This window comes from Desulfomonilaceae bacterium (assembly GCA_041662605.1).
Classification (GTDB): domain Bacteria; phylum Desulfobacterota; class Desulfomonilia; order Desulfomonilales; family Desulfomonilaceae; genus CAJBEZ01.
In genome coordinates, this window is record JBAZSD010000011.1 from 1 (window position 1) to 57,671 (window position 57,671).

The 57,671-nt window shown below is 47.1% G+C and carries 48 protein-coding genes (1 of these 48 running past the window's edge); 25 read left to right on the plus strand and 23 right to left on the minus strand.

Annotated elements, in window-relative coordinates:
- Positions 1–292: 292 nt before the first annotated feature.
- On the minus strand, positions 293–2,590 hold the full coding sequence (locus WC647_10390) for a glycosyltransferase (GenBank protein ID MFA6222706.1): 2,298 nt from the start codon (positions 2,588–2,590) through the stop codon (positions 293–295).
- Positions 2,591–3,130: 540 nt separating this feature from the next.
- Between WC647_10390 and WC647_10395 the strand changes: the two genes are divergently transcribed.
- The 7 genes from WC647_10395 to WC647_10425 all read left to right on the plus strand — a co-directional run bounded on the left by WC647_10395 (position 3,131) and on the right by WC647_10425 (position 11,343).
- Positions 3,131–3,934, plus strand: a complete 804-nt coding sequence (locus tag WC647_10395; protein ID MFA6222707.1) for a polysaccharide deacetylase family protein — start codon at positions 3,131–3,133, stop codon at positions 3,932–3,934.
- Between the two features lie 138 nt (positions 3,935–4,072).
- Positions 4,073–5,803, plus strand: coding sequence for an ABC transporter ATP-binding protein (locus WC647_10400; GenBank protein ID MFA6222708.1), 1,731 nt, complete (start codon positions 4,073–4,075; stop codon positions 5,801–5,803).
- 64 nt (positions 5,804–5,867) lie between these two features.
- Entirely contained in the window at positions 5,868–6,920 is a 1,053-nt protein-coding gene (locus tag WC647_10405) for a GNAT family N-acetyltransferase (GenBank protein ID MFA6222709.1), read from the plus strand.
- 133 nt (positions 6,921–7,053) lie between these two features.
- Complete coding sequence (locus tag WC647_10410; protein ID MFA6222710.1) at positions 7,054–7,875, plus strand: hypothetical protein; 822 nt, start codon at positions 7,054–7,056, stop codon at positions 7,873–7,875.
- A 92-nt stretch (positions 7,876–7,967) separates the two neighbouring features.
- Positions 7,968–9,008, plus strand: a complete 1,041-nt coding sequence (locus WC647_10415; GenBank protein ID MFA6222711.1) for a glycosyltransferase family 2 protein — start codon at positions 7,968–7,970, stop codon at positions 9,006–9,008.
- Positions 9,009–9,140: 132 nt separating this feature from the next.
- Positions 9,141–10,364 carry a GNAT family N-acetyltransferase gene (locus WC647_10420; GenBank protein ID MFA6222712.1) on the plus strand — a complete coding sequence of 408 codons (1,224 nt, stop codon included), beginning with the start codon at positions 9,141–9,143 and terminating at the stop codon, positions 10,362–10,364.
- Positions 10,365–10,467: 103 nt separating this feature from the next.
- Positions 10,468–11,343, plus strand: a complete 876-nt coding sequence (locus WC647_10425) for a hypothetical protein (protein MFA6222713.1) — start codon at positions 10,468–10,470, stop codon at positions 11,341–11,343.
- Between the two features lie 560 nt (positions 11,344–11,903).
- Here WC647_10425 and WC647_10430 read toward each other — a convergent pair.
- Positions 11,904–12,365: a hotdog fold domain-containing protein gene (locus WC647_10430; GenBank protein ID MFA6222714.1), complete on the minus strand. Its 462-nt coding sequence runs from the start codon at positions 12,363–12,365 to the stop codon at positions 11,904–11,906.
- A gap of 15 nt (positions 12,366–12,380) precedes the next feature.
- Complete coding sequence (locus WC647_10435) at positions 12,381–13,970, minus strand: hypothetical protein (GenBank protein MFA6222715.1); 1,590 nt, start codon at positions 13,968–13,970, stop codon at positions 12,381–12,383.
- A gap of 361 nt (positions 13,971–14,331) precedes the next feature.
- On the opposite strand from WC647_10435, the gene WC647_10440 reads away from it, so the two are divergent.
- A complete protein-coding gene (locus WC647_10440) occupies positions 14,332–15,114 on the plus strand; it encodes an enoyl-CoA hydratase-related protein (GenBank protein ID MFA6222716.1) in 783 nt (260 codons plus the stop codon).
- A gap of 140 nt (positions 15,115–15,254) precedes the next feature.
- On the opposite strand, the gene WC647_10445 is transcribed toward WC647_10440, so the two are convergent.
- From WC647_10445 to WC647_10485, 9 genes are all read right to left on the minus strand, one after another.
- Complete coding sequence (locus tag WC647_10445) at positions 15,255–16,460, minus strand: ABC transporter substrate-binding protein (protein ID MFA6222717.1); 1,206 nt, start codon at positions 16,458–16,460, stop codon at positions 15,255–15,257.
- Between the two features lie 41 nt (positions 16,461–16,501).
- On the minus strand, positions 16,502–17,548 hold the full coding sequence (locus WC647_10450; GenBank protein ID MFA6222718.1) for a branched-chain amino acid ABC transporter permease: 1,047 nt from the start codon (positions 17,546–17,548) through the stop codon (positions 16,502–16,504).
- 54 nt (positions 17,549–17,602) lie between these two features.
- Positions 17,603–18,493, minus strand: a complete 891-nt coding sequence (locus WC647_10455; protein MFA6222719.1) for a branched-chain amino acid ABC transporter permease — start codon at positions 18,491–18,493, stop codon at positions 17,603–17,605.
- A 98-nt stretch (positions 18,494–18,591) separates the two neighbouring features.
- Positions 18,592–20,388 (minus strand): AMP-binding protein, encoded by a 1,797-nt coding sequence (locus WC647_10460; protein MFA6222720.1) that lies wholly within the window; start codon positions 20,386–20,388, stop codon positions 18,592–18,594.
- A gap of 24 nt (positions 20,389–20,412) precedes the next feature.
- On the minus strand, positions 20,413–21,171 hold the full coding sequence (locus tag WC647_10465; protein MFA6222721.1) for an ABC transporter ATP-binding protein: 759 nt from the start codon (positions 21,169–21,171) through the stop codon (positions 20,413–20,415).
- Between the two features lie 15 nt (positions 21,172–21,186).
- Positions 21,187–21,981, minus strand: a complete 795-nt coding sequence (locus tag WC647_10470) for an ABC transporter ATP-binding protein (GenBank protein MFA6222722.1) — start codon at positions 21,979–21,981, stop codon at positions 21,187–21,189.
- A 109-nt stretch (positions 21,982–22,090) separates the two neighbouring features.
- Entirely contained in the window at positions 22,091–23,263 is a 1,173-nt protein-coding gene (locus WC647_10475) for a thiolase family protein (protein MFA6222723.1), read from the minus strand.
- Positions 23,264–23,348: 85 nt separating this feature from the next.
- Entirely contained in the window at positions 23,349–24,251 is a 903-nt protein-coding gene (locus WC647_10480) for a 3-hydroxyacyl-CoA dehydrogenase family protein (GenBank protein ID MFA6222724.1), read from the minus strand.
- A complete protein-coding gene (locus WC647_10485; GenBank protein ID MFA6222725.1) occupies positions 24,229–24,903 on the minus strand; it encodes a TetR/AcrR family transcriptional regulator in 675 nt (224 codons plus the stop codon). The genes WC647_10480 and WC647_10485 overlap by 23 nt, the downstream gene beginning before the upstream one ends.
- Positions 24,904–25,184: 281 nt before the next feature.
- On the opposite strand from WC647_10485, the gene WC647_10490 reads away from it, so the two are divergent.
- Positions 25,185–26,333 carry an acyl-CoA dehydrogenase family protein gene (locus WC647_10490; protein ID MFA6222726.1) on the plus strand — a complete coding sequence of 383 codons (1,149 nt, stop codon included), beginning with the start codon at positions 25,185–25,187 and terminating at the stop codon, positions 26,331–26,333.
- Positions 26,334–26,377: 44 nt separating this feature from the next.
- Here WC647_10490 and WC647_10495 read toward each other — a convergent pair whose 3' ends face one another.
- From WC647_10495 to WC647_10505, 3 genes are read right to left on the minus strand one after another with little or no spacing between them, the layout of a single operon-like run.
- Positions 26,378–26,710, minus strand: a complete 333-nt coding sequence (locus tag WC647_10495) for a hypothetical protein (protein ID MFA6222727.1) — start codon at positions 26,708–26,710, stop codon at positions 26,378–26,380.
- A 14-nt stretch (positions 26,711–26,724) separates the two neighbouring features.
- Positions 26,725–27,210 carry a response regulator gene (locus tag WC647_10500; GenBank protein MFA6222728.1) on the minus strand — a complete coding sequence of 162 codons (486 nt, stop codon included), beginning with the start codon at positions 27,208–27,210 and terminating at the stop codon, positions 26,725–26,727.
- Complete coding sequence (locus WC647_10505) at positions 27,207–27,992, minus strand: FadR/GntR family transcriptional regulator (protein MFA6222729.1); 786 nt, start codon at positions 27,990–27,992, stop codon at positions 27,207–27,209. The genes WC647_10500 and WC647_10505 overlap by 4 nt, the downstream gene beginning before the upstream one ends.
- Positions 27,993–28,154: 162 nt before the next feature.
- Here WC647_10505 and WC647_10510 point away from each other — a divergent pair, with 162 nt between their 5' ends.
- The 8 genes from WC647_10510 (at position 28,155) to WC647_10545 (ending at position 37,561) form a co-directional block, all read left to right on the plus strand.
- Positions 28,155–29,660, plus strand: coding sequence for an AMP-binding protein (locus WC647_10510; GenBank protein MFA6222730.1), 1,506 nt, complete (start codon positions 28,155–28,157; stop codon positions 29,658–29,660).
- Between the two features lie 45 nt (positions 29,661–29,705).
- Entirely contained in the window at positions 29,706–30,725 is a 1,020-nt protein-coding gene (locus WC647_10515; protein MFA6222731.1) for a TRAP transporter substrate-binding protein, read from the plus strand.
- A gap of 69 nt (positions 30,726–30,794) precedes the next feature.
- Positions 30,795–31,280, plus strand: coding sequence for a TRAP transporter small permease (locus WC647_10520; GenBank protein ID MFA6222732.1), 486 nt, complete (start codon positions 30,795–30,797; stop codon positions 31,278–31,280).
- Positions 31,273–32,577: a TRAP transporter large permease gene (locus tag WC647_10525; protein MFA6222733.1), complete on the plus strand. Its 1,305-nt coding sequence runs from the start codon at positions 31,273–31,275 to the stop codon at positions 32,575–32,577. Before WC647_10520 ends, WC647_10525 begins: the two co-directional genes overlap by 8 nt.
- Before the next feature lie 103 nt (positions 32,578–32,680).
- Positions 32,681–33,853 carry an acyl-CoA dehydrogenase family protein gene (locus tag WC647_10530; protein ID MFA6222734.1) on the plus strand — a complete coding sequence of 391 codons (1,173 nt, stop codon included), beginning with the start codon at positions 32,681–32,683 and terminating at the stop codon, positions 33,851–33,853.
- Positions 33,854–33,893: 40 nt separating this feature from the next.
- The gene (locus tag WC647_10535) at positions 33,894–34,391 is read left to right on the plus strand and encodes a (2Fe-2S)-binding protein (GenBank protein MFA6222735.1); all 498 of its coding nucleotides are present in this window, start codon (positions 33,894–33,896) and stop codon (positions 34,389–34,391) included.
- Positions 34,388–35,263, plus strand: coding sequence for a xanthine dehydrogenase family protein subunit M (locus WC647_10540; protein MFA6222736.1), 876 nt, complete (start codon positions 34,388–34,390; stop codon positions 35,261–35,263). The genes WC647_10535 and WC647_10540 overlap by 4 nt, the downstream gene beginning before the upstream one ends.
- Positions 35,264–35,284: 21 nt before the next feature.
- Entirely contained in the window at positions 35,285–37,561 is a 2,277-nt protein-coding gene (locus tag WC647_10545; protein ID MFA6222737.1) for a molybdopterin cofactor-binding domain-containing protein, read from the plus strand.
- 80 nt (positions 37,562–37,641) lie between these two features.
- Here the strand turns inward: WC647_10545 and WC647_10550 are convergent, their stop codons facing one another.
- Positions 37,642–38,916, minus strand: a complete 1,275-nt coding sequence (locus WC647_10550) for a radical SAM protein (GenBank protein MFA6222738.1) — start codon at positions 38,914–38,916, stop codon at positions 37,642–37,644.
- A 75-nt stretch (positions 38,917–38,991) separates the two neighbouring features.
- Between WC647_10550 and WC647_10555 the strand changes: the two genes are divergently transcribed.
- On the plus strand, positions 38,992–39,798 hold the full coding sequence (locus WC647_10555; GenBank protein ID MFA6222739.1) for an MBL fold metallo-hydrolase: 807 nt from the start codon (positions 38,992–38,994) through the stop codon (positions 39,796–39,798).
- A gap of 105 nt (positions 39,799–39,903) precedes the next feature.
- Entirely contained in the window at positions 39,904–40,443 is a 540-nt protein-coding gene (locus tag WC647_10560) for a (Fe-S)-binding protein (protein MFA6222740.1), read from the plus strand.
- Between the two features lie 27 nt (positions 40,444–40,470).
- Here WC647_10560 and WC647_10565 read toward each other — a convergent pair whose 3' ends face one another.
- Positions 40,471–40,686 (minus strand): ATP-binding protein, encoded by a 216-nt coding sequence (locus WC647_10565; GenBank protein MFA6222741.1) that lies wholly within the window; start codon positions 40,684–40,686, stop codon positions 40,471–40,473.
- Between the two features lie 171 nt (positions 40,687–40,857).
- Here WC647_10565 and WC647_10570 point away from each other — a divergent pair, with 171 nt between their 5' ends.
- Entirely contained in the window at positions 40,858–41,823 is a 966-nt protein-coding gene (locus WC647_10570; GenBank protein ID MFA6222742.1) for an alpha/beta fold hydrolase, read from the plus strand.
- A gap of 84 nt (positions 41,824–41,907) precedes the next feature.
- Here WC647_10570 and WC647_10575 read toward each other — a convergent pair whose 3' ends face one another.
- From WC647_10575 to WC647_10585, 3 genes are all read right to left on the minus strand, one after another.
- Positions 41,908–43,575 carry a rhodanese-like domain-containing protein gene (locus WC647_10575; GenBank protein ID MFA6222743.1) on the minus strand — a complete coding sequence of 556 codons (1,668 nt, stop codon included), beginning with the start codon at positions 43,573–43,575 and terminating at the stop codon, positions 41,908–41,910.
- 105 nt (positions 43,576–43,680) lie between these two features.
- A complete protein-coding gene (locus tag WC647_10580) occupies positions 43,681–44,586 on the minus strand; it encodes an SWIM zinc finger family protein (protein ID MFA6222744.1) in 906 nt (301 codons plus the stop codon).
- 1 nt (position 44,587) lies between these two features.
- Entirely contained in the window at positions 44,588–47,716 is a 3,129-nt protein-coding gene (locus tag WC647_10585; GenBank protein ID MFA6222745.1) for a DEAD/DEAH box helicase, read from the minus strand.
- Positions 47,717–47,996: 280 nt separating this feature from the next.
- Here WC647_10585 and WC647_10590 point away from each other — a divergent pair, with 280 nt between their 5' ends.
- The 3 genes from WC647_10590 to WC647_10600 all read left to right on the plus strand — a co-directional run bounded on the left by WC647_10590 (position 47,997) and on the right by WC647_10600 (position 51,345).
- Positions 47,997–48,794: a sulfite exporter TauE/SafE family protein gene (locus WC647_10590; protein ID MFA6222746.1), complete on the plus strand. Its 798-nt coding sequence runs from the start codon at positions 47,997–47,999 to the stop codon at positions 48,792–48,794.
- A 175-nt stretch (positions 48,795–48,969) separates the two neighbouring features.
- On the plus strand, positions 48,970–50,448 hold the full coding sequence (locus tag WC647_10595) for a hypothetical protein (GenBank protein MFA6222747.1): 1,479 nt from the start codon (positions 48,970–48,972) through the stop codon (positions 50,446–50,448).
- A gap of 159 nt (positions 50,449–50,607) precedes the next feature.
- Positions 50,608–51,345, plus strand: a complete 738-nt coding sequence (locus WC647_10600; protein ID MFA6222748.1) for an MBL fold metallo-hydrolase — start codon at positions 50,608–50,610, stop codon at positions 51,343–51,345.
- A 122-nt stretch (positions 51,346–51,467) separates the two neighbouring features.
- Here the strand turns inward: WC647_10600 and WC647_10605 are convergent, their stop codons facing one another.
- Positions 51,468–53,072: an MBL fold metallo-hydrolase gene (locus tag WC647_10605; GenBank protein MFA6222749.1), complete on the minus strand. Its 1,605-nt coding sequence runs from the start codon at positions 53,070–53,072 to the stop codon at positions 51,468–51,470.
- 311 nt (positions 53,073–53,383) lie between these two features.
- On the opposite strand from WC647_10605, the gene WC647_10610 reads away from it, so the two are divergent.
- Both WC647_10610 and WC647_10615 read left to right on the plus strand, forming a co-directional pair.
- Positions 53,384–55,036, plus strand: a complete 1,653-nt coding sequence (locus WC647_10610; GenBank protein ID MFA6222750.1) for an acyl-CoA dehydrogenase family protein — start codon at positions 53,384–53,386, stop codon at positions 55,034–55,036.
- Positions 55,037–55,078: 42 nt separating this feature from the next.
- Positions 55,079–56,584, plus strand: coding sequence for a long-chain fatty acid--CoA ligase (locus tag WC647_10615; protein ID MFA6222751.1), 1,506 nt, complete (start codon positions 55,079–55,081; stop codon positions 56,582–56,584).
- 73 nt (positions 56,585–56,657) lie between these two features.
- On the opposite strand, the gene WC647_10620 is transcribed toward WC647_10615, so the two are convergent.
- On the minus strand, positions 56,658–57,272 hold the full coding sequence (locus tag WC647_10620; GenBank protein ID MFA6222752.1) for a TetR/AcrR family transcriptional regulator: 615 nt from the start codon (positions 57,270–57,272) through the stop codon (positions 56,658–56,660).
- Positions 57,244–57,671, minus strand: partial view of a tellurite resistance/C4-dicarboxylate transporter family protein gene (locus WC647_10625; GenBank protein ID MFA6222753.1) — the 3' portion only. It continues 649 nt past the right edge of the window; only the last 428 of its 1,077 coding nucleotides appear in the window; its start codon lies off the right edge, out of view; its stop codon occupies positions 57,244–57,246. Before WC647_10625 ends, WC647_10620 begins: the two co-directional genes overlap by 29 nt.

Below are 57,671 nucleotides of genomic sequence, written 5' to 3' on the forward strand. Positions count from 1 at the left end.
CCAACCTCCAAAAAACAAACGGCCTTAGATCTGTCTCCTCCAGAAAAGAGCCGCATCTCAGATCATTGACCAAGAGGTAGATTCATATTACCAGGTAACTCGGCCGCGAATAACTGAGGGGTTACGTTATCTTCCCCAATTTTACTAGACAGCCGAAAACCGGAACAATATCAGTGAAGGCGATTATTGGTGGATTATTCCTGCAGTGTCAGAAATGCAATAGTGAGTTTTCAGGTTGGCCTTTGGGTTGAGATTCACCTTGTGAGAGAAATCGATTAAACGTTGTTTTTCTTTAAGCTCCAAATTTTGTCCGAATCAATTCAGCGCTTTCCATCGCCGCTGTTTTATAAATTTCTAAATAATCCTTCCACAGTTTGAAACAGTCCGCAAAATCCTTCTTTTCGGGGTCATGAGCAACAGCAAGGCCGTTCCCATACTGCTCGAGCAGTCGTTTAGTTTTTTCAACATCCGTTGAGAAAACGGGAACTCCACAGGCTAGGGCTTCAAACATTACCGCAGGCCCTTGTTCTGCGAATGCGCTCGTTATGACCAGTCCCGATAGAACAGCATAGAGTTGTTCCGGTCTTTCAAGGAAAGGGATCCACCTGAAGTTACTCAATTTGTATTTGGCGGCAATAGCTGGCACCTCATCTCGAAGAGGACCATCGCCAATCATCACGAAAAAGCTGTCATCTTTGAATATCTGCATCCAGTATGCTAGTCTCAAGAAACCGAGGGGTCTGTTCTTCTCTCGCAGTTCTCCAACAAAACCAAAAATGGCGCGATTTGACGGCAAACCCAAATGTGTTAATTGGTCTTGAAGTTCCGAGTTTGAGAGAGTCCTTACAAAAAATGTGGAACTGCAAATCTTATTCTCATGAGAAAAGTCAATTTCATGTCCTCTTTTGGAGGCGTCAAAAACCACGGGCTTTCTTGCTGTAAGAAATTGGTAAATTTGGGTCTGAACATCTCTCAGTTTCCCGTACATACCGATTAACACATTCTCAATAAGCAATCGATGTTCTTCACTAATAATATCCACAAGTCTAAGAGCAATTTTCACAACTTTTCTGTCCAGTTGCCAAACAGAAGCCCTTAAACGCTCGTTTTCAGCGATTGTCCGAAGAAGTAGGTTGTGAATGACCTTCGTATGTTGTGGCCCGATATTGGACAGAATTCGCCTGCGCAAATTTTGGATTGAATGATGAGACCATGCTGTTTGAAGCCAACTACCAGGCCGTACTCGATAAAAATATAATGGCCTTGGGAGCACATCCATATCAAAGCCATCTAGAACCAATCTTGCCAGGAATTCCCAATCTTCCGAAACTTCGCCTCGCGGACTACAGAACCCCCCCAATGCCTCAAATACTGTTTTCTTAATGCAGAAATTGGAGGCGCCAAAAGGGTTGTCATAAATCCCAATTTCAATGGAAGCGCCCAAAGGCATCCAGAATCTTATTATACTGGCACTATCGACGATCCCACCAACCCCTTCAAAGTAAACCAGTGGGCATGTAAGGCAATCCGCCCCTGACCGTAGCATTCCTCTTACGAAGTTTGAGATTAGGGTCTTGGCTGCGAGATCGTCTGAATCCAAGAAAAAGATGAATTCGCCTCTCGCATGTCTAACCGCACAATTTCTTGTTGGTCCCAAGCTTTCATTTTCCTTTTTCATTATGAATCGCCAAGATTTGGAAGCATACTCTATGGCTAACGATTCAAATATTCGAAGAGATTCAGTATCTGTGCTCCCATCATCTACTACAATCACCTCAAAGTTTTTGTAATCATTATCTTCAACGGACTTCAATAAGTACCGAAGATTCGCACCATCATTGAAATGAGCAACACATACAGAGACAAGCGGGCCCGTTTTAGATTCAGGTAGTTCTCGGTCTTGTCTGGCCTGTTTTTCAATAGATTTATCCGCTAAAGAGCTGAGAGAAATATCGCCATTAAGGTAGTGCAGCGGCACAACCTTCTTAAGGTCTACATTCCATTCTTGTCTGGATGTCCATTCCAGGATGCTGCTTGTATGAGAGATAACCAAATCACTGTGTTCGCAGCAGTATTTTTCAGCAAAATCCAATTCTCTTTCTCGGATAAAACTACTCAGATAGTCAGGTGCTTCTAACGCCTGCCCCCTTTCGAACTCATGACAGGTTCTTAGCCAACTAACTAAGAGAGTTTTCTCTAGACCAAGTCCTGTCCTCTTAGCTCTTATTGGAATAAAACCAGAAGCGTCAAAAACATCGAATATGACACACTCATAATTTGTTTCCGTTATATAATCAAAAACTCGTACAGACTGATCAACGAAGGGTCTGTAATCAACTAGACGCGCGTCTCGTGGCTGGCGTCTAAGTACATCTATTTCTGTCAGCGACTTAATTCTTATTTGAAAGCCAAAATTCCTCTTCAAATAAACTTCATATTGACGGACATCACAGTCACAAAGTAAAAGAATAGTGACGTCTGATGCTCGACTCAAACAAGATGTAATCCCATAAGCATACCCAAGATCGAAATTAAGGGAGTCCGCGCTCTTTCCACCGATAGGTGGTAAAACCAACAAGATCGAGTCCATTTAAATCTCCTAGTGACTTTCAAACTCCCGGCTTTAAGATGTCTTGTGCCATTTTTAAGTCAATTTTCGATTTCACATAACTTCAAGAAAAGTTAAGTTATCGAAATAGCATGTAATGAGGCCAAACCCAAATTAAATGTTGCTTCTTTATGACCTATAGTTTTGCCATTTTTAGAAAACCTGGCTCGCTGGTGAAGAGCGGGACAGTTTTTTGTAAATTAGAGCCTACAAAATGCCTCAAACTAGGCCCTATGAAACAGTCCCTGAAATGTATCTTGTCAACTCCGAAAGGCTGTGGCAGATTCCTCTTGGTCATCGGTGTTCCTCCTGTCAGTTTTCCCAAACCGTCTATGGCAGGAACACCGATTGTTCTTAATATATTATCTTAAAATTTCAAGCTATTAACTCAAAAGTGGCAAAACTATAATTATAGTAAATGATGCTTAAAGTTGAACTATTGGAGCCAACATATCGAAGGCAAAACATTATTGTCAATTAGGACGCTTATAGACAGTTGTAGATAGTTTTGTGGGGTCAGAAATGATCTTGATGTATCACAACATTTCCGAAAAGGCGCTAACGAAGTGGCACGTAAGCGCGGGGACCTTTGAACGCCAAATGGCGTACTTGCAAAATTATGATGTGGTCTATCTCGAAAACTACAATCCAAATAATCCAAAACAGGCTGTGATCACATTTGATGACGCTTACTCAGATGTTGTTAAATATGCTCTGCCAATACTCGAAAAATGGAATTATCCATTTGAGATTTTTGTGATTGGAAATCACATCGGAAAGAGCAATTATTTTGATAGCGGGGTTGAACCAGAGTCGCAGTGCGGTGACATGGAAGAACTGGAACTGGCTGCCAGTTCCCTAGCTAGGCTTCAATGGCATTCCAGAAGTCACCCCCGGTTGGCTACGATGCCATTACACATCGTTAATAGAGAATTGGATGTTCCGGACTATCTGACCGAACTTTTTCCAAAGCCACATTTTAGGTGGTTTGCATACCCCTACGGAAGCCATAACGAAAAAACCATTAGTGCAGCCAGGCTAAAATTTGATGGAGCAGTGTCTGTCAATTTGGGAAATGACATTGATATTTATCAACTTAACAGAATAACTGTCGTTGAAGACAGCAAGCTCTTTCTGTCATTTCACGAGAAAGACATGTGGTTCACAAAGATGGAAAGAGAGTTGATGATAAAAACAGAGCAGGCCGCTACTTTGAAAACCATTTTGAAATCTCGTTCCTGGCGTTATACGGCCCCTTTGAGAACACTCGGGAAATTCGCGACCAACATCAAGACTCATTTAAACGCAGGTTCCTCTAAACTCTAGAACAGACTTAACAGAATGCCCACTAACTCCAATTCTCGAAATATAGAATCCCATCACAATTTGAATGAATTGCTGGTGAATTTTTGGCATCACCTTTCAAAAAGTCGCCAGCGGCAATTGGCGTTATTGCTCTTGTTAATGCTCGCGAGCGCTTTTTCAGAAGTGATCAGTCTTGGGGCCGTTCTGCCGTTCATAGGAGTAATGATAGCCCCGGATAAGGTTTTCAATCATACTACGTTTAGGCCATTGTTCGAATCTGTCGGAATCACTTCGGCGGAACAGCTCTCCGCTCCACTCACCATGGCGTTTGCCTTGGCGGCATTAGGCGCGGGATCTATCCGGTTGCTGTTGTTGTGGGTCAACTCAAGACTTTCCAACGCTATCGGAGCGGACATTAGTATAGACGTGTATAGACGCACACTTTACCAGCCATATCGAATTCATGTCTCACGCAACAGTAGCGAATTGATAGCAGCCATAACCGGCAAGACATGGAAAGCTACAATAGTGTTGTATGAAGCGACAACCATCGTCAGCGCAACATTCTTGTTGATAGCGCTCATTGCAACCCTCGTAGCTATAGATCCGTTTGTAGTGTTTGTAGCCACACTTGTTTTCGGAGTTAGCTATGGCCTTATAACTTGGGCCTCTCGTCGGCAGCTTCGAATCAATAGCCGCCGGACAGCGATTGAAAGTACTCAGGTCGTAAAGGCTTTACAGGAGGGTCTAGGAGCAATTAGAGATGTACTGCTGAATGGGACACAACAGTTTTATTGTGACAACTATCGTCGAGCTGATGTGCCCTACCGTGAGGCTAACGCTAGCAATTTATTTATAATTTTTGCGCCGAGGTTTGCAATGGAAGCCATAGGATTGGTCTTGATCTCAGGACTGGCTTATGGTCTAAGCCGAGAAGCCGGGGGACTCTCCACTGCTTTACCAGTCCTGGGCGCGTTGGCCCTCGGGGCGCAGCGCCTCCTGCCTGCCATTCAACAGATCTACGGATCCTGGTCGGGCATTGCGGCTAATCAAGTATCTCTTAGTGAAGTGATTGACCTGCTTGATCAACCTTTACCAGCGGAGGCATTGGAGTCATTGCCTGAGCCATTAGAATTCAAGGCTTCTATATGCTTCAAATCGGTCTGGTTTCGTTATGTTGAAGATAGTCAATGGGTGCTACAAGACGTAAATATGTCCATTCCAAAAGGGTTCAGGATGGGATTTGTGGGAAGCACCGGCAGTGGAAAGAGCACTATGCTGGACTTACTTATGGGATTATTGGAACCGACCAAGGGGCGGATATTGGTAGACGGTTTGCCAATTAAGGGCAAGCGACTCCGATCTTGGCAGCAAGCGATCGCGCATGTGCCACAAAGTATTTTTATCGCTGATTCGACGCTGGCCGAGAATATTGCTTTGGGACTTCCTCGACATTCAATTGATATGGCACGGGTTCGACAGGCGGCAAGTCAGGCTCAAATAGCTGACTTCATTGAAAGCCAGCCTAAAAAGTATTATACATCCGTTGGGGAGAGAGGAGTACGACTCTCTGGTGGACAGAAGCAGCGGATCGGCATTGCTAGGGCGTTGTATAAAAACGCTTCAATTCTTGTTTTCGATGAAGCCACTAGTGCGCTTGACAACGAGACTGAGTATGCTGTCATGAATTCTATTGAGAGCCTAAACAGAGAATTAACTATCTTAATAATAGCTCATCGTCTAACCACCATTCAACATTGTGATCAAATTGTAGAACTAGAGCATGGTAGCGTTGTGGCTCAAGGATCCTATGAAGAACTAATGAAAGATAGCCCCAGCTTTCGGAGAATGGCCATCGTTAGGGCTGTAGACAGACAGATAGATGTGTGATGTTTCGAACTTAATGACAACTGCATGGCTATCTTTTGGACACCGGTTGTAATAGAGGCAGACCTTGTTAGATCAGCCATTTGTACCAGTCCGCGCTGAACAATCAGATCACGACGCGATAATTATGCTGGAGCAATACATATGGGGTTCGGCAGAAGAGGCGACACTTGAATATTTGCACTGGTGTCTCCAAGATCCAGCTGGCCAATCGATCGTTTACATTATTAAGAATGACTCGGGCCGTGTCTTGTCATTGCATATGTTGCTCAACGTGCCAGCCTGCCTAGAAGGCAAACGAATTAAGGCGGGCATATCAATTAACGTGGCCACACATCCAGATTACAGGCGCAAAGGATTGTCTACCCAAGTTGCAGACTCTATCCTTGGCGAGGCAAAGCGGCAGGGAATTGCATTTCTATTCTCTGTGCCAAATTCGATGAGTCATCGTTTATTTACGGACAAAAATAACTTTGTGAATCTGGGCAAACCATTGCTTTTGGTCCGGTGGATCGATCCGGCCATTTTGATTGCAAAACATGGATTGCCCAATGTGGCCAAAAGTTTGAGTTTTGTAACGAAGTTAATATCCGGGACTCTTAATATTAAAAAGAACAGTTCCATTCGGGTTAGATATCTGGAGAACTTAGATGGGCTGAAATTCTCAAAACTTTCGGCGCCCACTGATTTCCATTTTGCCCTTGATAGACACTGGTTGCGATGGCGCTATGCGGAACACCCTTTCAGGAAATATAAATTTGCCCTCGTTGGTGATGTTGGTTCTCCTGAAGCTCTTGTTGTCTACGAAGTGGTGGCACAGTACAAGAGGGCGCTGATAATGGAATTTCTTGCAGTAAAAGAAGTCTCAGCACGAGTTGCACAAGCCCTGATGGATGATGTTGTTGAAAAGTGTAAAGCTGCTGGCTGTTCCTCTGTGTGTTGTTTGGGTTCCCCTCTTTCCAGAAAAACCACCATGCTGAGGAAAATTGGATTCTGGGCATTTCCGTTTAATTCAGTCTGGCGTCCTAAAATAGTTCTGAGGAGCCAGAAGCCTATGCCGGCTGAGTTTTCACTTTCTTCCATGGACATTTCTTATGGTCCGCTTATAAACTTTGGGTGAAGCCCCGCGGTTCATGGACACAAACATAAATCCAACCCCAAAGGTCCAGGAACAAACGGTTGATGAAAAATACCTCTCTGATTTTTGTAGAGCCAGGGGGGTCCGTTTTTTTGTTACTGGAGGTTTATTTTGGATGTCTCGCGGAATGAGACTGTTCTCTCCTTGGCCGTCCTCTCGACCGATTTCATTGACAAGACACAATTTAAGGTTCATGTGGTCCCAAAAGGCCATGTTCCTTCATTACATTTCCAAGGATGATAAACCCTATTTTCAAGGGTATGATCTTGTTGTTGAAAAGAATTATGATTTCGGAAGTATCACAAGCAGCAAGCGCCGCCACAATGTTCGGTGGGCCCTAAAACATTGCTCGGTAGAACGGGTTCCATTTGATTCATTAGTTAGGGAAAGCGACGTTCTGATTGAAGACACATATCAGCGTCAGGGACGAGAATTTAATAAGTCTGTTCTGGAGATGTGGAAAAACTACTTCAGATTAGCCGAGTTAAATCCTTTATTTGAAGCTTGGGGCGCGTTTGTTTCTGACCAAATGGCCGCGTGCCATGTCTGTATCATTATTGATGGTGGCGCTTACATTGAGATGACGTTTAGTCGCACTGATTTGCTGAGATTTCACCCTGTGGATGCTCTGTGTTTCGTTTTCACCCAGAATGCAATGAATCGAAACGGTATCACGCATGTATCTTATGGTAGGCGTCCTATAACAGGAGAGGCTGAGGGGCTCGTAAGCTTCAAGGAATCAATGGGCTTCAGAAAAATTCCATTGAGAGAGCGAGTAGAAATTAACCCCATTTTGAAGCCGTTTTTATGCGGTCCCTTGAGACCAATAGCCCTTAATATTGTAGAGAAGTATTCCGACCGTTCAATGTACGCGAGGATAATAGCTGGAGTTACAAACACACTACGAGGTCAAATAAGGCATTCTCAGGAGGAATAAAAAGTAATATGGAGCGGGACTTTCTTGCCAGTGATTTGTTTCATGGGTGAGGAACATAATACGGTCCTTTCACTATGGGAGGAATTCTTGAAATGAAGTTTTCGATCATAATACCAACACTTAACAGAAGCGCCTCTCTTAAGATCACTCTTGATTCCTTGTTGGCCTTAAATTATCCACCGCAAGATTACGAAATACTAATAGTGGACAACGGTTCAAAAGACAACACCCGAGAAGTAGCTGCTAACACAATTGAATTTCACCCCGCGCACGAAATAGGATATCACTACGAATCTCTCCCTGGCAATCTGTCTGCCCGACACAAAGGTGCACTTAGGTCAAAAGGCGACATTCTGATCTTCGTTGACGATGATATACAAGCTGATCCGGGATGGCTGACGGCCGTGGCCGAGGCGTTCGGAGATCCAAAAACGCATCTTGTCGGCGGCAAGAACCTTCCAAAATACGAGTCAACGCCTCCTGATTGGTTGGACGCGTTTTGGTATCGAAACGGAGCCTTAAATCAGTGCTTTTATCTCAGCCTAGTGGATTTTGGGGATAAACTAGTCGAAATTAACCCGATCTATGTTTGGAGCCTCAATTTGTCCATCCGTAGACAGACACTGTTTGAAGTAGGTGGGTTCCATCCAGACTACATTCCTAAACCTTTTCAGCGTTATCAAGGAGATGGCGACACAGGATTAGCTTGGAAAGTCGCTGCCAAAGGTTTGAAAGTAATGTATCATCCTAGGGCACTGGTTTACCATGTGATTCCGGAATGCCGGCTACGAGTGGATTATTTTCGAGAGAGAATGTTTTTTGCAGGGGTTTGTGATTCCTATACGACAATCAGAAAAAACCGCGGAATAACCTCTGATTGGAAAATGCAATCACCATTCCCGCAGATCAAACGCCTATGGCGAAGAATGGCCGGTAAATTATCAGCAGACCCTTATGCTGAAATCAAGCAGCGAGTTCGCGAAGCTTGGCTGGAAGGTTATGCGTTCCACCAAGACGAAGTGCGCAAGGATCCAGAATTATTGAAGTGGGTTCTGAAAGAAGATTATTGGAACTATCGTTACGGTTCTTTCCTAGGGTCCAACAATAGCATGGAAGAGGAAGCATCAAGTTAAAAAAATTCAACAAATGGCGTATGGTGCAATTGGACGTGAGAATATATATGCTAGATTCTGTTCCTTTCTTATAAAACCGTTCTATGAACACAATGGTTTACTCAGAGTCCCTATTAAAGAGACGGTAGCGCTATGAACAATCAGCCTACACTCAAAAGGCGCTCTCAATTGTCACAAACCCTTAGACCATTGCTATCTTCAAGTTTTAACAAGGGTGTTTGGACATGGGAGGTCCATGATGACCTCAAAAGCGCTGAAACTCTCTGGCGTGGATTCGAACAGGAAGCTGCTTCGTATGTGTTTCAAACTTTTGACTGGCTATATCGATGGGTAGAAATCGTTGGAAAACCTGTTCATTTTATTAAGCCTTGCGTTGTGATTGTGTGGAAGGATTCTCAACTCCTGTTCATTTTACCTTTGGGGATTAGGCCGGAAAAAGGTTTCAAGATCTTAGAGTGGTTAGGTGGGATTCATTCTGATTACAAAGGACCTCTTATAAGAAAGAAATCTGTCACAGGCTCTCTGACGGGAATATGGGATTTCATAAAGAAAACTCTTCCCAAATTTGACGCGACCTGTCTCCTGAAACAACCGGCAGTCATAGATGGTGAAAGCAACCCATGTATTACAGCAAATCCTACCGAGCAGAATAGAGCATACTCCATTATTATGGAAGGAACTTGGGAACAATATCAATTAACAAGAGTAAGTACTAATTTGAGAGCGGATTCACGTCGTAAACGTAGACGATTGGGCGAATTAGGTGATCTTAAATTCGTTGTCGCTTCTGATCACGAAACGTCAAAACGACTGACTGAAATCATGTTTGAGCAAAAATCAAGGCGGTGGAGCGAAACTGGGAGTTGGAACAGGCTTGCAGCAAAAGAGCATCGTCATTTTTATGAAACAATAACAGACGATTTGCTAGGCAATAGAGTTGTTCACGTATCGGCCCTTGAAATTGACGGCATTGTTATCGCTACCCATTGGGGCGCCCTTTATCGTAAGCATTTTTATTGGCTAATGCCAACCTTTGAGGGCGGGAAATGGGCCCGGTACTCTCCTGGTCGACTTTTGTTGGAGTATTTACTAGAGTGGTGTTTTAACAATGGTGTTGAGCGGTTCGATTTCACTGGCGGCGCAGAAGACTATAAACTTGAATGGGCTAATCATGATATGCCATTATATCAAAATTGTAATGGGAACAACTTGAAGGGAAAACTATATCTCCAATGGCTCCAATCAAGCTCATCTGTGAAAGTCAAATGGTATGGAACAAGTTCATCTGTGAAAGATTTTGTCAAAAAATCGTCAATAGGTCCAATTATTCGACGAGCGTACGACCGACTTAGATGAAAAGTGGGTATTGAAAATTCTCAGTCTTTGGAGAGAATCACTAAATTAATTCGACGATTATCGATAAGACACCTCGATTCCAGTGTAAATTTTATGAATTCTAGTGGGGAAATTTCCTATAGCCCTTGGTTTTGGAACAATGTATCGTAAATTATCTTCCTTTCTCAAACAACCATTCTATGAGCAGAAGTATATAATTCTGGAGAAATTTCTAAGAATATTCTGTGATTGGGCTTATATCTCTAGCCATACCACACTAAAAATGGTAACTAAAAAATCTTTTTATAAAGTTGGATACAATTCTTCACCCTATGTATCTAAAGAGATTTATAATATTGATGAGATGAGACATTTGGGGTTAGCAAAATATATGTTGCCTTGCAGAACCTTTGAACTCGGTCCTATTGGCATCATTAGGTACCCAAGGGTTAGTGTCGATAACCCAATAACAGACAACGAAATGTTTGATTTGCTGCGTGATTTGTCTAAATTCTCAAAGAAAACAAAAATCGATATAATGGACCTTTATTTTGTGAAGGATTTCTTGGCCAATCCCATTTTGTCGAGCGAGGAAAGACGATATTTAATAAACATGAATCTATCAACGTTATATGGGCCAATTCATGGCGATTTTCATCGTGGTAATATACTAAGACATGAAGGTAAGTTGTTTCTGACCGATTTTGATATGTTTGAACAGTCAGGTATTCATTATTTCGATTTTCTCAACCAATTCTGTTTGGGGTATTGTGTCAATGAGTGTGCTTCATGGTTTGATTATTTAGAACAAATGATTCAGCGGTGGAATGAATTGTCGTCGCATGAATACTGGAATGATCTCCCTGCTGCCGAGAAAAAAAATGTTTTCTACTTATTCGTTATTTGTAAATTGAATGAATGCGCTGGTCTCCACAAGTCATCTGAATCTGATCAACGTTATAGGGAGATCTTAAAGAAGATTTGTAACTTGTCAGTGTGATTTAGACCAGTTTTCCAAATTGGTAAGGTTTTGGTTTTGGGCATACTCAAGACCTGCAAAACGTGGATGTCTCATTGTAGCATGGGATAACGACCGAAAACTTCAATTCCACCTCAGTAGTGATCCAGCTTAATATCCACGTTTTGCGCCACTTTCCCGTTTCCATTGCCCGAGATACTCAAACACTTCCATCGCCGCTTCCCTGGCCGCATGGTCGTAAGTATACGGTTCCACTGTCACGAACCCTTCAAAACCATTGTCCAGAATAGTATTCTCGACTTTGACACTTTTTTTTACGAAAATACTGAGATATTAATTTATGCTGAAATCAAGCAGCGAGTTCGCGAAGGTTGGCTCGAAGGTTATTGGTTTCACCAAAACGAAGTGCGTAAGGATCCCGAATTATTATAGTGGGTTCTGAAAGTAGATTACTGGGACTACCGTTACGGTCCTTTTCTAGCGCCAATAAATCAAGACCCCAAAGAAAATGAAGAGACAGGAAATTATAACTTTCACCCTCCAATGCAACAATAGATCGTGGATAATCTCTGTGAGACAAACTAATCTGGATTCCCTTCCTTATCAACCGCCATTTTAAATTTTTCCGGATCCATTAAAACATATGTTCCAGTGGCCTTTGAGCAAATTTCCTGTCTACTGTTCTTAATTTCCGCAGTCAGATTAATCCTGGATCCATTCGTGGAGTCTATACGGCATCGGACTTCGATTTGTTGCTCCACATAAAGAGGCTTCAAAAATTCTACCTGTATCCCGGAAGTCAACGCGACCTTCTTGGTAATGTGCAGGGTAGTCCAGCCCATGATCTCGTCAAAAAGACCACTCTGGATTCCACCATGCAAGATCCTTCCAAAGCTTCTGTAGGTTGCGGGTGGAGACCAAACGCAAACCAGCTCGTTGGGTTCGGTTTCAGGTTCCTGGAATGTTAATTTAAGTCCCGCCGGATTATTCGGGCCGCAAAAGAAACACGCTGAGTTTCTATATGGATTTTTAATGTCTTTCATACCTTAGACCTTTTGCTATGAGCTGTTTTCTTTTGTAAAGGAGAGGGCAAACATCAATATAGCCAAACAAAGGTATGCCATCCCAAATTGATATGGGATCTGTCTCTGGACTCCTTCCAACAGCCAAGGGAAATAAACATTCGCGTCCAGCGAGGAAGAATGAATAATACCAAAAAATGAAAAAACAGCCAGAATTGCAAGATAAAAAGAACACCTTTTAAGGTGGTGATCTATCATTTCCGCAAGGAATGATCCCCATAGCATCCCCGTCAAAATGAATCCGTTCCCAAGCGCTAGCATTACGAGCGGCTCAGGGAGGGCGCTACCGACCCTGGACATCATGTCATGCAGATTCTGAACCGGAATTATGTTAGGATTTTCGAGTTGTATTGAAATCAGGCGGCTAACAGTTGGAAACATTGCCAGAACAACTGCCGGGATGTGCCGGGTAGGTGAATAAGTAAAGGCCTGGGCGACTATCTCCAGTGAAATAAACACGAGTATAGGAGCGAGAACTGCCTTGGGTATCAGTTCAACGATAAACGACACATAGCCCAACATCCCGCCTAAACCAACAAAAATTGCAGTCAACAGGGTGTACCCAGCTCGTGCCCCCATACGCTTGTATGCAGGGTGCCCTATGTACGGGCATGATTGAGCGACTCCACCACAGATCCCTGCCAGTAAAGTTGTCCAAGCTTCTGTTAGTAGGATTTGACGGGCGCTGTAATCATCACCCGCCACCCTTGCGCTTTCCGTAACATTAATTCCTCCTACCACCGTAAGGATGGCGAATGGAATTGAAATTGGCAGATATTTCAAGGCTGGAACGATGCCGCCAACAAAATCCAGACTAGGCCACGGGAGCCCGAAGTGAAGATCAAATGCAGGTTTAATATAAGTTTGAGTTGAGGATCCATCAGGAATCAAGAAATTATAAAGATGATAAAGAATTGTTCCAATCACGATGGCTACCAGTATACCCGGTAGATTCTTAGGGAAAGAGCCTCGCGCCACCAACGTATAGAGGACAAGCCCCAATGAAATCATCCCTACTACCGGCAGCCCAAATATGTCGACAAGAGGAATGAATCCGATGAGAGCGAGGCCTACTCCCGCTATTGACCCCAACAGTCCGGCTCTTGGCACGATTTTCTGAACCCAGTTTCCGCCAAAAGACATAAAAATTTTTAAAATTCCAATCATCACCATAGTGGCCATTCCAATTTGCCACGTCATAATGGCTGCGTTTTCAGGAGACTCTCCTGCCTGCTTCATGGCAATGAACGCCGGCCCCAAAACTGTCAGAGCGATCCCGATGGTTGAGGGAGTATCCAGTCCCAAAGGCATGGCTGTCACGTCGGTGGAGCCGGTCCTTTTTGCCAGCCGAAACGCCATCCATGTGTATACCAGGTCTCCGAACAGCACCCCCATGGTCGTTCCCGGAATCATTCGAGTGTAGACAACATCTGACGGAAAGTTAAAGCCAACAATTAAAGTTCCCGCCAAAAACGACAGTTGTGCGATATTGTCAAACATTAACCCGAAAAAACCGTTTACATCGCCCAGCCCAATCCATTTGTAATTTGAGTGCGCCTGCTTCATGAGATTTACTCTAAAAGCCGAAAATTGAAATCCAATCGCTGATTCAAAAGAATTTATGGTAGCGCTACAGGGCTCCCTTGTAACGATTATGACACAGGGAGTTTTCTGTTTCCATTGTGAAGTTGAGAAAAGGAGCAAATGGAAGATATCGATGAGCGGCACGCCACCCCTGATGCATCTGAGCCACCTACTCGCTCGTATTGGATTTGACTGGCTAGAATAACCCACAAGTAGAATCTTTGGCCCCCTAGAAAAAGGTGTAGAACCGATTTTATGCCTGTGGCAATGAAGCCAATCAAAGTTGCCTATAAGGAAAAGTGTACGGTATGCTCGTACATCGTATAACCTGGAGGAATCAACCATGGCGTATCAGTCAATTCTTTTAACAAAGGAAGCCGGAGTCAGCCTGATTATGCTAAACCGGCCAGAGGCTATGAACGCAGTCGATGACGAGATGCGGGTAGAACTAACTGAGGCGCTGAGCGAATTGGAGTCTGACGCTGAAACCAGGGTCCTTGTCGTAAGTGGATCGGGAAAAGCATTCTGCGCCGGCGCTGACTTGCGGCACATCAAGTTCCTTTACGAGGAATTCCGGAAATCCGGAATTAGATCACCTTTCGGGGGCCCGGAATTAGCTAAAGTCTTTTTCGGTTTTTCCAAGCCAATCATCGCTGCGGTCAATGGAGCGGCAGTCGGTTGGGGCATGACTATGCCGCTGGCCTGCGACATCCGCATCGCTTCAAGCAGGGCGAGGTTCTCCGCTGCCTTTGTTCGTGCAGGTTTGACTCCGGAATTTGGGAGCAGCTACCTTCTCCCTCGGCTTATCGGATATAGCCGTGCAGCGGAACTCGTGTTCACCTGTCGGATAGTCTCGGCAGAGGAGGCGCTGCAAATGGGTTTGATAAATCGCCTGACCCCACCAGAAGAACTTATGGCAGAATCAATGGCCTTGGCGCGGCTCATCGCTGATCAACCAACCGAAGCGTTGACCAAAGCCAAAGCGCTGCTGCGGGGAGGTATGGATGCTGCTCTTGGACAGTGGATCGAGCATGAGGCGCTCATTTTCAAAGAGCGCATGTTGAGCGAGGAACACTACCAGGCGGTCACGGCATTGCTGGCCGACATCGAATCACGAAAAAAATAAAGTTAGCCAAACCAGTGGCGTAAATGGCAGGCGAATCAGCGCCGGATCTTATGGTCGTGGCTGCCCGCAACGACAAATTGACAAATTTTATCGTTGCGGGGGCCGTGAAATCGTATCTCAACCGCCATAAACAGAAAATCCTATTTCATCGCTTTCGGGGATCTCCAATCAGTTATGGGTATCATGAGCCCCTTTGCTGGGTCAGCTCGATAAAGACGTGCGACAGTGGTAGGAGCGTGACTCGTCGGAGTATATGTTACCGGTGGAAGAATCCCCCCTGTGTCGAAATCTTTTAGCGTATCCATGTTGTCCTTGTAGGATTCCGGAGTGAGGTTAGCTCCTGCTCGTTTCATGCCTTCGGCCAGTACCGTGGCTGTTCCTACTCCTATGGTGTACAATGACGTAAGCATTTTGTTTGGATCACGATCATTTTTCTTGGCCAACTCTCTTACTCGCTTCATGCCTGGAGTGTCGTCCTCCCAACCGCCGACAAAATTGACGCCGATGTAATTTTTGGAGGCGGTCTTGCATGCTTTGACTACCATGTCGTCGCACGACCAGCTTATACCGAAAGTTGTGGGCCAGTAGTCATACTTCTCTGCAGTCTTGAGAAAAGTGATGATGGGTGGAACAAGATTGCACGTTACTACGTAATCAACGTTGTCCTTTTTGAGGGAGAGAACCTGGGAACTGGCGTCCACAGATCCTATGTTAAGGACCAGCTCAGAAACCAGTTTAATCCCGTACTGCTCGGCGCGTTTCCTGGCAGCTTCCAGTCCCTTTTTGCCAAACTCAGTCTCCGCGTAAACTACGGCTATTTTCGGGTCCTTGGCTTTTAGATCATTCATGATGTAGTCGAACATAAGTTCGATCTGTGTCTCATACGAGGCCCCCAAGACGAAGACATAGGGCTTGTGAGGCTTGAAAAATTCTTCGGCCAGGGCGTTTGGGATATTCACCACATGATGCTTGTCGATTAGGTCGAAGAGGGCTATAGTCTGTGGTGTCCCACCCATACAGGTTATTGACAGGACCTTGTCTCGAAATATCAGCTTGTTGAAAGCTGATATTGCAAGAGGCGTCTTAAATTGGTCATCCTCCCAGATCAGATTGATCTTGCGTCCGTTAATTCCTCCCGATTCGTTGATCTGGTTGAATGTATCTTGAATTCCCCAGCCTTCGGGTAGGCCGAGCGCCGCCACGGGCCCGGTCTTGACAAGGATCATGCCCATCTGTATGGCGTCCTTGGTGACGCCCCGGGTTTCAGGAAAAGCGCTAGTGGCTGAAAACAATCCGAGGCAGATCACCACGGATAGGACTAGTCTCCAGTTTTTCGCAGTCTTCATTCTCGTTTGCCCTCCTTCTATAATGGGATGAAAGCCGTTTCTCAGTAAGTGAACGGCCAGTTCTTGAAACTGGTCTTGATACGAGACCAAATCCCGTTAAGACCTGTAGGTTCGACGATTAAGAAGATCATAATAAGGAGGCCGAAAGCCGCTATGTTCCACTCCTCATCATATCGACCCTGAAGAAATACGAATTGATGACCCAGTGAATCCGCAAGGCCTTTTATGATGTCGGGCATCGCAGTTAGAAACACGGCTCCGAATATGGACCCTAAAATTGACCCTAGACCTCCGACGATGATCATAGCAATGTATTCTATCGAGAGTAGAAGTGTGAAATTTTCAGGATGGAGATAGGTGGTGGCATAGGAATAGAGACCTCCGGCGACTCCTCCGTAAAAGGAACTGATTGCAAACGCCATCACCTTGTATTTTGTGAGATTGACGCCTATAACCTCCGCTGCCACATCCCGATCTCGTATTGCCACAAAGGCTCGACCAATCCTGCTCCTGGCAAGATTCTTGGCGCCTAGAGTTAGAACAGTCACAAAAAAAACAGTGACATAAAAAAGTTTGGAAGGGTCTCCGAGAGTATAGCCGAAAAAAGTTGGAGCTGGGACGGAAATTCCGCGAACGCCCATGGTCAAAGACTCCCAGTGGGTGATGCCATATTCGACAACTATCCCGAAAGACATGGTGGCCATTGCCAGATACAGCCCTTTAAGACGCAGACAGGGGAAGCCCAGGAGCACTCCAAACAATGCGGCGACAATGCCCCCAGCCGGGATGGTGAGCCAGAAAGGCATGTCTACCCTGGAACTAAGAATTGCCGAAGTATATGCCCCCAATGCGACAAAGGCCGCATGGCCAAGAGATATCTGACCCGTAAAACCAGTAAGGATGTTCAACCCTAGAGCCGCGATTATTGCTATCCCAGAGATGTTGACCATGTAGATTATGTAAGGATCAACCCAAAAAGGCAGAGACAAGAGCCCAATGGCGAACAGGGTCAACCAAAACTTTACCCAGATCGTCTGGAAAATTCTAATGTCTTCTCTATAGGATTCTCTGAAAGTCTTGCTTCTCATGATTCCCTTAGGATAAGTTATTCATGGTATCGCCGTCGTCCGGCCCAAACATCGTTAAACCCGCTCTATTTCTTCTTTGCCAAATAGCCCATAAGGCCTGATCATAAGAACCAGGAAAAGGACCACAAAGGCCGTAAGGTCTTTCACACCCGGAAATGTCTGGTCCAAATAGCCACCTACCAGTGTCTCCATTACACCAATCACCAGACCCCCGATGATCGCGCCAGGAATGCTTTCCAGCCCTCCAAGAATGACCGCTGGGAAAGCCTTGATAGCCACCAGACAAATACCTATGTTCAACACCATTACGTTAGCGAGGAATATCCCGGCGACAGCCGCGATGGCGAATGAAATGCCCCATGTTAGAGCGAAAACTCTTTTGACGCTGACACCCATCAACATGGCCGTATCCTGGTCATTGGCCACTCCGCGCATTGCTAGCCCAACTCGTGAATATCTAAAGAAGAGGAAGAACAGGACGACCATCAACCCGGATATCAGCATCGCCCAGAGGTGGGTCTGTGACAGCACGAGTCCTTTAAAGACCAGAGACTGTTCTGAAAAAGGTGACGGAAATATCTTGTTGTCATGCCCGAATATAATCCCGGAAATGCTCCTCAAAAATATGGATAGACCGATAGTGACCATGACTACCGCAAATTGGGGCTCCCCGATCATGGGTCTCAAGATCAGGCGTTCGGTGACCAGTCCGAAGAACATTGCAATCGCTACGGTGATCACAACGGCCCAGAGAAATGGAATTCCTGCCATGACAAGCGCATAACAGATGAAGGCGCCCACCATCATCGCCTCTCCGTGCGCAAAGTTCATGATGTCGGTGGCTTTATAAATAAGAACAAATCCTAGCGCCACAAGCGCATACAAACTCCCCACGGCGACGCCTGAAATAAAAAGCTGCAAAAAATAAAGCGCCTCTTCTGTCACCTTGGATAAGCTCCCTTCATTCGAGAAATCTGATGCGTTTCGTCAATCTTTTGGCAAAAACCAGTTAGAGACATTCCTGGCGATCGGAAGGTTACGAACTAGTACATTGAATCAATCAGATCCTTGAATTTCTTCTCTATGCTGGATCGTTTCACCTTCATGGTCGCTGTCAGCTCTTCATCATCCTGGTCGAGTTCCTTTTCCAGAATGGTAAACTTTTTGATTTTCTCCACCTGAGCAAAATTACTGTTGGTTTTTTCCACCTCTCCCTGAATCAGTTTTTTTACATCAGGATGAGTCGCAAGGCTTTTGTAATTGGTGTAAGCGATTCGATTGTTTTGAGCCCAGTGAGCGACGTTCTCCAGTTCGATCTGGATAAGGCAGGACACATACTTGCGACGATCGCCAATGACGATGGCCTCCTTAATGTACGGGCTAAATTTGAGGCTGTTTTCCAGTTCTGAGGGAGCTATGTTTTTACCGCCGGCCGTAATAATGATATCTTTTTTTCTGTCCGTAATTTTCAAGTGCCCGTCTTCGTCCATCTCCCCTACATCACCGGTATGTAGCCATCCGTCAATCACGACTTCTCTGGTGGCCTCCGGGTTACCGTAATAACCGGCAAAAACCGAATCCCCTTTCTGAAGGATCTCACCATCTTCCGCCAATTTGACTTCTACCGTCGGTATGGGTTTCCCGACCCCGCCAATCTTGATTTCGTCATTTCGGGGCATGAAAGAAATACCGCTCATTTCCGTCATGCCGTAGCATTCACGGACCGGCACGCCTATGGCATGGTAGAACCTCATCAGATCAGGGGATAGTGGCGCCGCTCCGCTGACGAAAATGCGCGCGTCCAGAAGGCCCAGGTTGTTCCGCAAAGGCCGGAAGATGAGTAAATACGCAAGCGCGTATAGAGCTTTCCAATGTAGGGGGATCGGTTGCTTTTTAAGCTTGAATTCGGATACCTGCACGCCGATAGGAAACATGGCCTTAAAAATCCAGCGCTTGAAAAATATTGAATCCTGGATTTTTATCATGACATTGGAATGCATCTTCTCCCAAATCCGGGGCACGTTCAGGAACGCTGTGGGAGAAATCTCACTCAGGTCCTCCTGAAGAGTAGCTACGCTTTCTGCAAAATTTACGGCGCATCCGGCCCACATGGGGAAGATCAGGGAAAACATTCGCTCGGCAATATGGCAAAGCGGCAGAGCGGACACGAAAGAATCGGTTTGACGGAAGTTCAGGACCTCTGCCAGGCCTCGAATCATTGCTATCATGTTTTTGTGGGTGATCATGGCGCCTTTCGGCTGCCCTGTGGTACCAGACGTATATACAATGATGGCTGGATCGTCAGGTCTGGTTTCGCTCACCATGTCTTCGAACAAGTGAGGCTCTCTCGTGTTGATAGTGTTGCCCAGAGCCTCAACATCCTTGAAGCTTATGATCATAGGCTCTTTGTACCGGCGGAGCCCCTTCATCTCCACGACAATGATGTTCTTTAAGCCAGGAAGACTGGCCTTGACTTCCAAAATTTTGTCCACCTGCTCCTGGTCTTTAGCCACAACAAATTTGGATTCAGAATTTGTCAGGATATATTTGACCTGAGAGGCGACGTCTGTAGGATATATGCCAACAGTGACGGCTGAAGAACTTTGGGTCGCCAGGTCCGCATACAGCCATTCCCGACAGTTGTCACCGAGGATGGATAGTTTGTCTTGTCTTTGCAGTCCGAGTTTCTTCAGCCCGAGAGCGAAACAGCATACATGGTCCCAGTACTCATTCCAGGTCGTGCGTTGCCAGATCCCCAGGTCCTTTTCTCTCAGCGCGACCTTGTTCGAATACAGTTTCCTGTTTCTCTCAAACAGCTTAGGTATGGTGTCAATTTCCATGTCCAGACCTCTCAGACTCAGTTCCTACTGCCCTAAATAGGCTGCAATCACCTGTGGATTTGATTGAACCTCAGAAGGGCTACCGTCGCCGATTTTGGACCCGAAGTCCAAAACCGTGACCGTGTTGGCAATATCCATGACCACGCCCATGTCATGTTCAACCATGACAATAGTGACCCCCATTTCCTCTTTGATGTCGAGTACAAAGCGGGCTATATCCTCTGTTTCCTCCACATTCATGCCCGCGACCGGTTCGTCGAGCAGAAGAATCTTCGGTTTCATAGCGAGAGCACGGCCTATCTCCACCCGTTTCTGAATTCCATAGGGTAGGGATCCCACTGTCTTTTTACGGACTTTTTCAATCTCAAGAAAATCGATAATCCTTTCCACCTGAAGCCTGCTTTCTTCTTCTTGCCGCACGGCTCTACCGAAAAATACAGCGCACGAAAGAAGGCCGGTAGTCATGTGTGTGTGGCATCCCAGCAGCAGGTTGTCTATTACGCTCATATTGGCGAACAACTCGATGTTCTGAAATGTCCTGGCGATTCCCTTTTTCGCTATCTCATGGGGTTTTAAATCGGAAATCTTTGAGCCCCTGAGAAGTATTTCGCCTGACGTTGGTGGATAAACACCGCTTATGCAATTGAAAAGGGATGTCTTGCCTGCTCCGTTAGGACCTATCACCGCATGCAACTCTCCCTCTTTGACGGTTATGTCCAGCAATGACAAAGCAACGATACCGCCAAAACTCAACGAAAGGTTTTTGATCTGTAATAGCTCCATGGTTACTCAAGTCCGTTAAGACAACCAGCGTTTGCGTCGCTTGTAATGCTTGACGCCGGCGTAACTCTTTCGCTCGTGGTTGTCGGTCACGCCGAGATAAAATTCCTTGACGTCCTCGTTTTCGAGCAAGCCCTCACTCGCTCCGTCCAGAACCATTTTCCCGCTTTCCATGATGTAACCGTATTGGGCGAAATTCAGTGCGACAAGAGCGTTCTGCTCCACAAGCAAGATCGATGTGTTCTGTTCTCTATTAATGAGTCTCAGTATGTCAAAAATCTCTTTTACCAGCATCGGAGCTAGCCCAAGCGATGGCTCGTCGAGCATTAGCAGCTTGGGACGTGACATAAGGGCTCTCCCAATTGCGAGCATCTGTTGCTCGCCTCCACTCAACAGGAGCGCCTGCTGCTTGTAACGGCGACGAAGATGCGGGAAATACTCCATCACCATCTCAATGTCACGTTTCGCTCCATCACGGTCCCTGCGTGTATGCGCTCCAATCCACAGATTCTCAACTACGCTCAGGTCGGAGAAAACACGTCTCCCTTCCGGGACAAGACATATGCCCATCCTTACTATGGCGTCAGGATCCAGATTCACGATAGATTGACCCATGAATTGAACATCGCCTTCTTCAAGCGAGCCATTCTGAAATTTCAATATACCGCTAATGGTTTTGAGCGTGGTTGTCTTTCCGGCGGCATTGGCTCCCAGCAGGGCTACAACTTTCCCCTCGGGAATTTCCAGCGAGATCCCTTTCAGAACCATTATCACGTTGTTGTAAACCACCTGGATATTGTTAACCTTGAGCATAAATCGCGTTCTCCCGGTCTACGAAGAGAGGGGTCTCTAGCTTTTTACGTAAGGGGGCTCTGAAGGTTGAGTCTAACAAATTGAACCTTGGTCAATGTTGAGCGTCAGGCTAAAGCCGTTCAAGGACCACAGCGAAACCCATTCCACCGCCTGCGCAGAGGGACGCAACGCCCAGACCGAGATTGTCGGCGAGCATTCCGTGGAAAAGCGTTACCACGAGCCTGCAGCCTGTCGCTCCTACGGGGTGCCCCAACGCAATCCCACTTCCATATGGATTGACCTTCTCGCGTTGCAAACCCAGTTCGCGCTCGCACGCCAAATACTGCGCGGCAAAGGCTTCGTTGATCTCAAAGCGATCAATGTCACCAAGTTTTAGTCCCGAGTCCTTAATTGCGCCTCTTATGGCCGGAACAGGGCCGATTCCCATGATGTTGGGATCAACTCCTACCACTTTGTATCCTCTGACGCTGACTAGAGGCCTCAGCCCCATCTCTTTAGCCTTTTGGTGAGTAGTAACAATGACCGCTGAAGCGGCGTCGTTCATGCCGCAGGAGTTTCCAGCGGTCACCGTGCCGTGTTCCTTGAATGCCGCCGGAAGTTTGGCCAATTGTTCCAGTGTGACATCCGGCCTGACGTGTTCGTCGGTGTCAAACAACAGTGGTTCTTTTTTTCCCCTTGGTACGGTGACGGGAATGATTTCCGCTTTGAATCTGCCTTCCTTAATGGCCCGCGCCGCTCTCTGATGACTCAACAGAGCAAACTCGTCCTGTTCGTGGCGTGAAATCCCATACTTTTCGGCAAGATTTTCGGCTGTTAGCCCCATGCCCACTCCGATAGGGTGCTCCTGCATGCCTTTCCAAAGAAGATCATAAGCCTGAAGATGCCGAATACGCTGCCCCCATCGAGCGGATTCCATTATGTATGGAGCGTTACTCATGCTTTCAACACCACCTGCCAGAGCGACCTCGACTTCCTCGCACTGAACCGCTTGAACAGCGCTTATCAACGCCTGCATGGAAGAGCCGCAAGTGGAGTTTATAGTGAATCCCGGTACGTGTTCCGGTATCCCGGCCCGATATGCGGAAATACGGGCTATATTCTGGTCTATAGGCGCAAAACAGTTTCCGAATATGACTTTACCTATAGGTAAGGATGCGCCTGGCCCCTTAACAGAGTTTTCCATGACTAATTGCGCTAGATGACTCGCTGACAAGCCTTTTAGTGTGCCGCCAAAATCACCCAAAGGCGTTCTCAACGCGTTTGCCAGAACTACTTTGTCCATGGCCTATTGACCTCCTACCCGATCAAAAGGAAATGAGAGCATTTCTCCAACGTAATGCGACGAAGAATAACTACGACTTCCACAGTCAAAATCCTGCCAGATTCCTCGGTTGAGACCATTTAGAATCGCTGTAGTCGTAAAAACCTCGGCCTGACTTAGCTCCTAGATCTCCCAACGCGACCAGCCTCTTGAGCAGAGGCGGAGGCGCATACCGAGGTTCATGATATTCATCAAACAGTATGTTGCCCGCTTTGACGAGGGTGTCCAGGCCTATCAGGTCCGAAAGGGCCAAAGGACCCATAGGATGGCCACAACCGTACCGCATCCCACTGTCGATGTCGCTTACTGTCGCAAGTCCCGATGAAAGCGCGCGGATTGCATCAAATAAATACGGTGTCAGCAGGTAGTTTACGAGGAATCCAGCTTGGTCACGCACCAAAATGGGCCTTTTCCCCAAAGACACCACGAAGTCCAGCGACCTCTGGATCACGTCTTCGGATGTCACAGCCGTCCTGACAACCTCAACCAGTTTCATTACGGGAACAGGATTGAAAAAATGAAGTCCAAGGAACCTGTCTGGATGTCTGAGGCCCGAGCAAAGGCCGGTGATGTCCAAAGTCGATGTGTTGCTGGCAAATATGGTTTTTTCGGCGCAGATTGTGTCCAATTGCTTAAAAAGAGCCGTCTTTGCGTTAGAATTCTCGTATATCGCTTCAATTATCATGTCGCATTCGCTCATTGCTCGTGGATCCGAATGGCCTCCAATTCTGGCGAGAATGGTCTCCCGTTCGGATTCCCTAATAGCGCCCTTGTCCACCATTCGTGCGAGATTCGAGGCAATTTTACTGATTGAGGCGTCCACAAGATTCTTTACGGTATCCACGACTACGACATCATAAGCGGCCATTGCCGCCACCTGAGCTATTCCTGTTCCCATCAAGCCCGAGCCGACAACACCGACAAGTCTAAATCTGGACTCCGTTCCCATGTTCTTCGCCTTTGTTTGATTTCAATTGTATTTGTTCGAGCGTTCGCTCCGCCGAGATTTCTTCTCTTACCAAACCGTGTAGGAAAACCTCCCGGAATGTCCGGACGTACAGCTCTCCGTCCAGATGATATCTGTTGAGAACCCACTGATGGAGCACCCCGTCGTGAAGCGCCATGAAAGTCAAGGCCGTAACATCCGGGTCAAGGTTCTTCTTAAAAAGTCCCTGTCGTATTCCCAGGCTGACTATCTCGCTAATTACTTTCCGGTATTCCAGATAAACACCTTTAAGCGCAGGCTCAAAATCTACATCCGTATTAAGCTCAGTTGTGAGAAACGTCAGGAATACGCATAAATACTGATTTTCCAGAGCGAATCTGGAGTTGAAGCTGATAACGTCATGTATGCGATTCAGGGCGTTGCCTGGACTTTGCTTGAGTGTATCGATCATCCCGCCGATGAAGCGGGATTTGAATTCTTCAATGATCCTTAAAAGAAGATCTCCCTTGCTGTTAAAGTGGGAGTAGAGCGCTCCCTTGGTAAGACCGGCTTTCGCTGTGATTTCATGGACGGATGTGCCGTGGTATCCCTTTCGGACGAATATCTCAAGAGCTGCCTGAATGATTTTGTTTTCGGTGTCGCTGTGTCGTTTCATATTTAGGTGACGCCCTAATACTGACCGATTGGTATGTTAAACCCTAATAGGATGACTCGGTTGTTGTCAAGGTTTTTCTATCCAGATGGTAACATTGTCAGTTTAGTGGTGGATAACGATCCTAAAATAGGCTCTAACAACAGATGTAAGAGACTGAGCCTCGGGCATGGCCCGCAGGTGATGAAATGTACTCTTTTTTCTTGACAATCATGGATTTCGGGGAAAAAGTAAATGACCGTTTAGTATATTATTCCATCGGTCTGCAGATAAGGAGATCACCTATGGATTACTCTCTTAGCGATGAACAGAAACAAATCGTGGAGGCTGCACGTAAATTTGCTCTTAATGAGTTTCCAAAAGTTGCCCGTGAATGTGATCGGGAAGAAAAGTTCCCGACAGAAATTTGGAAAAAGGCAGGAGAGCTTGGTTTCATGGGTATATTCACCTCTCCGGAATATGGGGGATTGGGCCTTGGGTGTCTGGAGCACGCCATGGTCATGGAGGAGTTCTGGCGGGTGGATCCCGGTGTGGGATGCATCCTGCTGGCCGTTTTCGGCTCAGAAATTCTGGGAAGTTTCGGTACCCAGGACCAGAAGGAAAAATATTTGGCGCCTGTCGCCGAGGGTAAGGCGATCATCGGATGCGCCATCACCGAACCGAATGCGGGCAGCGACATTTTCGGCGTCAGGACGCGTGCGGTTAAAACCGGTGCCGGCTACGTCATCAACGGTAGCAAGCAGTTTATAACGAACGGTAGCGTCGCTGATTTTTTACTGGTGTATTGTCTTACCAACCCTGAAGCCAAGAAGCCCACTCAGCGCTTCAGCTTTCTTGCGGTCGAACGAGGCCGTAAAGGTTTCACTGCTAACAAACTCAAGGGTAAAATGGGCATCAGGGCGTCCGACACTGCGGAACTTGCGTTTGACGACGTCGAAGTGCCGGAGGAAAATCTTATCGGCGCCAGAGAGGGCGATGGCTTCGATCAGGTGATGCGCCTGTTTAACATTAACCGGATGGTGGCGGCCGCTCAGGGCGTTGGTGTCGCGCAGGGAGCCCTGGACAAGGCGGTAACCTATGTCCGTGAAAGAACACAGTTCGGCGCTCCTCTTGCGTCGTTTCAGGGAATTCAGTTCAAATTAGCAGAGATGGCGGCGCGTGTGGAAAGCGCTCGTCTGCTTTACCACAAGGCAGCGTGGCTCATGGATCATGGCCACGTGGATAGGAAGCTTGTTTCCATAGCCAAACTGGTGGCTGGAGAAACAGCGGTGCGAGTCACGGATGAAGCGCTACAATTGCACGGTGGTTATGGATATATGGATGAATACGATGTAGAGCGATTTTATCGGGACGCCAAAATAGTGGAAATTTACGAAGGGACCAAAGAGATCGAAAAAATTACGATCGCTAGAGAAGTCCTGGGCAGAAACTGAAAGAACCGCCAGGCTGAACTAGCGCTCGCATAAATACTATTTATTCATTCATTCGCGCCGCAGGGTCTGGTGTTTTGGGGTGAGAGCAACCATGTTTTTGTTTCTCCAGGCCGCGTAACCTTGTCATAACCCCATGGTGTGGTTTCAGTGCGGGAAACTTTTTCACCAGCCTGGAACAATGTTACCGCTCCTGACGCGAGCAATTTCGAGACTCCTTCAAGATCCGTGGTTTTTAGTATTGAGACGAGACTGTTCTGGGCGTCCTGGGTGTCTGCCGCATACATGTCCCTAACGACTATCTTACAGTCGACATTGTCAGCAAAGGTAGTAGCGACTAACAGGAAGAAACACACAACAGATAAAAGTAATCTGCTCATTACTCCATTATTCATCAATACATATAGGGCGGATTTCTAGGCTTTCCAATATTTTCCCATGTTAGCCCCAACCGCTCATTGAAATAAGGTCCTAAACGATCAAAGAGTTTACGCCAGTGGCTTTTCCCTTGAGCCAAGCCTTCGAAGATGTCGACTAAATGTTCTTGGAGATTTGCCAATTCATCTTTGGGTAAGAAAGAAATTGCGCCCAAACTCATAGCCTTATTTACACTGTCAGTGGTGATGGAATGAGCAGTAAGCATGGCTGCCGGTAATTGCTTTTCTCTGCACTGTTCCAGCAAGTTAAAGCCTCTTACTCCCATGATGTCCAATAATACCAAATCAAAGTGGTCCTTGGACAAGATCTCGCTGGCCCGTTCGTAATTGTCAGCCGTTGTGATTTCAGAGCTTTCAAGCTGTTCCTGAATCATATCGAGCACGTCGGGCTCGTCATCGACAGCAAGGATTCTTTTGCCTCTTAATATTTCAACGTTTCTCATTTTGTCTTCTCTCTTAGTAATAGGGAATCTGACGACTTCGGGGCAGTCATATTGTAACCCTCGGCAAGGTGTTCACGATGAGATTTTTCCATTTCCATCATTGTCTCGCCAAACTCCATTGCATGCCTTCTCATGGCCTCCGCCGATTCGTCAGGTTTTCCTGCGATGACCGCCTCGACAATCGGACGCTGCATTCCTGCCGGATGCATGGATAAGATGTTGGGGTGTACGGCTTCGATAACACTCCTTGTCACCCGCATCAAAGATCTTACGAGAGCTTCCAGGAAGCGGTTTCCACAAATTTCAGCCAAAGTAAAATGAACCATGGTCTTGGTTTCTATGTCATCTAGCAGTGATATTACCGGCAATTCTTCTTTTATTAATATTTCTTCAAGTTTTTTAGCAGCTTCAGGCGTGATTCTCAAAGCGGCTAGGCGAGCCACTTCAGGTTCAATTAGTACTCTTACGTGAAACATCTCAGGTATAGAAATTTTTTCTGCAAGGAACAGATCTATAAAGGCGCTTGACAATTTCTCGAACGAAAGGTCAATAACGTAAGTTCCGCCACTGGCGCCCTGACGCGTCGCTACAAATCCTGAGTTTTCCAAGGCTCGGAGCGCCTCTCTAATTGCCACCCTGCTTACCTGAAACTCTTCCATGAGTTCGCGTTCGGTAGGGAGTTTGTCTCCGGCTTTAAAGTCTCCTAGTAGGATGCATTGTTTAATTTGCTCCGTCACTTCTTCGGACACCCTGGTCTGTTTAATGGGTCTGAATTTTTTCATTGTCATCCTTTTAAACCATCTTACTTAAAAGAGATTTTTTTTGGAACATAAAAAATTACGGGTGAAAAATTATTTCTTGACTAGATTCATTCGCAGAGTTAAAGATTAGACAATTAGACCTTTAAAAAGCCCTCCGACGTTTTGCCCATTTAGGAATTCTCAATGAATGTCGCCAACAACCTCGATACGGCAGCGCGTTTTTTTCCAGACCGCCCGGCTATAAGTGAAAACGACTCGGAAATTTCCTATCGTGAGTTGAACTGCCGCGCCAATCGGGTAGCTACAGGATTGATTAAATTGGGTATTATACCCGGTGATCTCATCGGTGTTTGCGCTCCTAACTCCACTGATTGGATAACTTTTTACTTCGGTGTATTGAAAGCCGGAGCGGTAGCCGTTACGTTGTCCTGTCAACTCAGGACCGATGAGCTTGAACTGTTGCTCACCCACGCAAGGCCTCGATTCCTGCTTTCCACAGACGAAATATCATCAAAAATCGAAAGATTTAGGGACGCTGCCGGAATAGAGAAAGTCTTTTCTCCGAGCGCCTCAATTTCTCTGCCAAAACTGATGGAACTTGGAATCAACGATTTCCAGGCCGTAGAGAGAAGACGATACGATACGGCGTCAGTGCTTTATACAGGTGGTACAACCGGAACGCCGAAAGGTGTGATGCTAACACACGAGAACATTAATGTTAGCAGTCACAATGTCGCTTATTCGGAGCGGTCTTCTCAAATGGATCGAGCGTTGTGCTGTCTGCCGCTGAATCATGTCTTCGGTCAGATACACATTATGAACGCCACTATTTTTAGTTGTGGCTGCATTGAACTTCTACCGTCCTATGATTTGGACCTGACTCTTGGTCGGACTGCTTCAGGCAAAGTCACAAAGTTCTATGCTGTCCCCACTATTTACACGCGGTTGCTTACAGTAGAAGGCTTAAAAAAAAGGCTTGGCAATGTCCGATATTGTTTTTCCGCCGCTGCGAGTATGGCCGGAGAAATTGTGCGGAAGTGGAAAGAACTGACCGATCTTACTATTTTTGAAGGTTATGGGATGACGGAATCATCCTCTGCTGTGACGTACAATCATTTCTTCGAACATGTGACAGGCTCCGTGGGAACAGAAGTCCCAGGAGTAGAGGTTCAAATTCGGGATGAACAAGGCGCCGTTTTGCCTAAAGGTAGCGAAGGCGAGATATGCATTCGCGGTCGGAACATCATGAAAGGTTATCTTAATAACGATGAAGATACACGGCGGGCTTTCAGGGATGAAGAATGGTTCAGGTCTGGAGACGTCGGGATACTTGACGACAGGGGTTACCTTTTTATCGTCGATCGTCTCAAAGACATGATCATCACAGGGGGCGAGAATGTTTACCCCAGGGAAGTGGAAGAAATTTTATTTTCCAGATCTGATGTTCAGGAATGCGCTGTTGTAGGAATTCCGGACAAGGAGTGGGGTGAGCGCGTAACAGCCTTTGTGACACCATATCCCGGGCAGAATACCACTCCGGAAGAGTTGAAAGCTTATCTCAAGCAGCGTCTCGCATCCTACAAAGTCCCCAAGCAATACATCATTGTGAACGAACTGCCCAAGAACTCGACCGGCAAGATATTAAAAAGAGAGATCCGAAGGCGATTTTCAGAAGAGAATAGTGAGTAAGTCTTAAAAAACTTACCATCCAATTTTATTTTAAAGGAGAATAGAATGAAAAAGATTGTGCCTGTTTGCTCCTGTTTTATCCTGATTGTTCTTTTCCTTTTCGGCGCACCGGAAGCTCGCTCTGATGAAAAAGTCATAAAACTGAAATACTCAAATTTTTTCCCGCCTTCACACAAGAACAGTATTCTTTCGGAGCAGTGGGGCAAAGAAATTGAGAAGAGGACCAACGGCAGAATAAAGGTCACTTATTTCGCTGGAAATACTCTGACTCCTCCTACACAGACGTACGACAGTGTCGTAAAAGGGATTGCCGATGTTGGGCAAAGTCTAATGGGATACTCACCAGGCAGGTTCCCCTTAACCGAAGTCCTCGCCTTACCGCTTGGGTATTCCTCCGGAGAACAAGCCACGAACCTGACGAACGAATTCTATAAGAAATTCAAACCCAAAGAGTTTGATGATTCGCAGGTGATGTATTTTCACGGTCATGGCCCGGGCCTGTTCCATACCAAAAAAGTGATTTCATCTATAGATGACATAAAAGGATTACGAATAAAGGCAAATGCGGAAAATGCCGCAATTGTCACTGCTGTGGGTGGCGCTCCTGTCAGCCTCCCCATTACGGAGACTTATGACGGGCTGCAAAAAGGTTTGATTGACGGAGTTTTGTTGCCTATTGAGCCGATAAAAGGATGGAAATTCTTCGAGATGATCAAGACTACTGTTGAGAATTACGCAATGTCGTATACCGCGCCAATTTTCGTAGTCATGAACAAAGGTAAATGGAATTCGCTTCCCAAGGATGTTCAGGACATTATTACTCAGGTCAATCAGGAGTGGATAGTGAAACAGGGTAAACTCTGGACTGAACTGGACGCAGAATCGAAAGAATTCTGTGTGCAGAAAGGAATTAAGATGGCTAAGGCTTCTCCTGAACAAGAAGCTGAAACGGCTAAAAAAATGAAACCTATCCTTGCCGAGTACGTTAAATCCATGAAAGCCAAGGGCTTACCGGGTGACGAGGCGCTTCAATTCTCACAAGAGTACATCAAGACTCATCCTTAATGAAGATGGACAGAGCCGGCCGACGCTGATTCGATTCGCCGGCTCTTCGCTCTCACAAAGGGACGCATCATGAACAAATTCATGACTTGGATTCTCAAGGCAGATTTTGGCCTGTTCGTCATTTCCGGCGTTGCATTATTCATAATGATGGTCGTAACCCTCGTAGACGTCCTCGCCAGATCTTTCGGCCATCCGATTGTAGGTAGCGTAGAGCTGATTTCCTTTTTCGGAGCCATAGCTGTAGGGTTTGCTATTCCTTACACCACGTGGACCAAGGGGCATATCCTGGTCGATTTTGTGCTTGAAAAACTTTCATCCAGATCGCGAACTCTAATGCTGTGTTTCACCAGATCGATAGGAATAGGTCTGTTCTTTTTAGCAGGATACAATTTCATCTCATTTGGATTGGATATGCTCAAATCCCATCAAGTGAGTGGCGCCTTTAAATTGCCCCTTTACCCAGTGGCGTTCGGTCTGGCTATCAGTTGTTTTTTGCAAACGGCAACCCTGTGTTGCGACTTTTTTAAAGTATGTCATGGAGACGATCATGAGTGAAATCGCCACAGGGATCATTGCTCTGTTTATCTTGATTATCTTGTTCCTCACAGGGCTTGAGTTGGCTTTCGCAATGGCGGCGTTAGGTTTTGTGGGATTTGCGTACCTGGTTTCTTTCAGCGCAGCGTCTAACCTCCTTGTAAAAGATTTCTTCGACACGTTCTCATCTTATGGATTTACGGTAATACCTCTTTTTGTTTTGATGGGTCAGGTAGCGTCGAATTCGAATATCGCGAAACGTCTTTACATGGCGACTCACAAATTCGTAGGGCATATTCCAGGTGGAATCGCTATGACTACGGTCGTTGGAGCTACGTTGTTCAAGGCAATGTGTGGGTCGACTCTCGCAACCGCTGCCACATTTGCTGGTATAGCCATCCCTGAAATGGACCGTTATGGCTACGACAAGAAATTATCGACTGGGGTTGTCGCCTCGGTGGGAACATTGGGAATGCTTATACCGCCGAGCATTGTTCTCATCATCTATTCAATGATCGTTGAGGAATCTATTGGAAAAATGTTTTTGGCGGGTATCATTCCAGGGCTCATGATTTCAGCCTTTTTCATGATAGTCATTTATGGATGGGTGACCCTGAAACCTGAAATCGCTCCTCGCGCGGAAAAAGTACCCTGGAGCGAGAGAATTTACGCTCTACCGGAATTCATGTGGGTTGCCATTATCTTTGTTGTCGTTATCGGTGGGTTAATGTGGGGGTGGTTTTCGCCCACAGAAGCAGGCAGTATAGGCACCTTTGCGGTAATAGCGCTTGCTGCCGCCAGAAGAGAGTTAACATTAAGGGGTTTGCTCAAATCGATTGATGAGTCATTACGCACAGCTTGTATGGTTCTTTTGCTCATAGCCGGCTCCACTGTCCTCGGCCATTTTCTGGCAGTCACAGAAATCCCTTTTGTAGCTGCGGATTGGATTACGAGTCTTCCGTTACACCCTTCCTTAATTATGGTAATTATCATAGCGGTGTATCTTGTAGGAGGCTCATTCATAGATGATCTTGCATTTATGATTCTTGCCACCCCAATTTTTTTCCCGGCCGTAATAAAACTTGGCTATAACCCTATGTGGTTTGGAATCATGATTGCGATAACGGTGATGATAGGCGTCATCATTCCTCCGGTCGCCATCTGCGTATTTGTGGTAAAGAGTATCACTGGTGTCCCTATGGGTGTCATATATAGAGGTTGCTTGCCATTCCTGTTGAGTTTGTTCGGTTGCGCCCTTCTCTTGTTCCTTTTTCCACAAATTGTGGTTTTTCTCCCTAATATGTTGATGGGAAAGTGATCTGAAAATTCAGATCCGTTTCCCAGAACCGCATTTTTCAAGGTAGGATCGTTGCGGATCCTATACGCTTTTGTGATTCAAAGTTGAATCCTGCGAGGATATAATGGAAAGTTTGGAACGTTTCGGCTTTACTGAAGAAGAACAAATGTTGCAGCAAACGGTCAGAAGATTGGCTCGGGACAAAGTAGCCCCCGGGGCCTCAAAACGAGATACCGATGGTGTGTTCGCCTATGACATGCTGGAAATGATGAAAGAAAACGGCCTGATGGGCATAGACTTTCCATCTGAATACGGGGGAACGGAAGCGGGTCTACTTGCGCTGTGCATTGTCATAGAAGAATTTGCAAAAATCGACGCCTCCACTGCGATGATCCCCTCCACTCAGGAATTGGGGAGTTTGCCGATTATTCTCGCTGGTAATCACGCGCAGAAAAAGAAATACTTGGAACCTCTTGCCACAGGAGAAAAACTGTCCTCCTTTGCCCTTACAGAATCAAAGGGTGGATCTGATGTTGCGGCTTTAAAATCAAGGGCAGTACGTAAAGGCGACAGATATATACTCAATGGCTCCAAGACTTTTATTACAAATGGTGGTGTAGCCGATATTCTTACGGTTTACGCTGTGACCAATCCTGAGGAAAAGGCCCATAGGGCAGCCAGTGTTTTTATTGTAGAAAAAGGGTGGCCCGGTTTTTCTGTCGGCAAAAAAGAAAGCAAAATGGGAATCCGGTCTTCCGAAACCCGGGAACTTATCTTTGACAACGTTGAGATTCCTGGGGAAAACAGATTGGGAGATGAAGGCGACGGTTTTCACATAATGATGAAGACCCTGGACTTCACCCGGCCGGCTGTTGCGGCCCAAGCCATTGGTATAGCCCAGGGAGCTTTTGAATTCGCCACTCAGTACGCCAAGGAGCGAGAGACCTTCGGCAAGCCGATAATCAAACATCAGGCCATAGGTATAAAATTGGCTGATATGGCGATGAAAATAGCGGCAGGCAGACAACTCCTGTACAGGACTTGCGATCTGTTGCAGGCCTACGCGAAAAAAGATCTCTCTAGACTTACTCCCGAAATAATACGATATTCTTCAATGTCAAAGGCGTTCTGTTCGGATGTCGCGATGTGGACGACAACAGAGGCCGTACAAATACTCGGTGGATATGGATACATGACTGAATACCCGGTGGAGCGATTTATGCGTGACGCGAAAATCACTCAAATCTATGAAGGCGCGAACGAAATCCAGAGGCTGGTAATTACTTCGACTCTTTAAGATTAAACTCCGCCCAGGGACTCGTACGGAGGCTAAATTAATGAAACACCATATTAACTTCAAGGTGAATGGGGATGAATATTCGCTGGCGGTAGATCCCTGGCGGACTCTAAATGAGGTCCTTAGGGAAGACCTTAATCTTACTGGCACAAAACTTGGCTGTGGAACCGGCGACTGTGGGGCCTGTACAGTCATGGTGGACGATAAAACGGTTAGTTCATGCCTGACACTGGCAGTGTCGGTTGATGGGAAAAGCGTCACGACCGTTGAAGGTCTTGCGCCTTCAGGCGAAGAGCTTCATCCGATTCAGGAGGCTTTCATAAAAACCGGCGCAATCCAGTGCGGATTTTGCACCGCGGGCATGGAGATGTCGGCTCTGCATCTTTTGAACAGGAACCAATCGCCGACCGAGATGGAAATAAGGTCGAGCCTTTCTGGCAATTTGTGCAGATGCACAGGGTACAACCAGATTGTGGAGGCGATATCGATTGCGGCTGAAACAATGAAGGGAACCGAGCCAAAAAAGGAAGAGCGATGAGACTGCCAAAGTTTGAATATTTTGAGCCGAAAACGCTTGAAGCCGCATTGAGCATGCTTATTGAAAAAGGAAGTGACGCCTGTGTGTTGGCGGGTGGAACCGACGTCCTGGTGAAAATGCGCAATGGCCGATTAATGCCCAAGGCTGTGATAGGCTTACAGGGAATTGAAGGATTAAATAATATTAATTTTGATCCTGCCAAAGGCCTCACAATAGGAGCGATGGCCAGGATCTCTGACGTCGTGTCGCATCCGGATGTAATGAAGCGCTATCCCGCTCTTTCTCATGCTGCGGGGGTAATGGCCAACGTTCAGGTCCGAAATATGGGCACGATTGCGGGGAATCTTTGCAACGCGGCCCCGTCCGCTGAAAACGCTCCCCCACTAATGGCAATGCGGGCGCAAGTCACGATAGTAGGCCCCACGGGTGCGAGACATATACCTCTCGATCAATTCTTCAGAGGGCCAGGCCTCACGAAAATAGAAGCGTCTGAAATAATGGCTTCCATTTTTGTCCCATTACCCGCCCCCCGATCGGGAGCCTCGTACAAGCGCATATCCGCTCGCTGCGGTGTGGATATAGCTGCGGTGTGTGTGGGCGCTATGGTAGCCTGTACAGAAGAAGTCTGCTCGGAGGTGAGAATCGTGCTCGGGGCGGTAGCGCCGGTTCCCATGAGAGCGCCGAAAGCTGAAGGAATTATCCAGGGACAAAAGTTGACAAGGGATCTTGTCGAAAAGGCCGCTGCCCAGGCGGCGGAAGAATCTAAGCCCATCTCTGATGTTAGGGCAACAGCGGACTATCGGAAAAAAATGGTCGAGGTATTGACCTTCCGGGCCCTTGAACAAGCCTACGAACGGGCGATGAAGCTTTAGTTCAAACGCAAAGGAAACATCATGAAAGATCGATTCAATATTATTGGAAGAGATGTTCCGAGGACGGACGCTGAAGCCAAAGCAAGAGGGTCCGCCATATATACCGATGATATGAAGCTGCCAGGAATGCTTCATGGACAGATATTGAGGAGTCCATTGGCCCATGCCCGAATCAAGCGTATCGATACGAGTAAGGCGTCTGCGCTCCCAGGGGTAAAGCTTGTGGTGACAGGGGAAGACACACCCAAGATCAAATATGGTAACTGGAGGCTATTTCCGGACACTCAGGATGAGTATCCACTGGCAGTGGACAAGGTTCGATTTATAGGGGACGAGGTGGCGGCGGTAGCCGCGATCGACAGAGACACGGCGGAAGAAGCTTTGGATCTTATCGAAGTGGAATACGAAGAACTACCCGCAGTCTTTGACGTTGATTCTTCCGTTCTAGCCGGAGCCCCTGTGATTCATGATTACTGCCCCACCAATATCAGCGTTAACCGCAAGATCAAGTATGGAGATGTGGAAAAGGGGTTCTCTGAATGCGACTATATCAGGGAAGACACCTTTACTGTGCACTCTGTCAGTCACGCCTACCTTGAGCCATGTTCCGCTCTGGCCAACATTGATCTGGACGGTCGGATCACACTTTGGACGTCCACTCAAGTTCCTTACATCATTCAGTGTTTACTGGCGTCAACATTAGGCATGAGGGAAAACGACATCCGGGTGGTCAAGCCTTTCGTCGGTGGCGGTTTTGGCGGGAAGATGGAATTAAGGGCATGGGAATTTTGCGCCGCGTTCATCGCCAGGAAAACCGGTCGTCCTGTAAAGTTTACTCTTACCAGAGAAGAAGAGTTCATTGCGGGTAGGCGCAGACACCCTATGAAGATCCATTCCAAGGTGGGATTCAAAAAGGATGGTACCCTGGTAGCCAAAGACTTGAAAATTCAACTTGACGGCGGGGCGTACAATGCCATGGGACCAACCGCCACCTTTCTGTGCGGTAACTTCGGAGCCATGCTCTATCGCTATCCAAACTACAGATTCCACGGTGAACACGTGTATACCAATAAGCCGCCTGCGAGCGCAATGCGAGGTTTCGGCGCGCCTCAATCGCTTTACGCCACAGAAATCCAGATGAATATGGCCGCGGAGGAATTGGGGATTGATCCTATTGATCTAAGGCTGAAGAACGCCCAGGTTAGTGGAGATGAAATTCCCGATGTAGCCGTGATTTCGAGTTGTGGGTTCATTGAATCCATAAAAGCGGTGGCAGAGATGAGCGGATGGAAAGAAAAACGCAAAAATCTCCCTACGGGTCGAGGTATAGGCATAGGTTGTTACAGTTTTATTTCGGGAGGCGTCTTTAACTGGTTCAACACTCAATATCCATTTTCCGCCGCCGAAGTTCGCGTGTTTTCTGATGGCACGGCCCATCTTCTGACCATGGCCTCGGACATTGGACAGGGGTCTGATACGGTCCTGAAACAGATCCTTGCGGAAGAATTAGGGCTGGAGATGGAAGACATCAGGATCACCTCCGCTGATACATCGATGACCCCCCAGGCGGATCTGGGTTCATGGGGAAGCCGTGTCACGCTGATGGCCGGCAACGCCGTGATAGACGCGGCGAAAAAGATCAAGGAAGAATTGTTCGGGGCTGTGTCTGCGCGTTACAATCTCAATGTGATTCATGAGATCGAGTGTAAGAATGGCCGGGTGCAGGCTAAGTCGAAGCCCGACTATGGCCTGTCATTTGGAGAAGCCGTAGCCATGGCGCAGAAGGCAAGGAGAGGGGAGCCTCTAGTCGCTCGTGGTTCGTATACCCCCAGGGGAAAAGGGCTTGTGACGCCTGCTTTTGGTTTTGGGGCACAGGTGGCGGAAGTGGAGGTCGACAAGCTGACTGGTCTGGTTGAGGTGAAGAACATGTGGACAGCCCATGACTGTGGAATCGTGATCAACCCGAGAAGTGTCGAGGGTCAGCTAGCGGGTTCCATCCAGATGGGACTGGGGTACGCCCTTTCAGAGCAATTCGTCATGGATGGAGGAAAGACCCTCAATACGAGTTTTGTAGACTACAAAATGCCTACAGCCACTGATATGCCTCCGAGCGAGGTGGTCCATGTTGACACATATGAACCGGAGGGACCCATGGGAGCTAAAGAGTGCGGAGAAGGACTCGCTTCTCCTACGGCGCCGGCTATCTCTGACGCCGTGTACCATGCCACTGGTTACCGATGCATGGACTTACCTATAACTCCGGAGAAAATCCTGGCCGGTCCAAAGAATCCGAGATAGTATCAAGGGGGAAACCAACGAGGGTATTACAATTAATGGAGCCATTCGATTTTTGACATATAAAATGCCCCGGTTTCGCCCTAACTGATCCAGTTAGGCCTTTTGGCCATCCACTCCTTCACGGTATTCTGAAGTAGGCCATTGAGGCTCGGAACAAGGTAGAATCCAGGCTTGAGAAGATTGTCGGTCGGTTCGATGATTTTGTCCCGGACTGCGGTCTGAGCCAGAGTTGTGCCAGGATAGATCCTGATTCCCACCGTGACCTTTACCATGTCCAGATTTAGAGAATCTGCGAACTGGAGACTTTCGATTGAGGATTCCAAAGTCTCTCCAGGCCCACCCAGCATCAGGAATCCCATTCTTTTTATGCCGAATTCTGCGAGAGAATCACAAGTATGACGGACGTCATCAAGGCTAAACTTCTTGTTCATTCCGTTCAGAATGTAAGTCGAGCCGCTCTCAAAACCTACCGAAACTTCCTTGCAGCCGGCTTCAGCCATCAAACGGACTAGTTCTGGATCAATTCTTGTGGGATAAATAATACATCGCCAGGACACTCCCAAGTCAGCTTCTCGCAACTTTGAGACAAATTCCGTTGCATAGGAGGGTGGCAAGTTAAAAGTGTTATCGACAAAATAAAATTGCCTGACTCCGATTTGTCGCCACTGACTGAGCCATTCCACGACCTTTGCTGGGGTTCGTTTCCTAAGAGTCAGACCTTCTATGGCTCCGGTGGAGCAGTAGCTGCAATTCATGGGACAGCCGCGACGAGTCTGAACCGGCAGCCAAAAATCCGGTGCTTGCGGAATCAAATTTGAGAAGTATTCCACATCGGGAAGTGGCAGATTATCCAGGTCACGTTCCAATCGCATCGGGCCAGACGACCCCAATTTGGGTAAATATAGCCCTGGTGAACCGTAAAGAGCATCTCCATGCTCGATTCGCTTGATAAGTTCTGAGAACGCAAATTCTCCTTCACCTTGTATGCCCATATCAGCTTCTAGATATTCCAGAAGACTCGATGGATAGATGCTGTATCCTGCTCCACCAAGAACAATCGGGGCGTCAGAGCGATCTCTACAATCAGCCACAATCTCTCTCACCCCATCCAGAAAAAAAGTGGGTTCCGACATTTTTTGAGTGTCGATGTTTCTCAAGGATAAACCGATTACTTGTGGTTGAAAGTTGTTCAGGACTTTTCGGATCGAATTTTCTGGATCCTCAGTGCTCATGAGGTCCAGGATCTCTAACTTGTGTTCGGATCGTCTTACGGATTCAGCCACACTTGCCAGTCCCAGAGGCCAGGCGCGCATGTTGATATCTTCCCTGTTAGCCGAAATCAGCAGGACTCTCATTTGGTGATTCTCCGTTTGTTGCGAACGGTTGCATAAACAATATTCTCTAGATATAAGAGTTATGCAGCAACAATAATGATACGGACCAAAACTTACAACAAGGTAAAGAAATTTCGGCTCGCCAGAACGATAATGGGACGAGGTCTCTATTTCACAGCGGCCTATTTTGTTGACGGGCTGTTGATTGACAGCGGCTGCGCCTACACAGTCAGCGAGTTGATGAAGGCGCTTGAGGGCTCAGCCGTAAGGACTGTTGTAAATACCCACAGTCACGAGGATCATGTTGCTGCGAACGCCAATTTGAAAAAGAAATACCATGCTAATATTCTTGCGCATCCAGCCGCCCTTCCTGTTTTGTCCAACCCAGGGAAAATGAGGCTTCGTCCATACCAACTCGTTCTGTGGGGCAGACCGCTGCCTTGTGATGCCAAGCCGTTGGGGGACACTCTCGAAACCGAGCGCTATAAGTTTCAGGTAATCCATACCCCTGGTCACAGTCCTGATCATGTCTGCCTTTACGAACCGAATCAGGGTTGGCTGTTTGCCGGTGACGCGTACGTGGGGGGAAGGGATAAAGCGCTGAGGGCCGACTACAATATTTGGCAAATCCTCTCTTCTCTTAAGAAGTTGGTTCCGTTAGATACAAGTTTCCTTTTTCCGGGAAGTGGGAGCGTTAGGGAATCACCTCGATTTGAGCTGGAAGAAAAAATCAGGTATCTTGAGGATACAGGAGCGCAAATCCTGGAATTGAAAAATAAGGGCCTGAGCCGGACAGATATCCGCAAGAAAGTGTTTGGTCGTGAGATGGGTATCGCATATTACACCTTGAGGCATTTCAGTGGGCGCAACCTGGTTCGCTCTTATTTGGATGATTCGGTTTGATCTTGGACAAACTTGGCGCAAGTCATTTTTCTTGCTTTGATCGTTCATCATCCTTCTATCAAAGGCGTTTCCGGATTCCCATTAATTAATTACTGAGGGGTTTTCATGTTGATAGAATCATACAAACTTGATATTGAAGTGGCGGATCACAGTTCCGAGGTTTTTGAGTACGAAGCCATAGCTCATCTGCCGGTTGATATCAGTGAAGTCCTACCTTATCTCAACGCTACGCTGAAGAACGGGACTTATTTTAGTGATGGGCCTGTTTTCTCCTGGCGGCTTGATGATCACAAAGTCGGATTTTGGCATGATCGCATAGCCGCGGACCATCTTGAAGCCCGTGAACAGGCTAAAGAGGTAATCGACCGATTGGTGGCGATAGTAAATGATGTGTGGGAAAAGCGATCGGGAATTGAGCCGGACTCCAAAACTCATGAAAATCTTCAACCTCTTGAACTATATCGTTTACTGCCCAAAACAAACTGCAAAGCCTGTGGAGAAAATACTTGCTTCAATTTTGCATTGAAACTAGCAGCAGGTATGGTTGAGCTGGATCAATGCGAGCCTGTTTTAAGTGACACCGCACACGAAACTCAGCTCACACAATTAAAATTGTTGCTTATCGCGAAGAGACCGTTACTCTGACTAAAAGCATGGACAGAGGAATTCATTTTATGTCACTGGCGCGTAAACAGTGAAAACAGGTCCTTTGCCTTGTTCGCTCGATACTTTTATTTGCCCGCCCAGCCTTCGCAGTATTCCGAAGCTTATCGACAAACCTAGCCCGATCTTTTCGTCGTCTTTCTTGTTGCTGACGAAGGGATCAAATATCCGTCCCAAGAGATGTTTTGGCATACCCGGTCCATCGTCCGAAATCTCTATAATAATTTGTTTGTCGCTCCGAACTTAAACTCGTCTTGCCGGGTTTCCTGAAATGTTCAATGACAGACAGGTTGATATTATTGCGCAAGACCTGAGCTGTTTCCAAACATTACAACCTTCGGGCGATTGTTTTGCGGAGCCGTGAATGGTAGTATGAGGCATGGAGGCTTACTCTGCATGCCGTTAATACAATCCGAATATAAAGCTCCCCTGTTTTGCTCAAATCCTCACATTCAGACTGTAGTTCCTACACTTTTTAGAAAGGTTTCGGGAGTAACCTACTGTCGTGAACGAATCGAGACCCCTGATGGTGATTTTCTTGATCTGGATTGGTCAAGGGTTGGTTCTAAACGAATGGCCATTGTGCTTCACGGCTTGGAGGGGAACTCCACCCGATCTTACATAATGGGAATGGTTAAAGCGTTGAATCGGAAAAACTGGGACGCTCTAGCTATGAATTTCAGGGGATGCAGCGGTGAGCCGAACAGGAAGTTGCGCATGTATCACAGCGGAGAAACCGAAGACCTGCAGACTGTGATTCGTCATGTAACAGCCTCGGGAGAATATTCTGATTTGGCTCTCGTGGGGTTCAGTCTGGGGGGAAATGTGATCCTTAAGTACCTTGGAGAGCAGGGACACAATATTTCTTTTCCGGTCGCAGCGGCGGTGACGATGTCCGTACCTTGTGATCTGAAAGCGTCCTCACTTCGAATAAGCTCATTGTCGAATCGTCTTTACCTGAAGAGATTTCTTCGAATGCTGTACGAAAAAATGAAGGCAAAGGCTGTGATGGATCCCGCAAAAATTGACATCAGCGGATATGAAGCAATGAGGACCCTGAAGGAGTTTGATGACCGATACACAGCCCCTCTGCACGGATTCAAGGATGCCTTCGATTATTATGAGAAATCTTCAAGCCTGCAGTTTCTCCGAAAAATAGCAATCCCAACTTTGTTGGTAAACGCTTCAGATGATCTATTTCTTTCCGGATCGTGCTACCCCACAGAAGAGGCCGAATCGAATACTAACCTGTTCCTGGAGATCCCGAAGCATGGGGGGCACGTGGGGTTCATGGCGTCCAACAAAGACGGAGAGTATTGGTCAGAGACCCGAACTCTCCGTTTTCTGGAAACCGTCCTCTAACCTTTTGTGAAATAGCAAAGCCGGAAACTGCATAGACCCGAAAAAATTAGCAAACACCAGAGTTGTGACTAAGTGACCGCTTTATTAACATCCGACATTCGGTTTTTTCGGAGCTGCTTTGGTAGGGATTGCCTTGTCAGCAGGAGCGGTTTTCGTCTCGTCCGCCTCTGGAGACTTTTCTACACCCGCAGGCGCCTTAACATTTCCGGCCTTTAAAACTTGTCCACCGTTAGAGGATTCATAAACCGGTAGGCCGGCTTTTATCCACGCTTCACTGCCACCCTCAAGATTTCTCGGTTTCGTGAAGCCGTTGCGTTCCAGTATCCCAGCCGCCATGCTCGAACGATAAGCGGAATTACATACAACTACGACTGGTTCCATCGGATCCAAGAGGCTCGATGTTTGCGCAAGTTTGTTTAACGGAAGATTGAGAACTGTTCCAATTCTAAGCCCCATCCATTCGGAAGGTAAACGGACGTCCACCACCAGAGGAGCGTCGCCTTTCAGCATTGACGAGTGGAGTTCCTGTGGAGTTATAGGGGAGCCGGCGCTGATTGGCAGGCTAGCTGTTTTCCATGAATCTAAACTTAAAACATCAGCCGTGTATCCTACTCGATGGAGCCTGAAAAGCGCTTCATTAAGATCTTCGGGAGAGCCGACCAGAACAAGTTTAGCTCCCCATGGAACGATTGTTCCCACCCAGGTTTCAAATCGGCCCCTAAGGGCAATATTCACAGAGTTTGGTATGTGTCCTTCAGCGTACGCCTTGGCGTCTCTGATATCCACAACATAATATTTATCCGGGTCCGTAAGATCTTTTGAGGGATGAAGCTGCGCTTGGACCGCCGCTGTCCAGTTTACCAGGGCCGGCCCTTCACGATTCATTTTGGCGTTATGGCCAAAATACTGAGGGGCTTCGGGAAGTCCTTCCAGGAGGGCCGCTACGAACTCACCCTTCTTGGTGTGTTGGAGGTAAGAATTCGTTTTTCTTTCTTTACCTATAGTGGAACTAGGTTCATCGCTCAGATGAGCCCCACAAAGGGATCCTGCCCCGTGGGCCGGCAAAATCATAACATCGTCCGGGAGCCTACTTATTTTATTTGTCCAGGAATCGTACATGGCGCCGGCAAGCCATGCAGCGGAAATGGTTCCCCCCATGAGGTCCGGTCGGCCGACACTGCCGGCAAACAGTACGTCTCCAGTGAAAAGTAACTTGGGCGAATCAGGTTGATCCTTGGAATAAACGGCGCAGCACATTCCGTCCGGTGTGTGCCCGGGCGTATCCATGAATTTCAAAGTGGCCTGGCCAATTTGCAGCGTAGTATTTTCATCTAACGCTTTGAACGGGTATGTAACACCGGACTTGTGGCTCTGATAAATTGGGACCCCCGTCGATTTAACCATCTCAGTGTGACCCGCCACAAAATCAGCGTGAGAATGTGTCAAATAGACGCCCTTAATGGCCACCCCTTCTTTCTTGGCTGTATCAAGATAGAAGGAAATGTCTCTGACTGGGTCTATAATCAGCGCTTGACCGTCGCTGATCAACATGTACGAGTAGATTGACAGGACTGGTAACACAAATTGAATGACCTTGAATCCTGGAAACGTGTATGTATTGACTATGCTGTGAGCTGAGGCGTCCTCTCCGTGGGATGTGGACTCGGTATCCTTGATCTCGGCCGCCCATGTAACGTGCGCCACTGCAAGACTCATACATATTGTCAATAATAAAACAAATAGACGTTTCATCGTTTCAGTAACCTCCTGTCAGATTTAAACCAGACGCTTATAGTAAAGCATACTTCACGCGGAGCCACGATCAATTTAAAGATTCTAGACTATAAACCGTTTTTTTCATTCTTCGGTTCGAGTTTCACCGAGAAATACTTGGAGCCCGATTGGTGAAGCCTGGTTGTAGATCTTTTCCAGGGACTCCAGAAAATTTTCCTGCCCACGCCAGAGAGGGAAACCGCCGAGTTTCCTGGCCTGCGCCCCTGGGATTGTTGGGATAGAGACCACTCCGGTATCCGATTCCTTGGGCTTCACCGGTCGCCAGAACGATTCTGGGTCACAAGGGAGCGGTTCTGGCGGGAGCAGGGTTACGGTTTCCTCTTGCTGATCGGGACCAGTCAGGCATTCATCCAGAGCGATTTCATCCGAAACCGATGAAATGTCCGTCATCGCAAGAATTTCATCGCGAGCCATGCCCCTTAAAGTGAAAATCAAAAAAGGGTCCCGGTCGAACTCCTCACCCAGTAGGTAATACACTGCGGCGATATGCTTGCAGGGGTTGGACCAGTCAGGGCACGAACAATTAGTCTCGATATCTTTTAATTTGTTCGGAAAAAGGCTGATGTTGACCTCTTTGAAGATGTCCTCAATGTTCTCGGGCATTTCACCGGCTAGCAACTTGGCGATGAAAAACGCCTGACCGGACAGGGCCGCTGAGATTTTTCCCCATTCCGATTTAGAAATAGTCTTGATATTTATAATTACAGAATATGGCGTTTTCCTCGAACCTTGGACCTTAGCGGTCACTAAACCTTTTGAGATATCTATGGACGCTACTTGGCCACGACGGGCGTAAGACCTCCCGCGTTGGAGCCTGGCCCCAATGTTGAAACTCTCGAGAACGGATATCCAGCGTTTAGCCCACCAGCTTTGCCCGAATGCCCCCCGTTTGTTCTGGGGTTTTACGCCGCCTTTGACTTGGATCGGGACGGAAGGCGTATAGTTACCATAATAGTCCCAGCGACTCATCTTAATCTCCTATAGCTTCTTTGCGAAGTTTCCACAGTTCTTTCAAATCTTCGTTAGATAACTCTGTAAGCCATCCTTCCCCGGCGCCTACAACTTTGTCCGAGAGTTCTTTCTTTTTTTCAATCATGTCGTCAATCCTTTCTTCAACGGTCCCTGCGCAGACGAACTTGTGAACTTGCACATTTCGAATCTGGCCAATACGGAAAGCCCTATCCGTAGCCTGATTCTCTACAGCCGGGTTCCACCATCGGTCAAAGTGAAAAACATGGTTTGACGCTGTGAGGTTAAGGCCTGTTCCGCCGGCTTTGAGCGATAAAATGAAGATGGCTGGTCCTTCTGCGCTATCCTGGAAACGTTCGACCATCCGGTCCCTCTGAGTTTTTGTCGCAGCGCCATGAAGGAAAAGGGCCTCTCGGCCAAATGTTTCCATCAAATACTTCTGCAATAGTTTACCCATTTCCGCATACTGGCTGAAAACCAATGCCTTTTCGCCAACTTCTAGGATTTCCTCCAGCATTTCAGTAAGTCGTGACAACTTGCCGGAACGCCCAGGGATGGAAGAGTTGTCCTTAAGGAACTGGGCCGGATGGTTGCATACCTGTTTTAGATTTGAAAGGGTGGCCAGGACGAGCCCTTTTCGCTGGATGCCTTGAGAGGATTTCAGAGCGTCTTCAGTTTCTTTGATCACTGCTGTGTAAAGAGACGCCTGCTCTCTTGTCAGAGGACACAATACCTTCATCTCAAGTTTTTCAGGAAGGTCCGAAATAATGGTTTTGTCCGTTTTTAGCCGTCTAAGAATAAATGGCCCGGTTATACGTTTAAGTCGCTCAGTGGCTGCCTCGCTATGTTCAGCCTGAATAGGAACAAAGAATTTTCGCTTAAACTCCGTTTGTGTTCCAAGAAAATTTGGATTTAGAAATTCCATAATGGACCATAAATCGCCAATGTTGTTTTCTACTGGTGTCCCTGTAAGGGCGATTCGGTAGTCCGCTTTTAAAGATCTAGCCGCCTTGGCCTGTTTAGTTTCCGGGTTCTTGATGTTTTGAGCTTCGTCGAGAACGAGCCCTGCCCAATCTACTTCCTGCAGGAACTTGAGGTCACGATGGAGTAGCCCGTAACTCATGATGACCATTGCATGACTCATGACATGTTTCTTGAATGCGTCTTCCTTGTTTCTGCCGATACCATGATGAACGAGAACGGGGAGTTGTGGAGTGAATCTGGATGCCTCCTTTTGCCAGTTGTTCACCACTGTAGTAGGACACACGAGCAACACGGGCCGATGTTCTTTGTAAAATCGATTGCGCTGTATAAGCGCCAACGTTTGCACGGTTTTGCCAAGTCCCATATCATCAGCGAGGCATGCGCCCATTCCCATTTTGGCCAAAAAAGCGAGCCAGGAAAAACCTCGTGTCTGATAAGGTCGAAGTGTTCCATTGAAGGTGTCGGCCGGAGATAGCTGGTCTAATGGGGAGTTTCCCTCTAGTTGCTTAAGAAGATTGCCGACCCAACCCGTAGCGGTAACTCCTCCAAACTCGAACCCAGGAGGAGAATCTTTTGCTCCAACAGCCATTTTGATCAGATCGCCCACTGTTGTTTTAGATAATTCTTTCTTTTTCCACGAATCAACAGCCGCCTGGATTTCTTCTACGTTGACTTCTACCCATTGTCCGCGCAACTGAACCAGGGGAGATTTTAATTTAGCCAAAGCTTTCAATTCGGGGAGACTTAGTTTGACGCCACCAAGGGCGACTTCCCAATCGAAATCAACTATAGCTCCCAGGGATAAACCACTTGAGACCTTTAATTTCGGGCTTCTTACAGTAGCCCTTAGTGATAGCCCTTCTTTTGTCCCGGACCTGGTCCACCAGCCCGGAAACATGACTGTAAATCCGGAATGTTTAAGCAATACAGCTTTTTCTGTAAGAAATTCGTGCGCTTCAACGGTATCCAGGGTGTAGCCATCCGGCTGAGTGGATTTTAGGCTTTTCTCGATATTCGAGCTTATACTTCCAGCCTGGCCCAAAGACAACAGAAGATACTCCCGAAGGTCGGAAGGGTTTGTTTTGAGAGCTGACAACATTTTGGGCTTGGGTTTCCAAGCGTCTTCAACTGGGATAATAAGGCTAGGATCAGCGCATGATTGGATTAAATAATGTACGCGCCATTTCTCATCATGGATAATACGACGATTCTTCAGCATCGTCTCCGCAGGAGTCGGTTCCTCCAGTCGGAAGCAAAGACGAAAGGGCGATAACTCGGCAATCGCTATTGGTCGATTCCAGTCACGAACCTGCGTCCAAAGTCGCCTCAGTTCATTTGCTTCACCATGAATCAAACTGTTTGGAGATTGTAACGAGTGAAGCCATGCGTCATGAACACTGTCAAAAGACTTGTTTCCAGACTTCCTTGCGCTTGCGAATCTGCCGGAATCAGAAACCCTAACCAGATGGTCCATCGTGTCACTCAGAAAACGTCTCAATTCATTCAGTTTGTTGACCTGAGGTGGATTAGTCGAGCCAGGAGAGGTCAGAGAGCGGGCGACCGGAGGCATATGATTGGCAAGACGGTTCAGACGCTCTGAATCCTCAGCGGAGAACATCGGCTTCCATTTGGCGTGAAACTCTTCATTTTCCATTATGACTTGCGGCAGGTATCGCTGGGCCGCAACTAAACCGCCTGCGAAACGCAACGCCTCGGACCAGAAGGCCAGGTCATCCCCAATCACGACCCCAGGAACAATAGTTTTCTTTTGAACGCAGCAACAGAGCAAATCTATGATTTCATCAGCCCTGAGTTTATAAGTAGTCACGAGCCAAGGTTCAAGTTTTGGTTTACCACGTGAGTTAGACCCGTCAGCGATAAGAGGACTCGGGATGGGCTTATTTCCTCTGGTCGGAAGCCACGCAGCCATTTGATCCAATCGTTTTCGGTCAGGCTGTAAACTCCAGGGGGCTCCCTTGATTATGTCAATCAGCCATTTCGACCCTAGATCGAAGGAATATTTACGCTCTTCGTCAGTCGCCCGATCGGCTGCTGCTGAGAGAGTTCCGTTACTTTTCCGGGAATCGGAGGTTTCTCCCCACAATAGGAGGCGCTTTGAATCTATTCCTGCATGTAGGACAATCATAATGTGACGCCTTTGAACAACTTAATCGAGATGATATGGACCAAAAGCAAAACATAAATACCTTGGTGATCTTGGTTCAGCTTGTCATGGAGTTGTGATAACATTTTCATTCAATGATAGAAACATGGATGGGACTGGTGGCCCCAAAAGAAGATTCGACTATATGTGTTAATGGTAAACGACGTATCAAAGCATAAACCTATAGTCAATATTACTTGTAATTTAAATTTCACCCCCAATTTGGAGATAAGTTGAAGAAAACTAACAAATAGGAATTATAATGATAACGCTTTTGATTACTTATGCGCTGGTGGGGGTGGTTGCGGGGATACTTGCTGGTCTGCTTGGAGTAGGAGGAGGCCTGGTGATTGTTCCTATGCTTGTATATTGCTTTAGTGGTCAAGGGGTGTCCTATGAACAGATCATGCATTTGGCTCTGGGAACCTCGATGGCCAGTATCATGTTTACTTCTATTTCCAGTTTCATGGCTCATCATCGGGTTGGGGCGGTACGTTGGGATATTTTTAGGGGAATCGTACTCGGGATCCTTGTCGGGACGTTTTTGGGGTCGTGTGTCGCTGCCCGCTTGTCCACTGCGTTTCTGAGCGTCTTTTTTGTGATTTTTCTCTACTTTGTGGCGATCCAAATGGTCCTGAATCGTAACCCTAATGCGTCAAGGGGCCTTCCGGGTAAGCTCGGTATGTTTGGAGTGGGAAATATTATCGGGGCCGTATCTAGTTTTGTGGGAATAGGTGGAGGCAGCCTATCGGCGCCGTTTATGATTTGGCGCAACGTGCCTGCGCACGTCGCTATAGGGACATCCGCCGCCATTGGTTTCCCAATAGCCATTTCCGGAACCATAGGGTACATTTATTCGGGTTTACATGCTCCAAATCTGCCCAACTTCTCATTGGGATACGTTTACCTACCAGCCTTTGCGGGGATTGTTTGCGCAAGCGTGCTCACAGCGCCTCTAGGAGCTAAACTGGCTCATAGACTCCCGGTAAAAAGGTTGAAACAGGTGTTCGCAGTTCTCCTTGCAGTAATGGGAACCCGCGTTCTTTTTGGGCTGATTTAGAAAGCCGTTGGGTAAGACAGAACTCTGCAGGAACTCATTAGCCCAAGGTGTTTTTTGCCAAGAAAATCGTCTCTATTGAACAATCAGGGAGAGAGGCTTATTTTATTCGCGAGAACCAGGGCGTTGACAGGTAACATTACTAGATTCGGAATTGAACCGTAGATGGAGGATCGGCATGAAAAGAATGCCTTACATGATAATTACTCTCTTATCAATCTTGGCTTTATCAATCAGTGATGTTGTGGCTCGTGGCCCTGGTGAAGGCAAAGGTCCAGGAGGAAATGTCGGCGCTGTTCGTCAACACGGTGGGGGAGGAACAAGGCAGGCTACGCCGTCTGTGAGAAACCCTGCTGTTAACAGGCCTCAACCGGCCGGCCAATTTTCCAAACCAAGGGGAGGCGAATATTCAAAACCCAATGTTTCCAGTCAAAGAAGAGCAGTCAGTCCCCAGACTTTTCAGCCGCAAATGAACGTTAAACCGGGGGGTGGAGGCTATTCCAAGCCTAATCTTTCGGGTCAACAAAGATCAGGTCAACCCCAAACTTTCCAGCCTCAAATGAATATCAAGCATCGGGGTGGAGGATATTCCCAACCTAATCTTTCGGGTCAAAACCGGGTAGTCAATCCGCAGTCTTTCAGACCTCAAAGGGATACCAGACCTGGCGGAAACAGGACGCCGGTTCAGGGGGTTCATCCTCAGGCTGGGCAAGGCTTCAAGAACAAACCGAGCCAAGAAAGAGTGCAGCAATTTCTTAACTTGCCCAAGCAAAATATCGGCCGGCAGCCCGGCCCTGGTATGGGTAAAGTGGGCGCTGCCGCTCTCGGAGGAGCCGCCGGAGCAGTGGCTTTGGATCATTTTTTGAACAAGGGTAGGGGCCCAGGCGCTCATGACGCTGTAGGTTACATGCCGATGAAGGGAGGCCATCAGGGTCAGAAACTGAACCCCCAGGCGGCCCAACACATTAGGGACAACTATTCCCACCGCTACCACAACATGTTTAACAAGAACTGGTGGGCTAGACACTCCAATCTGAATCAGTATTACTGGCATAATCATATATGGCCTAACCACCCGTGGAATTACTGGTGGCGTCCGGCCACATGGGTCGCGCTAAGCTCATGGGTTGTCTGGAATTGGGGACCTCCTCTGTACTACGATTATGGCTCCAATTTCTATTACGATAATGACTATGTCTATCTGAATGGTCGTCGTATTTGCTCTGCTGTTGAATATTATGACCAGGCTGTTCAGATAGTTTCCACGGCACCTGAGGTCCAAGACGAGGCAGCCCAGTGGATGCCCTTGGGCGTGTTCGCATTGACTCAGGACGCTACTAAAGCATCGAACATGGTTCTGCAACTTGCGGTTAACAAAGACGGCGCCATTCAGGGAACGTACTACAATACGGAAAACGACACGACCAAACCGATTAAAGGAATGGTCGACAAGCAGTCTCAGAGAGCTGTTTGGACTTTCGCTGATGACAATAACAACGCTGTAATAATGGAGACAGGGATTTACAACCTCACTCAGGATCAAACCGATGTATTGGTGCATCTGGGTAAGTCTCGGACTGAACAGTGGTTCCTGGTGAGACTCACGGAGCCACCAGCCCAGGAAGACCAGCCGGCGACGACAAATCCTGCTCAATAGAGAAGGCTGGACTGGTGTTGGGCTTTGAATCAAATGTGGTGATTTTTTGAACGGGCCCGCGTTAGACCTTTTCACCGTGTCCGTATGAACACCGAGCCCTAGTCAAGACACAAACTTGATATATGGATTGCAACACCTGTTTTTTCAAGGAGGTATTCAGTGACCAGAGTATACTCAATCTTTCTACTAATGTTTTTCCTGGTGGTTACGACGGCTATCGCCAAACAAGACTTTCAGACTGATACGATCAAAACATCCGGAGGGGACCTCAAGATCACTTTTATTGGACATGGGACCCTAATGTTCAACTATGCCGGGAAAATATTCCACGTGGACCCGTGGGGCAAGTTGGCTGATTATTCTAAACTGCCGAAGGCGGACGCCATCATCCTTACTCACGAACACGCGGATCATCTTGACCCGGACGCAATCAAGAAGATTCGAACAAAGGATACTGTCGTCGTCCTTACTGAGAAGTGCGCCCAGACAGTTCCTGGTGGAATCATAATGCATAACGGCGATACGAAAACCGTTTACGGCGTTAAGATAGAGGCTGTTCCCGCTTATAACATGGTTCACATGAGGGCCCCTGGCGTACCCTATCATCCAAAAGGAGTAGGTAACGGGTATGTCTTTACTTTCGGGGACAAACGGGTCTACGTTGCCGGCGATACGGAAAACACGCCTGAAATGAAAAGTCTTAAAGACATTGACATTGCTTTTCTACCCATGAATTTGCCATACACAATGACGCCGGAAATGGTCGATGACGCTGTCAAGACCTTCAAACCGAAGATTTTGTATCCTTACCATACTGGCGATACTGATTTGTCCAAGCTGACAAATCTGATGAAAGGCGCGCAGGGAGTGGACGTTCGTCTTAGAAACCTGAAATAGGTATAGAGAGACAATGTACATCGACCTGACATCCACTTCGTCGCCGTGGAGTCAGGTCGTATTAAATGAAAAGTCTTCCATTCATTGCCAGGATTTATACCATCTCGAGCGATTCCGGAAATCTATCCTACAATAACGGTCTGCAAATCCTCTTTAATATCCTTCAACCTGTCAAGATCATCTTCAGAAATCTTTTTGCCATAAAGGGAAAGTCGCTCTTTCAACTTTGCGATCTCAGCTTCGATATCCGCTGTAACAGACAGCATCTCACGGCTGAAATCCTTGGCAATGGGACCGGGGACTATCTCATGGGCAGCTTCAACATGATCAAGTCTTAAGACTTCACGCCATTGAGGAACGTAAGCATCCAATCCCCATTGTTCCCTGATCTTGATTGCGAGAGCGTTGCTTGATCTCGGTTCTCCGTGTGTCACGAAAACTCTGGGCTTTGATTTGCCGGCAAAATGGCCGACCCATGCAAGGAGATCCGCCTGGTCGGCGTGAGCCGACAAGCCCCCGATGGTGAAGACTTTGGCCTTCACAGCCACTTTTTCCCCGAAGATCGTAACGGTCTTGGCGCCGTCCACAATTTGGCGACCAGTGGCTCCCTGGGCCTGGAAGCCCGCAATAATGATACTTGCTCCAGGTCGCCACAAATTGTGTTTCAGGTGATGTTTAATTCTACCCGCTGAACACATTCCGTTGGCCGAGATAATAATAGCTGATCCTTTAACCTCGTTTATTTTCATAGAATCTTGTGTGGACGGGGTCAGTTTAAGGTTCGGCATGCTGAATGGATCGAAACCCTGTTCCACAATTGCTTGAGTGGCCTGGTCATAATACTGTTTGTTATTTCTGAAAATTTCGGTGGCCTTTATGGCTAGAGGACTGTCAAGGTAGATTGGTATGTTGGGGATTTGTCCAGATCGTAAAAATTCTCCGAGCAGATAGAGAACCTCCTGAGTCCTTTCCAGGGCAAAAGCTGGGATGATGACCTTTTCTCGATTGGAAAGAGCGTAGTGTATCGCTTCCAGGAATTCGGCTTTGCTGTCTTGAAAATTTCTGTGAAGACGGTCGCCGTAGGTCGATTCGATAAAGAGGTCGTCCGCTTCCGAGATTTCGGATGGGTCCTTTACAATTAGTTGATCGTGCTTCCCGAGGTCCCCTGAAAAAACTATTTTGGTTTGGCTTCCTTCGTCCTGAACCCATAACTCAACTATCGATGAGCCGAGGACATGTCCCGCGTTTCGCAGTCTGGCCTTGATTCCGGGTTCTACATCAAAGATTTTATCCAGTTCGAACGGGACAAAAAACTTGAGGCTTTCCGTTGCGTCCTTGGTTGTGTAAAGAGGAGTAGAGCCTGTCCTAGCGCGTCTGCTGTTTTTTCTGGTTTTCCATTCCGCTTCCATTTCCTGAACATGAGCGGAATCAAGTAGCATGACCTGACATAATTCCGCTGTGGGTGGCGAAGTTATGATCCTGCCGTTGAAACCGTCTTTTACAAACTTGGGAATACGCCCGCTATGATCAATGTGGGCATGAGTAAGGATCAAATTTTTTATAGCCTTGGGTTCGTAACCCCAGGGTTCCCAGTTGCGAAGTTCCATATCCTTGGCGCCTTGGAACAACCCGCAATCTACTATGAGCTTTCTTCCATCCGATGTTTCGAGGAGATAATTTGAGCCGGTCACTGACCCTGCCCCGCCAAAGCAGGTAACCTTGATCATGGCCATTCCTTTCAGTTGTAGTATATGAAGCCTGTAAGCTACAGGCGGCTACCCGTGCACCTTAACAGATAAGCGTAAGCATGTCCTAAGCATATTTGGCCATAAAGCAGGAAAGGGGTTTTTTACAATTAGATGAGCCCTCAGTTGAGTGGTTTGGCGCAGGGCAACGGGGCGGACGACATCCTGTCATTTTGGCCTCAGATTATGAAACAATGTTCTTTACAGGAAACATTGTTCTCTGATAGTCTTGGTTATTCATAAGATACCAAGTTTCTGGGACCTAGTTAGGCTTCAAAAAGGAGGCAGATCCGATGAGTCTTCCCGACAGGCGCAATCCATATTCGTTCGATGAATTCCTGGAGAATCTATACTCGGTTGATTTCTATCTCGATGATCCCTTTCTGATCAAGATCATCAATCACTATTGCTCTGATTTGATGCCTGACCTGCACGATGAGGTCGCTGAATTTTCTCTGAAGGTCTCAGGGAAATGGCGGGAATTGGCAGATAATATAGCGGGACCGGAATTGAGACCGTACATAGAGCATTATGACGCTCACAATCACCGGATAGACAGGTTAGTCCGGCCCGAGCAAACAAGGACGCTTGAAAAAGAGACTTTTGGGGAAGCTTTATTCTCGTTCAAGACTAATCAGTGGGCACGTTTTATAAAACGATTCCTCCTTCACCAGATAGGCGAATCATGTGTCGTGTGTCCGATAGCGTGCACTGAAGGACTAATAGCGCTAATCGAGGAGTTTCCTGAAGGAAGGCAGACAGAGCTGGAAAGAATCCTTCAGCATTGCAAAGAGGGAATTGACGGTGATTTTGGTATAGGCGCTCAATTCATGACTGAAATCCAGGGTGGGTCAGATATTCCGGCCAATCTACTCGAAGCCGAACCTCACGGTGACCATTATAAGGTATATGGAACCAAATTTTTCTGTTCAGCCGCACACTCGGATTATAGTGTTATTACAGCGAAAGTCACGGGTAGCGAAGAAGTGGGCACATTCATCGTGCCTTCGTGGTTACCTGCGGAAAAGTCCCATGAGAATAGAAATGGGCATCGGATCAATCGTTTGAAATGGAAGATGGGAACCTCAGAATTGCCGACCGCTGAGATAGAATATGATGGGGCTGTGGCTTACGCTGTTGGCCCTACCAACCGCGGCGTGGCCAACGCCGTTGGCATTGTACTCACATTGTCGCGAATTGCCGTGGCGATCTCAAGCGCATCGGCTGTGACGCGAGCGGCTCGAGAGTCTATCCTTTATGGTCAGTTCCGAGATGTTTTTGGCAAGAAAATCTGTGAGTGGCCACTTGGCGCCGGACAACTTCGAGATCTTGTCGACGCTGCTCAACGAACTACTGCCGGAGCCTTTAAGGTCTATGATCTTTTCATTCGTCTTGGTGGTAAGCTTCAAGCCGGTTTGGGGTCCAAAGAGCCCATAGAAACAAGAAAGCAACGATTCAATCTAAGAGAGTTGATTATATTACAGAAACTGGTGTCGGCTTACGATGCGGTGGACGCAATTCGAAAGGCCATGTCCATATTCGGCGGTCATGGTGTGATAGAAGACTTTTCATCTTTGCCACGGCTATTCCGCGACGCTACCGTTAACGAATTGTGGGAAGGGCCCCGCAATGTTCTACTGATGCAGGTTTATCGAGACATACAACGTGTTTCTGACTGGTACCCCCCTGAGGAATTCATAGGATCGGTCCTCCACGGAGTTTCCCGGAAAACCGTGGATGACCTTTCCACAAGGCTTAGAGATTTTCTCGAGGGGCCATCATTCTTCGATCTTGAACCGGGCGCAATAGAACGGGCCATTGCATGGGAAATGTACTGTGACGAACTGTTCAAACTGTATCAACAGCAGGCATTGGACGAAGTGGGTAGGGCTCCCATCCTCAACCCGCAAAAGACGCCGGTGGCCAATGCGCTGTCCAGTTTATAAATGCGTGAAAAGTTTTAGTCAAGACGTCAACGGAGGAAGATCATGGACTTTAACATTGGGGAAACCCTCATTCACAGAGCGCGGCTCACGCCTGATGACGAGGGTTTTGTAGGTGAAGGTTATCGGTACTCTTTCTGTGAGGTCAATTCAAGAGTAAATCGTTTTGCAGCGTATTTGAAACAAAAGAATATAGCGCCCGGAGAGCGGCTGGCCATCCTGTGCAAGAACAATGAACATTTGGGCATAGCAATTTACGCTTCGGCCAAAATTGGGGCCATCGCTGTAGTGCTGAACTGGCGATTACAGAAACCTGAACTGGAGTACATTCTAAACAATTGTAAGGCTTCATTCCTGGTATACGATGCGGAATTTCAAGAAACGGTAGACCAGTTGAAGACGACAATTCCTGCCAGGATCTATGTGCGGAAGGGCGGAGAAGGCCAGGATGTTGAGTTTGAAGCGGCGATCTCTGAACAACCGGCTTCTGAACCCACACTAATTGGTGGCGGAGATGATCCTGCAATAATCATGTACACGTCAGGCACCACGGGTAAACCTAAAGGGGCGACTCTCACTCACAATAATCTCTTGTGGTCTTCTCTAACGCTTTCTCATACGTTGGACTGGAATTATGGCGATCGTTTTCTCCTGGTCGCGCCACTTTTTCACATCGGAGGCTTTGCTCCACTGGTAACCAATCTGCACAAAGGAGCGACGACTATATTCGTCCCGAACTTTGATCCTAAATCTGTATGGGCCGCAATAGCGCAAGAGAAAATCACCTCCATGATGTCTGTGCCTCTAATGCTTCAAGCGATGCTGATGGTTGCCCGAGCGACAAAAATAGATTCGTCCAGCCTCAAGTGGTTAATATGTGGAGCGTCGGCTGTGCCTGAATCTCTCATTCGGGCGTACCTTGAATTAGGGATCAAAGTGCAGCAGGTGTACGGCATCACCGAGTTTTCAGGTGGGGTGACTTTCTGGCTCCATAACATGCCGTTGGAGAAAAGTCACACTCATGGCAAACCCATATTCTACTCCGAGCTAAAGATCGTTGACCCTCAAACGGGACTAGAGAAAATGGCCGGCGAAGTCGGCGAAATCCTTTGTAAGGGGCCAATCGTTTTCAAGGGATACTGGGACAACCCAACAGCCACCCGTGAAGCCTTCATGGATGGATGGTATCGTTCAGGAGATCTTGGCGTGGTCGATGAAGACGGATATTTTTCCGTTGTAGATCGGTTGAAAGACATGATCATCAGCGGCGGAGAGAATATCTATCCCGCAGAGTTGGAGGCTGTGATAATTACGCACCCTGCAGTCGCGGAAGTGGCGGTCGTCGGAATTCCGGATAGCAAGTGGGGAGAGATTCCTGCCGCTTATGTTGTCAAGAAGACCGGAACGTCGGTTGAAACCGAGGACATTGTACGTTTGTGCAAGGAAAAACTTGCCTCGTTCAAGTGTGTAAGAGAAGTCCGTTTCGTGGATGGATTGCCCAAGAACCCGGTAGGCAAAATCCTCAAGAACGTCCTGAAAGCGTCAAAATAGTTTCTAATTTTGGACTGATTGTTCTGAAAGGGGTTGCCTTGACGGAGAAAATAGATCTCAAAGACGCCCATACTCAAGTAACCCCTTTCCTGAAAATCATTGAAATGATCGAAGCTAATCTTAAAGCGTGTTTCCGAGTATCTTCCGCAGTCCGACCAGGATAATTCTGAAACGTAATCAAAATTCCGTTAAGCGAGGCGAAAAAGGCGTGGGAAAATAACCGAATATCCCCTTTTGCGCCAACACTTAGGAAAATCTCGTCGAAAACATCCAGGAGTTTCTTCTCGGCCTCGTTAAACTTTTCCAAAGCTTTCTCGCCTATTTTTCCAGTAATCATGAAATGAGTCATCATTTCAAAAAAAGTCGCGTGTTCGAGCAAATAATCCACAAAGGCTGATGCGATTTGCTCGATTGAAACTCCTGTTTCAGAGTCCTTTAAACGTCGAATTTCCTGTTCTATGTTTTTAGCTTCTCTCCACAGCGCCTCCACGAAAAGATCATCGCGGTTCGAAAAGTATCTGTAGATTGAAGTCGGTGAAAGTCCGGCCTCAGCGGCTATATCGCGTATTCCCACCTTATTGAAAGTTTGCTTTGCAAACAGTCGAATTGAGGCGTCTATTATAAGGTTCCTGCGAACTTCACGCTCTTTTTTCCTCATTTCACTTAATATTGTTTTCTTCTGGGGCATTAACCACTCCGTCATTGAACAAAAAATTACTAATAAATTTGATTAGGCCAAAAAACGTCATTAGCCACGCTGCAAAAGCGAGGTACATGAAACAATGTGGAATTACCAATAGAAAATATAGTTGAAACGTTTCAGAAAACGTGCCCGTGCAGGCCGTGTACATACCTAGAGGGAAGACTAGACTCCAATATTCTGGTGAGTATGAAAGCCTGACGCGTCCATGGATGTGTCTCCATAATGTGAGAACCAAGAGTATCGGAATCCACCAGGTGGCCATAGACCAGCACATTATAGTGAGCCCGTTCACAAACGGGGCAAATGGGCTCAGGATACTTTGGCCATGAACGTTCTGGGCGAGGATCGTGCCTGCAAGCGCGCTTATTGCGAGAGCGCCCATAT

Excerpts from the sequence above, each read along its gene's own strand:
- WC647_10390 (MFA6222706.1), bottom strand. The coding sequence starts at position 2,590 with ATGGACTCGATCTTGTTGGTTTTACCACCTATCGGTGGAAAGAGCGCG.
- WC647_10395 (MFA6222707.1), top strand. The coding sequence starts at position 3,131 with ATGATCTTGATGTATCACAACATTTCCGAAAAGGCGCTAACGAAGTGG.
- WC647_10400 (MFA6222708.1), top strand. The coding sequence starts at position 4,073 with ATGCTCGCGAGCGCTTTTTCAGAAGTGATCAGTCTTGGGGCCGTTCTG.
- WC647_10410 (MFA6222710.1), top strand. The coding sequence starts at position 7,054 with ATGTCTCGCGGAATGAGACTGTTCTCTCCTTGGCCGTCCTCTCGACCG.
- WC647_10415 (MFA6222711.1), top strand. The coding sequence starts at position 7,968 with ATGAAGTTTTCGATCATAATACCAACACTTAACAGAAGCGCCTCTCTT.
- WC647_10420 (MFA6222712.1), top strand. The coding sequence starts at position 9,141 with ATGAACAATCAGCCTACACTCAAAAGGCGCTCTCAATTGTCACAAACC.
- WC647_10430 (MFA6222714.1), bottom strand. The coding sequence starts at position 12,365 with ATGAAAGACATTAAAAATCCATATAGAAACTCAGCGTGTTTCTTTTGC.
- WC647_10435 (MFA6222715.1), bottom strand. The coding sequence starts at position 13,970 with ATGAAGCAGGCGCACTCAAATTACAAATGGATTGGGCTGGGCGATGTA.
- WC647_10440 (MFA6222716.1), top strand. The coding sequence starts at position 14,332 with ATGGCGTATCAGTCAATTCTTTTAACAAAGGAAGCCGGAGTCAGCCTG.
- WC647_10445 (MFA6222717.1), bottom strand. The coding sequence starts at position 16,460 with ATGAAGACTGCGAAAAACTGGAGACTAGTCCTATCCGTGGTGATCTGC.
- WC647_10450 (MFA6222718.1), bottom strand. The coding sequence starts at position 17,548 with ATGAGAAGCAAGACTTTCAGAGAATCCTATAGAGAAGACATTAGAATT.
- WC647_10460 (MFA6222720.1), bottom strand. The coding sequence starts at position 20,388 with ATGGAAATTGACACCATACCTAAGCTGTTTGAGAGAAACAGGAAACTG.
- WC647_10465 (MFA6222721.1), bottom strand. The coding sequence starts at position 21,171 with ATGGAGCTATTACAGATCAAAAACCTTTCGTTGAGTTTTGGCGGTATC.
- WC647_10470 (MFA6222722.1), bottom strand. The coding sequence starts at position 21,981 with ATGCTCAAGGTTAACAATATCCAGGTGGTTTACAACAACGTGATAATG.
- WC647_10475 (MFA6222723.1), bottom strand. The coding sequence starts at position 23,263 with ATGGACAAAGTAGTTCTGGCAAACGCGTTGAGAACGCCTTTGGGTGAT.
- WC647_10480 (MFA6222724.1), bottom strand. The coding sequence starts at position 24,251 with ATGGGAACGGAGTCCAGATTTAGACTTGTCGGTGTTGTCGGCTCGGGC.
- WC647_10485 (MFA6222725.1), bottom strand. The coding sequence starts at position 24,903 with ATGAAACGACACAGCGACACCGAAAACAAAATCATTCAGGCAGCTCTT.
- WC647_10490 (MFA6222726.1), top strand. The coding sequence starts at position 25,185 with ATGGATTACTCTCTTAGCGATGAACAGAAACAAATCGTGGAGGCTGCA.
- WC647_10495 (MFA6222727.1), bottom strand. The coding sequence starts at position 26,710 with ATGAGCAGATTACTTTTATCTGTTGTGTGTTTCTTCCTGTTAGTCGCT.
- WC647_10500 (MFA6222728.1), bottom strand. The coding sequence starts at position 27,210 with ATGAGAAACGTTGAAATATTAAGAGGCAAAAGAATCCTTGCTGTCGAT.
- WC647_10505 (MFA6222729.1), bottom strand. The coding sequence starts at position 27,992 with ATGAAAAAATTCAGACCCATTAAACAGACCAGGGTGTCCGAAGAAGTG.
- WC647_10510 (MFA6222730.1), top strand. The coding sequence starts at position 28,155 with ATGAATGTCGCCAACAACCTCGATACGGCAGCGCGTTTTTTTCCAGAC.
- WC647_10515 (MFA6222731.1), top strand. The coding sequence starts at position 29,706 with ATGAAAAAGATTGTGCCTGTTTGCTCCTGTTTTATCCTGATTGTTCTT.
- WC647_10520 (MFA6222732.1), top strand. The coding sequence starts at position 30,795 with ATGAACAAATTCATGACTTGGATTCTCAAGGCAGATTTTGGCCTGTTC.
- WC647_10525 (MFA6222733.1), top strand. The coding sequence starts at position 31,273 with ATGAGTGAAATCGCCACAGGGATCATTGCTCTGTTTATCTTGATTATC.
- WC647_10530 (MFA6222734.1), top strand. The coding sequence starts at position 32,681 with ATGGAAAGTTTGGAACGTTTCGGCTTTACTGAAGAAGAACAAATGTTG.
- WC647_10535 (MFA6222735.1), top strand. The coding sequence starts at position 33,894 with ATGAAACACCATATTAACTTCAAGGTGAATGGGGATGAATATTCGCTG.
- WC647_10540 (MFA6222736.1), top strand. The coding sequence starts at position 34,388 with ATGAGACTGCCAAAGTTTGAATATTTTGAGCCGAAAACGCTTGAAGCC.
- WC647_10545 (MFA6222737.1), top strand. The coding sequence starts at position 35,285 with ATGAAAGATCGATTCAATATTATTGGAAGAGATGTTCCGAGGACGGAC.
- WC647_10550 (MFA6222738.1), bottom strand. The coding sequence starts at position 38,916 with ATGAGAGTCCTGCTGATTTCGGCTAACAGGGAAGATATCAACATGCGC.
- WC647_10555 (MFA6222739.1), top strand. The coding sequence starts at position 38,992 with ATGATACGGACCAAAACTTACAACAAGGTAAAGAAATTTCGGCTCGCC.
- WC647_10560 (MFA6222740.1), top strand. The coding sequence starts at position 39,904 with ATGTTGATAGAATCATACAAACTTGATATTGAAGTGGCGGATCACAGT.
- WC647_10570 (MFA6222742.1), top strand. The coding sequence starts at position 40,858 with ATGCCGTTAATACAATCCGAATATAAAGCTCCCCTGTTTTGCTCAAAT.
- WC647_10575 (MFA6222743.1), bottom strand. The coding sequence starts at position 43,575 with ATGAAACGTCTATTTGTTTTATTATTGACAATATGTATGAGTCTTGCA.
- WC647_10580 (MFA6222744.1), bottom strand. The coding sequence starts at position 44,586 with ATGAGTCGCTGGGACTATTATGGTAACTATACGCCTTCCGTCCCGATC.
- WC647_10585 (MFA6222745.1), bottom strand. The coding sequence starts at position 47,716 with ATGATTGTCCTACATGCAGGAATAGATTCAAAGCGCCTCCTATTGTGG.
- WC647_10590 (MFA6222746.1), top strand. The coding sequence starts at position 47,997 with ATGATAACGCTTTTGATTACTTATGCGCTGGTGGGGGTGGTTGCGGGG.
- WC647_10595 (MFA6222747.1), top strand. The coding sequence starts at position 48,970 with ATGAAAAGAATGCCTTACATGATAATTACTCTCTTATCAATCTTGGCT.
- WC647_10605 (MFA6222749.1), bottom strand. The coding sequence starts at position 53,072 with ATGATCAAGGTTACCTGCTTTGGCGGGGCAGGGTCAGTGACCGGCTCA.
- WC647_10610 (MFA6222750.1), top strand. The coding sequence starts at position 53,384 with ATGAGTCTTCCCGACAGGCGCAATCCATATTCGTTCGATGAATTCCTG.
- WC647_10615 (MFA6222751.1), top strand. The coding sequence starts at position 55,079 with ATGGACTTTAACATTGGGGAAACCCTCATTCACAGAGCGCGGCTCACG.
- WC647_10620 (MFA6222752.1), bottom strand. The coding sequence starts at position 57,272 with ATGCCCCAGAAGAAAACAATATTAAGTGAAATGAGGAAAAAAGAGCGT.